Source organism: Streptomyces sp. MNU76, assembly GCF_020982545.1.
Taxonomy (GTDB): Bacteria; Actinomycetota; Actinomycetes; order Streptomycetales; family Streptomycetaceae; genus Streptomyces.
On record NZ_JAJKLK010000001.1, the window covers coordinates 689,609 to 747,279 of the forward strand.

Consider the following 57,671-nt stretch of genomic DNA (forward strand, 5'->3'; position numbering starts at 1 on the left):
TCGGGCTATCCAACTCTGTATAGAACATGACGGGGGCCTCCTCAACGACGAAGAGTGGACTAGGTGGGACCTCAATAAGGACTTTAATGCGCTGGCGCTCAAAGCCATGGCCGTCAGCCGACGCGCCTATTTCTATGCGGTTGATAACGGCCTAGGCCCCCCGCCACAGGATGAGAGCGGTCCCATCTTTAGCCAGCCAGGGTCAGCCGCCAACGCTGGAGGTCGATTCGTTGGCCTCATTCGGACGGTATTGGAAGCGAAAGAAGGTAGCAGAAATCACGCGATTTACTGGGCTGCCTGTCGCGCGGCTGAAATGGTGGCAGCAAAGGAAGTAACCAGAGAACAAGTCGAGAGAGCGCTAGTCGACGCGGCGGGGCGCATTGGGATACTCGCCAATGAAGCCATGGCCACCATTCGCAGCGCCTTTAGGGCGGTAGACAGATGACCGAGGCGCATCAGATAGCCGCTAGCGTCGGGGTGATTGCCAACCAGTCAGAGAATCCCACGCAGGCACGGCTAGATCAACTACGGGCGACATTGGTCAGCAGTCATGCACTGGACACTATTAATGACCCTATTCCCATCCTTGACGGAATTCTGTACCGGGATTCCCTTGCGTGGCTGTACGGCAAGCCTGGGAGCGCTAAATCATTCGTCGCGCTCGACTGGGCGGGATGCATAGCGAACGGAATGCCATGGCACGACCACACCTCCACTAAAGGGCGAGTGCTCTATATCGTGGCCGAAGGCGTATCCGGCATTCGCAAGCGAGTAAGAGCCTGGGAGGAAGCCTTTAGGATCTCAATGGGTGACGTTATCTTCCTGCCTGTTGCTGTGCAGCTTCTCAGGCTCGAAGACCTGTCGGCCCTTATCGAGCTAATCAAGGAACTGCGGCCAATCCTGGTAGTTATCGACACACAGGCACGCGTCACCGTTGGAGCCGACGAGAACAGCAACAGCGAAATGGGAAAGGTGGTTCACGCTGCTGACAAGATCAGGCAGGCATGCGGGGCCTGCGTCCTCATGGTCCACCATTCCGGCAAGAATGGGCTAGACCTGCGTGGTGCGTCCGCAATCGAAGGTGCGGCAACCAGCATAATCAAAGTCGTCAAGGATGGGGATCGGGTAGACGTCCATAGCGGGAAACAAAAGGACGTCGAGGACTTCCCCAAGATCTCATTGCGCCTGCGTCCCATCGGAGCGTCAGCCGTTCTGTATTCGTCCCACGCATTCGATCCTACGTGCGTGAACATGACAGGAATGGTGACCAGTGAAAGGGTCATTCTCGACGCCCTGCGAGACAACTTCGGGACAACCAGCGCGACAGGGCCGCAACTCATCGAGATCACGGGCCTACCCAAGTCGACGGCCTACCGAGCGATAAAAGACCTGCACACAAGGGGTGCAGTGCAGAACATAGGTACAGAGAAACGCCCTCTCTGGGCAATGCCAAGGGGGGTGCAGGACACCTTGACCTGACTTTGTCCCACGTAGTCCCACGCTGTCCCATGGGAATTCCCGTCCCGTCCCACCCCCCTATAGGGGTGGGACTCGGGGCATTGGTGGGACAGAGACAGAGCAGGCACGTAGCCATGCAGGTCAGAGCACCCCGGTTTTTAGGGCCGCGCGTCTTTCCCTGCCCCTGTGCCAACTCGGAATTTTCTCCCCGATAGCCGATGCATCGGTGATCTTGAAGGAGTCGACGTGGACAGTAAGACCGTTGAGCCCGCAGCCATCCCGGCTTTCCTCCGGGCCTGTCTCGCCGGAGACGAGACAGGCGCTGCGGTGATCGTGGACAACTCAGACCCGATAGAGCTGATATTCGCGTTGGCGGCATGGGCGAATGCATACGGGATCTCTACAAAGAATGATTCACCTGTGATTTGGGATACGGCACTAGCAGAGGTTCAGAGACAAATGTCTGGGCGGTGATATACACTCCAGAGACTTCCGGGTATGGATAGCGCTCCCCGGCAGATGTCCCGTGTGGAGCGCAGTCCGGCCGGATTCTATGTGCCACGGCAGCCCCCTCCGAGCGGGCTAGGTGTCCTGGCTTGTCGGGCAGATGCCCCCGATGGTCAACCCTTTTGCAGCGGGCACGCGTCCTTTTCTCGCGTGTTGACCCTGGGGGTTCATCATGACCTCGTACATACTTACCGACCGTATTCGCCAGGTCGAAACGGTGCGCGATAATGCGCGCCACAGCAAGGAAATCGCACAACAGCAAATCAATGCCATTCTTGACGCCGCGCAGCGAGCCGGCCGTTCCAACCTCACACAAGAGGAGGACCGGGAAGTAACGCGCTTGATCGAAGCGAAAGACGCTTCGGTCATTGAGGCGAGGAATGCTGGGCGCGACCTTGAGCAGTTGCGCGCCGTGCAGCTCGAAGAAATCGAGTACGGCAAGAGGGTGAATCAGATCACGCCCACGAACGTGCGCAAGCCTGCTTATGACCGTGTCGCGCGGATCGGTATGGAGGAGCGCACTTACCGGCCCGACCAGGACCCGAACGGCCGGAACTTCCTGACTGATGTTTCCCGTCAGTTCCTTTTCGGGGACCCTGGGGCGCAAGAGCGCCTTGCCCGGCACATGCGGGAAGAACAGACGGAGCGGGGCGAGTATCTGTCGCGTGCGGTCGGTACGGGCGCGTTCACCGGCCTTACGGTGCCGCAGTACATGACCGAACTGTTCGCCCCCGCTACGGCCGCTCTGCGCCCGTTCGCGGATGCTGCCTGCAACCGGCACCCGTTGCCCGCGCAGGGTATGTCCATCAACATCTCTCGGATTACGACGGCATCGAGTGCGGCTCTCCAGTCGGCGGAAAATGCCGCAGTCTCTGAGACGAACATGGATGACACCCTGTTGACCGTTCCTGTGCAAACGGCGGCAGGGCAGCAGACTGTTTCTCGTCAGGCTATCGAGCGCGGGACTGGAATTGACGACGTCACCATGCAGGACCTTTTCGACCGTGTCGCAACAACGCTGGACAGTACGCTACTGAACCAGGCCACTACTGGACTGACGAATGTTGCTTCGGCCACGGCCTACACCGACGCTTCGCCGACTGCGGCTGAACTCTGGCCGAAGATTCAGGGTGCCGCTTCCACTGTTGAGGCCACGCTCTTGAACATGGGCTACGCCACGCATGCGGTAATGCATTCCCGTCGCTGGAACTGGCTTGCCTCTCAGGTGGGTTCTTCCTGGCCGTTCGTGTCGACCAGCGGAATGCCGGTCAATGCGGGTGGTCTGACGCTCACCAATGAGTACGGCCCTGCCGTTCGGGCAAAGCTGTCGTCTGGCCTCTTGGTCGTCGTGGACAACAACATTGCGACCAATCTCGGCGGCGGCACGGAAGACGAGATCTACGTAGTTCCGCGAAATGAGTGTCACCTTTGGGAGGACCCTGCGGCCCCGATGTTTATTCGGGCGGAACAGCCTGCCGCCGCTTCCCTGGGCGTGCTCCTGGTGGCCTACTCGTACTTCGGGTACACCTTCCAGCGCTACGCGTCCGGCGCTATGGCAAAGGTGGGCGGCACGGGCCTGATCGCACCGACCTTCTGACGAAAAGGTCCCGGTATCCCCTCGCGTCTGCGGGGCGAATACCGGGACCTTTTCTATGTTCGGACTATTGAGCGGGCAGCAGGGACGGCGGAGTGACTAGCCGTGCGCGTTCGTAGAGTTCCCGTGCTGTCGGGTTACCCAGGTGAGGGCGAATCATTTTGAACATGTTCTGCATTCGATGATCTGCCCGCCCGGATTGGACGAGAGGGTAATCATCCAACGCGTGATTCCACGTGGCGCATGCAGCTTCCAGGTGTCCAACGGCTAGTTGGCGCTCAGCAAGGATGGTGCGATGATGGACGCGCGTGCGCCGGTAGACGCTGTACCGCAACTTATCGGCTTGCTGCATTGCCTCAACGGCGCCCGCCATGTCTCCCAATTCGTACCGCACTTGACTTGTGTGGTAATTGAGAGCGGCGGGATCGTACGAACCAAAGATTTTGGCTCGGGATTCTGCCTTATCCATTGCAACTTCGGCTTCCCGAAGGTGCGTAAGAGCTTTATTGCGTTCGCCGGTTTGAGCGGCAGCGTGCGCCTGTTGCCCAGCAAGGAAAGCACGCATACGAGGACCAGCATTCGGAGAGGCCGCAGCGGCAGCATCGGCTAGGCGCATTGCCTCTTGTCCGTGCCCTAGTTCTACGGCTTGAACGCTCATGCCTCGCAGCGTTGTGCAATACGTCAGGTGATCCTCTGACGCTCCGGCAAGTTCCAACGCCTTCAGGTAATACTGTTGAGCCAGCCCGTGGACTCCCTCGTCTGTGGCCATATAGCCAGTGAGATAGCAGAGATCAGAAGCCGCCGCCATCATCGCTTTACGGACATGGTCCGGGGCATCTGCCCGAAGGTACGGGGAAACCGTATTCACGAGAAATGCGGCTGCCATCGGGCGCGCATGGCGCCCGCCGAATTGGTCGTCAAGGTCAGACACCCGTTCGGTCATGGCAATGACCATGTCTACCTCGGGCATTCCTACCCGCTGCGTCTGGCCTTTCTCGACGGCTTCCATTCGACCAACAACATCCGGCCAGTTGGGCACGGTAAGGGCAACAGAGAACAAACCTGCGCCTAGCACGCTGCGGCGGGACGGGTCCATATCGTTTCGCCCAAGATCAATGAGCCCTTCCACCGTGCTAGGAAGCGCGTTCGGCTGATCCTGGGGCGTAGGAAATCCAGCTTGGGCATGGGTGACAGGACGATTCAGTTGCCGGGACAGTGCTTCCAAGACCAACGGCCGCGCTGCCACTTTCGGCATGTGCCCCTTTAGCCACTGGTGAACAGACGGCTCCCGGTAGTTGAGCGGAGTTCCGTGTTCCGTGCCTACGCGATTCACGCCCTGGGCGAACTGGCGCAGCGTCCACCCTGTCTCGCGGTACAGCCGCTCAAGATCAGCGTTCGGTTCCGGCATGCTCACTGGGCCTTCAACTCCTCGTGCTGGCGTGGCACTTAAAGCTCTTAAGTCCTGGTGCCGCTTCAACGGTACCGCTGTGCGTAGCGGTGCAGTTGCCTAGAGCAGCAAAGACCCCCGCACCGCTGGAACGGCCGGGGGCATGGTCGACGCTACGAAGGAGCGCCAACAATGTCCGTCCTATCACGAACGCTCGAACGAGTGAGAGCCGCATTCCGGCGCCGCACGCCCGCCCGGCACCGCCGCTCCGCTACGCCCCCCGTAGCGCCTCCAGCGCCCCCGGTGCGACTCGCCCCCGGCGTGCTGGGCGCTCGCCTGGTAGCAGCGCGCAGGCACCGCACAGAGAGCCCCTGGGAGGACACAGGGGCTCTCGTCCGCCCCTATGTGGCAGCGCTGAGCGAGACGCCCAGGAATGCGCGCACAGGCGCCCAGGGCGACCCTTGGGGGCGACGCGTCCAGTGATGACCATCGCTGTGTACCGGATCGATCCGCAGACAGGCGCCCGGACCCTCGTACGCGCTGAGCACACCGTGAAACCTGCGAAGGTGCCGGATTACTCCAGCTCATATCCACCGTGCGCCTGCCCGAACTGCAAGGGCAAGGGCAGCAGAGGCAGGCTGCATTCCCTTGTGGCCGAAGCAAACCGCCGTAGCAGGGGGGAAGCGTGACGCGCTCAATCATCAGGGCCGCCGAGTGGACGCTAGGGCCGGAAACCGCCCAGGGCGCAACGCAGGGCATCTACTCCGCCGAGTGCATCACGTGTGGGGCGCAGGCGCAGCCAACTGACAATGAGCGCTTGCCAGTTGAGGTCTGGACGTTGAAGCACACGGGTCTGAATCCGACGCATCGTCAGTTCAAGGCGACTACGGAAACCTTCTGGCGTGTGACTCCGGCAGAGGGCAACCCGTACGGCGAGAGTGACGCCCAGGGCGCCATACAGGGCGCGTAGCACCACCCCCGATGGCTGCCGCTTCCGGGGCGCTGCGAGGCGCAAGGGCAGCAACGCATGACCCCCGTCCTGCCTCCCCCGACGGGACGGGTACAGCGCCCCCGACTACGTGAGCAAGGGCCGTAGTCGGGGGCGCTCTGCCGTGGCAGCGGTTACGTCTTCGCTACGACTACCCTCGGGGACGTCCTGGAAGAGCAGGCGGCGGCCCTTGCCGATGCCGGTGAAGGGGTCGTACGGGTCGTCGGGGTGGCGCACGGCGGCGTAGCCGCGGAAGACGCGGTGGCCGTGGTGCTCGGCCACCGCCGCCTCGGGGAGGTCGCCCGTCGAGAGGAGATGGGTGATCAGGGTGCTCGGGTCCTCCACCTCGTACCCGAGCGCCGCGGCCCAGAAGTCGGCCAGGGGCTGGGCGTCCCGGGTGTCGATGACCAGTTTCCAGTTCAGTGCGGTGGTCGAAGCCATGTAACCGGTTATATTGGTTACATGGGTACGACGTCCAGGGCATCGGTCGCGCAGGGGGTGTCGGGAGTGTCGGGAGATTCGGCACCGGGTGGCATCCGGCTCCGCTCCTACTCCGGGCACGTCTACCGGTTCGATCCGGGCGCCCTGTGCCTGGAGCTGCTCGTCACCGGCGGCCCCGGCGCCCTGACCCGCCACGAGGTGCTGCACGCCCCCGGTGACCTGCTCGAATGGGTCGAACAGTCCCGGCTCACCCCCACGCCCCCCACCCTCCACGTGACGGCGGACGACGTGACGTACGCCCGGCGGCTGCGCGACGCGCTGACCCGAACGGTCGTCTCCCATGTCGTGGGCGGCGCCGGACTTCCCGAGCTGGGCATCGCCCCGGCGGACACCGCCGACCTGGACCTCGTCAACGAGGCCGCGGCCCGCCCCCCGCTGGCCCCGGCGATCCGTGCGGACGGCACCCGGGGCTGGGCCGCCGGCACGGCGACCGGCGCGCACCTCCTGTCCACCGTCGCGCGCGACGCGGTCGACCTCCTCACCAGTCCGTACGCGGAACGGATCCGAATGTGCGCCGGGGACCGCTGCTATCTCCTCTACGTCGACACCTCACGCCCCGGCCGCCGCCGCTGGTGCTCGATGGAGCACTGCGGCAACCGCCACAAGGTCCGCGCCCACCGCGTACGGCAGAAGTCCTAGCGAACGGCAGAAGCCCTGGAGAACGGCAGAAGTCCCAGAGAGGGTGATCCCCATGTCCGCTCGATCCACCGGACTCACCAAGGACGCCGGATGGCAGGTCGGTGTCTCCCGCACCCTGCCCCAATCGCCCGCCACCGTATGGGAGTTCGTCAGCGGGCCGCGTGGGCTGGAGCTGTGGCTCGGGGCCGGGGCGCGGCTCACTCCCGAGCGCGGCGCCGGGTACGAGACCGACGCGGGCGCCACGGGCGAGGTGCGCGGCTACCGCCCCGGTGACCGTATTCGCGTCACCTACGGCGACACGACCGTCCAGGTCGCCGTCTCGGCGGCCGGTGGCGGCAGATCGGTGCTCGTCTTCCACCAGGAGCGCATGGCGGGCCCGGAGGAACGGGAACGTCAACGGGCCCACTGGCAGCACGTGATGGACCGAGTCGCCGAGGAGCTCGACCAACTGGCGTGACGGCAGGGGCCCGTGGACCTACGGCGGTCACGAGTCCGAGTCCGTCGGGTCCACCGTCGCCTGGTGGGCCTCGGCGAGGTGTTCCTCGGCCTTCAGCCACGGCAGGAACTGCGCGCCCCGGCGCCAGCCGCAGGTGTCGCATCTGATCGTGCGCTGCACCCCCGAGCGCTGTACCCGCACGGTGTGTTCCCGGCCGTGCTGGTCCCAGCGGGTCACCTTGCTCGTGTTGATCTGCTGCATGACGTCTCCAGCCGTACGGTCCGCGAGGCTCGTGAGGCCCGTGAGGAGTGTGCGGCAAGACCAACATCAACAGGGGGGATCGACCGAGGAGTTGTCCCAGGCGTTACCTCGGGCCACTGGAGAAGGGTGCGACCCGGTGGGGCTTCTCGCGCAGTTCCCCGCGCCCATGAAAAGCACGGGGCGCGCCCAGAGTCTTTGGGGGCGTGGGGAACTGCGAGAGCAACCACGACGCACTGGTACCCGCCGACGCGCCCCAAGACCCCGCCGCCCCTACGACCTCACTCCCGCTGCATCCCTCACCTCGGGTGACTCCAGCCGCTTCGCCGTCCGCGCCGCGGTCTCCCGTGCCCACGGGCCCGTGGTGACCGCGCCCAGGACGAGGACGGCGAAGCCGCACACCGCGACGATCCACCAGGCGGGGCGGGCCGCCGCGACGAAGGAGTCGGCGTACGAGGAGGAGCCGATGCCCGCCGCCAGCACCGCTCCTATCACCGCGACGCCCAGCGTCTGGCCGATCTGGCGGCTGGTGGAGGCGATCGCGGCGGCGACACCGGCCTGGGCGCGCGGCATGCCCGAGACGGCCGTGTTGGTGATGGGCGCGTTGACGAAGCCGAAGCCGAGGCCGAAGAGGACGTAGCCGATGACGAGGGTGACGTCGCCGGTCTCGGCCTCGAACGCGGCGAAGAGCACCCCGCTCGCGGTCATCGCGACCCCGGCGATCAGGAGCGGCAGACGCGGGCCCCGGCTGCCGATCAGCCGCCCGGAGATCGGCGCGCAGACGAAGCACAGCAGCGCCATCGGGAGCATCCACAGGCCGGCGTGCAGCGCGTCGAGGCCCCGGACGTTCTGCAGGTACAGCGTCGACAGGAACAAGAAGCCGCCGAGCGCGGCGAACGCGCTGATCGCGGTCACCGTCGCTCCGCTGAACGGTGCCGAACGGAAGAAGCGCAGGTCGATGAGGGGTTCCGCGCGGCGGGGCTCGTAGCGCAGGAGGCCGAGGAACGCGGCGAGCGCGACACCGCCGAGGGCGAGGGTCTCGGCGACCGGCGCGGTCGGCGCCTCGATGATCGCGTAGGTGAGGGAGCCGAGCAGCGCGATGACGAGCAGCTGGCCGACGGGGTCGGGGCGGCGGGCCTTGGGGGCGCGGGACTCGGGGACGTACCGCCGGGTCAGCAGGAGTGCGGCCAGACCGACCGGCAGGTTGATCCAGAAGATCGAGCGCCAGCCGACCGACTCCACGAGCAGTCCGCCGATGATCGGCCCGGCGGCCATCGAGATGCCCACCACCGCACCCCAGATACCGATCGCCCGGGCCCGCTCGCGCGGGTCCGTGAACGTGTTGGTGATGATCGACATCGCGACCGGGTTGAGCATCGAGCCGCCGACCGCCTGCACCATCCGGAAGGCGACCAGCGATTCGAGGTTCGGGGCGAGCGAGCACAGCAGGGAGCCGACGGCGAAGACGACCAGCCCGGCCATGAAGACCCGTTTGCGGCCGATCCGGTCCGCGGTGGAGCCGGCCAGCATCAGCAGTGCGGCCAGTACCAGGGTGTAGGCGTCGACGGTCCACTGGAGCCCCGCGAGGCTCGCGTTCAGGTCGCGCTGCATGGAGGGCAGGGCGACGTTCAGGACGGTGTTGTCCAGGCTCACGATCAGGAGGCTGATGCAGCAGATCGCGAGCACCAGCAGACGGTGACGGCGACTGAGCTCGGGCATGCGCCCCATCGTACGCCCGACTCGATAGTGCGCCTAACTAATGAATGGCGAGCATGCGTCCGTGTGCGTGACAATGGGGGAATGTCCACGCCCGTGTCCCTCGCCCCGGCCCTCCTGCGGATCGGCCCGCACACCGTCACCCCGCCCGTCGTCCTGGCTCCGATGGCCGGGATCACCAACGCGCCCTTCCGCACCCTGTGCCGGGAGTTCAGCGGCGGCAAGGGGCTGTTCGTCAGCGAGATGATCACCACGCGGGCGCTGGTCGAGCGCAACGAGAAGACCATGCAGCTGATCCACTTCGACGCGACCGAGAAGCCGCGCTCGATCCAGCTGTACGGCGTGGACCCGGCGACCGTCGGCAAGGCCGTCCGCATGATCGCGGAGGAGGGCCTCGCCGACCACATCGACCTCAACTTCGGCTGCCCGGTCCCCAAGGTGACCCGCAAGGGAGGCGGCTCGGCCCTCCCGTACAAGCGGAACCTGCTGCGTGCCATCCTCCGCGAGGCCGTGAGCGGCGCGGGCGACCTCCCGGTCACCATGAAGATGCGCAAGGGCATCGACGACGACCACATCACCTACCTCGACGCCGGCCGGATCGCCGTCGAGGAGGGCGTCACCGCGATCGCCCTGCACGGCCGCACCGCCGCCCAGCACTACGGCGGCACCGCCGACTGGGACGCCATCGCCCGCCTCAAGGAGCACGTCCCCGAGATCCCCGTCCTCGGCAACGGCGACATCTGGTCCGCCCAGGACGCGCTGCGCATGGTCCGCGAGACCGGCTGCGACGGAGTGGTCGTGGGGCGCGGCTGCCTGGGCCGGCCGTGGCTGTTCGCCGACCTGGTCGCGGCCTTCGAGGGGCGTACCGAGGACATCGCGCGTCCGTCGCTGCGCGAGGTGGCCGACGTCATGGTCCGGCACGCCACCCTGCTCGGCGAGTGGATCGAAAATGGTGAGGCGGCCCGAAGGGTCACCGTTGAGGGTGGTGGGGGGAGACGGGTGGGCGAGTCGAAGGGGGTCGTCGACTTCCGCAAGCACGTCGCCTGGTATCTCAAGGGATTCGCCGTCGGCTCCGAGATGCGCAAGCGGCTCGCCATCACCTCCTCCCTCGCCGAACTCCGCGCCGGACTCGACGAGTTGGACCTCGACCAGCCCTGGCCCACCGGCGCCGACGGGCCGCGCGGCCGCACCTCCGGCAACAACCGCGTCGTCCTGCCCGACGGCTGGCTCAAGGACCCCTACGACTGTGCGGGCGTGGGCGAGGAAGCCGAACTGGACACGTCCGGGGGGTAGTTGCCCGCTTCTGCGGGTGTTCCGGTCGTTGTGCGGCCGGTTTCCGTCATCTCGGAATGAGTGCGGAAATGTCCGGGTAGCGCCTTTTGGTGTGCGGAGCGAACGAGACACCGAAGAAGCCGACGAAGACGCCCCGGAAGCGGCCGATGCGGAAACCCTCGGCGCCCCCGTCCTACGTCCCCCACTGCGCCCACTACGTCTCGTACGTCCTGACCGTGCTGGACCGGCTGGTCCCGGCCGGCACCCGGTGCGCGCTCATCGGCGCGCCGCTCAACTCCAACGTCGGCGACAGCGCGATCTGGCTCGGCCAGCGCGCCCTGCTGGACGCGCTCGGCGCCGACGTGCGCTACGCCTGCGACCTGATGTCGTACGACGCCGGGCAGTTGGCCGCCTGCCTCCCGGACGGTCCGATCATGCTGACGGGCGGCGGCACCCTCGGCGACCTGTGGGAGGACAGCCAGCTCCTGCGCGAACAGGTCCTGCGTGACTTCCCGGACCGCCGGATCGTCCAGCTGCCCCAGTCCGTGCACTTCACGGACCACGCCAACCTCACCCGCGCCCGCCGTGTCTTCGACGCCCACCCCGACCTGACGCTGCTGCTGCGCGACCGGCACAGCCTGCACCGCTGCCGCGCCGTCTTCGAGGCCCCCTCGCTGCTCGCCCCCGACCTGGCGTTCGCCGTGCCGCCGGACGCGCTCACCGGCGGCACGATCGCCCATGACGTGATCTGGCTGGCCAGGGAGGACAAGGAGTCGGCGAAGGGCCCACCGGCCGGGCGCGGCACGGCACGCAAGGAGCGCGGCGGCCCGTACGTCTTCGACTGGACCCGGGAGGGCGAGGACACCGACTGGCGACGGGCCAAGGAGGCGCTGTGGCGGAGCCGGGCCCGCGCCCTGTGCCGCGCCGCCTCGGGCGACCCGCCCGGCGCCGTCCCCGCGCTCCTCGCCGCCTACGACGGCCTCGCCCGCCTCCAACTCGCGTGCGGCTGCCGCCTGTTGGCTGCCGGCCGGGTCACGGTCACCGACCGCCTCCACGGCCACGTCCTCGCCCTCCTCCTGGGCCTTCCCCACGTCCTGCTCGCCGACCGCTACGGCAAGGCCCGCAGCTACTGGGACACCTGGCCGACCCACCGCCCCCCGACCACGGAGTGGGCGTGGACGGAGGCGGAGGCAAGGCAGCGGGCGGGAGCCCTGCTGGCGGGCCTCCGGCCTGAAAGGCGGGGGGAACTGCGCGAGAAGCCCCACCGGACCCGCACCCGCCATCGCACAGGAACCGTTCCTGGGGACTGAGCATGAGTGAGTCCGCCCAGCCGCACGCCCCGAACGGTCTGGGGCGTTCCCCCACTGCCTCAAGGGCGTGGGAGGTACCCCCAGGTCCCCGGCGTACTCAACCCCGGGGCGGCGACACGCATCCTGTACGTGGTCCGGTCCCGGGAGGCCGGTTCCCTCACGACCTGGCCAGGTGGGTACGGACAGAGGGCGACGGAGAGGCCCCGGACCTTCTCTCCGGAGGAAAGGGGGGCTCCGCACGCCGGCTCCGTTCCCGGTGTCCCGGATCGCCCGCTCACCGTAGCCCGAACAGCCCACACCGTCGCAAACCCGGAAGCCGATCATCGCACGATCGAGCTCATCCACCCTCGTACGCACTCCCCGGCAAGCAGCTGGCAACCCACGCCCTAGGCACCCCCCACCGCAGTCAACAACGCCAACGGAGCCGCCGCCGACCGCGCCTCCCGCACGCAGGCGTGCGGATACGGCACCGGCACCGGATGCGTCTCCCTCCCGTACCCGGCCAGTACCTCCGGCAGCCGATGCCCCCCGGCCGACGCCGCGTCCACCATGCCGGAGGCCACCGCCCGCGCCTCGTCATGCAGCCCGTACCGCGCCAGACCCAAGGTGATCAGCGCGTTGTCGTGCGGCCAGACCGACCCCCGGTGGTACGACAGCGGGTGGTACGCCGGCTGCCCGGCGGCCAGCGTCCGCACGCCCCACCCGGAGAAGAAGTCCGGCTCCAGCAACCGCCGCCCGACCACCTTCCCGTACTCCTTGTCCAGCAGCCCCGACCAGAGCAGATGCCCCGCGTCCGAGGCGAGGGCGTCGACCTGCGCGCCCTCGCCGTCCAGCGCCAGCGCGGGGAACTCGTGCCCGGGCATCCAGAAGTCCCGCTGGAACCGGTCGCGCAGGTCACCCGCGGCCTGTTCCAGCAGCGCCGCGTACACCTCGTCCTCCCAGACCGTGCGGGCCAGCACGGCGGTGCGGCGCAGCGCGTCGTACGCGTAGCCCTGCGCGCCCGCGGCCATCACCGGCCCGCCGGCGGGCCGGCCGCCGTCGGCGGAGCAGATCGCGCCGGGGGAGTCCTTCCAGTTCTGGTTGGCGAGGCCGCCCTGGTCGGCGCGGTAGACGAGGTAGCCGCGCGAGGTGAGGCCGCCGTGGTCGAGCATCCAGCCGATCGCGGCCCGCGCGTGGCGTTCGAGACGGCGGGCCAGGGTGACGTCCCCGGTCTGCTCGACATACGTGCCGAGCAGCACGAGGAAGAGCGGGGTCGCGTCCACCGAGCCGTAGTAACGGCCGTACGGGACCTGCCCGAAGTGTGCCAGCTCCCCGTGCCGCACCTCGTGCACGATCTTGCCGGGCTGGGCCACCGAGTCGACGCCGACCTCGGTCGCCTGGGCGGCGGCGAGCGCGAGCAGGGTGGCGGCCGCCGGCTCCGGTCGGTAGGGGAGCGTGAAGAGGGAGGTCAGCAGGGCGTCCCGGCCGAGGAGGGTGAGGAACCAGGGCGCCCCGGCGGCGGGCACCCGCAGGGTCTCCCCGTCCGGGCCGGTCGCCGGGATCTGCAGCGCGGCGAGATCGGCGAGACCGCGCTCGCACGCGGCGGCCAGCTCCGGCCAACCCGTGGGGAAGGCCACGCCCTCCACGAACTCGTCCTCCAGACCGCGGAGTTGTTCGTGCACGGCGGAAGGGGAGCTCGGCACCCGCAGGGCCCGGCGGTCACCGTGGGTCCGCGCCATCACCCGGCAGGTCAGCTCCGCCGAGCCGTGCGGCGCGACATCGAGGGCCCAGACCAGGCGCCGCGCCCCCGTCCCGGTCTCCTCCACAGCGTCCGGTGCGGGCTCGGTCGTCACCGTCGTGCAGGACCGCCACTCGCCACGCCGGTAGCTGAACTCCACCCCGTCGTCCAGGACTTCGCGCCTGCGGACGACACCGATCTTGGCGTACGTACGGAAGTCGGAGCGCAGCTCGAACTGGTCGGTGAAGTCGGCGTCGACGGTGATCGCGATCCGGACGGTCGTCGCCACCGGCCGGTTGCTGGTGACGCGCAGCGTCTCCACGAACGCGCTGTCGGAGACGGCCTGTTCACGGAAGAGCGTGTACGCCGGCGGCTCCCGGCGCCCGCCCCGGGGCACGAGCACACAGCGGGCGACGTCACCGTCCGCGACGGGTGTGAGCGTCTCGGGAACCGCGCCGTCGACGGTCAGCTGCCACCTGCTGAGATGCCGGGCGTCCCGGACGAACAGCCCGTCCGGTGAACTGCCGCCCCGCACACCGCTGATGTCGCCGCCGTCGCCCACGGCGGCGAACGTCCCGCCGCGCACGAGCAGGTGATGCCGGTCCGTCATCCCCGTTCCCCTCCCTGGTCACTCATACCGAACTTGGTCTCGTCCCTGCCGAACCCGGCCCCGCCCGTGCCGGACTCCACCTCGTCTCTGCCGGACTCCATCCCGTTCCTGCCGAACCCGGCTTCGTCGGTGGCGTGGTGCCGTGCGTGGTGCCGTTCCCGGGCGCGCTGCCGCTCGCGGGCGGGCGGCCGGCCGTGGTCGTCCCGGTGCAGCAGGTCGAGGGTGAGCGCGGCCGTCCAGCCGAAGCCGGCCGCTCCGCACGCCTCGCCGGTGTACGGGTCGACGTACTCGGCGAACCCGGACGCCACCGCCGTCTCCAGCAGCGCCGTCCGCAGCGCGTCGGCCCGCCCTCTCTCCCCGTGCAGCCTGAGTCCCCGTTCCAGCATCCAGTTGGTGTTGAACCAGGCGGGCCCGCGCCAGTAGCGGTGCGGATCGAAGGCCTCGCCGGTCAGGTCGTACGACGGCACCAGCAGGGTGGTGTCGCCGAGCCCGAAGTGCGGGCCGTGCATCGTGCGGACGAGGGCGGCGGCGATGTCCCGGGGGAGACCCGGGAGCAGCAGCGGGACGAGGCCGGAGACGCCGCGCTCGGGGATGAGCGCGCCGGTGGTGACGTCGCGGCAGAGGAACATGCCCTCCGCCGGGGCCCACAGCCGCTCCACCAGGGCCGCCGTCAGCCGTTCGGCGCGCGTGTGCCGGGCCGTCCCCGACGCGCCCAACTCCTTCGCGATCCGGGCGAGGGCGTGCTCGGAGGCGATGAGCAGCGCGTTGAACGCCGGGTCCTCGACGGCGAACTCCGCCTCCCCGGCCCCGCTCCTCCCCGTGAGCCGCTCACCCGCCCGCTCACCCACCCGGTCCCGGTACCCCGCGTCGCGGTAGTCCGCCGCCAGTCGCACGTACCGCCCGTAGTCCAGATCCGTCGGCCGGTCCTCGGCCGCGCCGTGGTCGAGGTCGGCGCGGCGGAAGGAGCGGGCGGGGGCCGGGGTGATCCGGGCGAGCGGCGCGTCCCAGGCGGGGCTGTTGTCCATGCCCTGCTCCCAGGGGTGGACGACCGAGGCCAGCCCGCCGCCGCCCAGGTCACGGCGGTCCAGCAGATAGCGGTGCCAGGCGGCAAGCCCCGGATAGACCCGCTCCAGGAAGCCGCGCGCCCTGGACAGCTCCGGGTCGGCCCGGTGCACCAGCCATGCCGCCAGCGCGTGCACCGGCGGCTGCACGATGCCCGAGGTCTCGGTGGTGCGTGGGGCGTCGGCGGCGCGTCCCGCGGTCGAGGAGCGCCAGAAGTCGGGGCTCGGGAAGTACGCGTCCAGCGGCACCGAGGGGTTGAAGACGATGTGCGGGATCCGCCCGTCCCCCCACCGCGCGGCGAGCAGCGTCTCCAACTCGGTCTGCGCCCGCAGGGGCGAGACATGCCGCAGGCCGATCGCGATGAACGCCGAGTCCCAGGACCACTGGTGCGGATACAGCGTGCGCGACGGCACGGTGGACCGCCCGGTCCAGTTGGCCGCCAGCACCTCGGCCGCCGCGCGGTGCGGCGAACCGGGCGGATCGTATACGTAGTCCCGGACACGGGTTGTCGTGCCTGGTCGACGGGCGGTGAGCTGGGTAGTGCGGTCCACGCAGGGCTCCCTGAGGACAAGGTGCCGACCGGTTCGGCAGTAGCTACCGTAGGGTTACGTCTACTTAACACGCAAAACTCAATATGTAATGCAGAGTTGGTGAGCGCAAGAGGGTGCGGGGGAACGAATTCCCATGGGGCCGCGACAATGGCGGCATCGAGGACGACATGAGCGAAGGGCCGTGAAGGTGGGCAGTCACGCGGGGGCAGGAGATCTGCTGGAGCTGGTCCGCAGCGGCCGGGCCACCACCCGGGGCGCGCTCCAGCAGGCCACGGGCCTCTCCCGGGCGACCGTCGGCCAGCGCCTGGACCGGCTCTTCCGTGCGGGCTGGCTGCGCGAGGGCGCCGGCGGCCCCGTCGGCTCGCCGCTCGGCGGCCGCCCCTCCATCACCCTGGAGTTCGACGACGAGCACGCGGTCGTCCTCGCCGCCGACCTCGACACCCGCCATGCCCGCGCCGCCGTGCTCTCCCTGACCGGCGAGATCCAGGCCGAGCACGCCGGCGTCCTGCTCATCGAGGAGGGCCCCGACGCCGTCCTGGACGAACTCGGGCGCTGGTTCGCCGAGTTGCTGGAGAAGGCAGGCCACCCCGCCGACGCCGTCTGCGGGATCGGCCTCGCGGTCCCCGGCCCGGTCGACATCGACACCGGTCGTGTGGTGCAGCCGCCGATCATGCCCGGCTGGGACGGCTACGACATACGAGGCCGCCTGGCCCGCGCCTTCACCGACCACGCGAGCGGCCCCGCCGGGACACCGGTCCTCGTCGACAACGACGCCAACCTCATGGCGTACGGGGAACAGCGCGCGGGCTACGCCGACTGCGCGGCGTTCGCGCTGGTCAAGGTCTCCACGGGTATCGGCGCCGGGGTCGTGGTGGGCGGCTCGATATTCCGGGGCGTGGACGGCGGTGCCGGGGACATCGGCCACATCCGGGTCCCGCAGGGCGCGGAGGCGCTGTGCAAGTGCGGCTCGTACGGCTGTCTGGCGGCGGTCGCGAGCGGCGGCGCCGTGGCCCGACGGCTTGCGGAGGCGGGGGTTCCGGCGGCCTCCGGCTCAGATGTGCGGGATCTGCTGGTCGCCGGCCACCCGGGGGCGACGGCCCTCGCGCGGGAGGCGGGCCGGGCCGTCGGGGACGTCCTGGCGACGGTCGTGACCCTGCTGAACCCCGGCGTCCTGATGATCGCCGGCGATTTGGCCGGAACCCCCTTCCTCACGGGCGTCCGCGAACTGCTCTACCAGCGCGCACTGCCCCGCTCCACGGCCCACCTGGACGTGGTGACCTCGAAGCTCGGGGAGCGGGCGGGGCTGGTGGGGGCGGGTGCACTGGTCGTCGAGCACCTCTACGCGCCGGAGCGGGCCGAGCAGCGGTTGGTGGCGCTCGGGGTGTGACGGGGGCGTTTCCGTCCCGTGGAGCGGTCCGCATGGTGAAATCGGGCTCCCTCGAACTGCGTGATTCTCGCCACCCCTGATAGGGGTTCCGCTCAGATGAGCGAATCGTGGGCGGCTCTGCGACTTCAAAGGGTGGCACTGGGTGCCACCCTTTGATCGTTCATCGAGCGAACTCAGGCGTGTCGATAGCCGCTCATGTGGGCGACATGAGGGGCGAGTGGGGCTTGCCCCCTTCAAGAGGTGAACACATTCCGGCCGTCTTCCTTGCCAAGCTTTGACTTTCGATCTCTTGGCGGACGGGTGGTTACAGGCGCATGACGCGCAAGTGGACGTACCCAGGTGCCTTCGATCTGGGTATGTTCCTGGCCGTCAGGGCAGCCACCGCGTCCTCAAGGAGTTGGGACCTGTGTCGGAAAACAAAGATCCCCACGTAGGCCACGTAGCTCAGAGCGTTGAGGGCGTGAAGTTTGTTTATGACTTCACCGAAGGCAACAAGGACCTCAAGGACCTCCTCGGCGGCAAGGGCGCGAACCTCGCCGAGATGACCAACCTCGGGCTCCCCGTGCCTCCCGGCTTCACCATCACCACCGAGGCCTGCAAGGTCTACCTCGACAGCGGCGACGAACCCGCGGCACTCCGTGACGAGGTCACCGCCCATCTCGTCGCCCTCGAAGAGAAGATGGGCAAAAAGCTCGGCCAGGCCGACGACCCGCTCCTCGTCTCCGTCCGCTCCGGCGCGAAGTTCTCGATGCCGGGCATGATGGACACCGTTCTGAACATTGGATTGTCGGACAAGTCGGTCCAGGGCCTGGCCAAGCAGGCCGGCGACGACCGCTTCGCCTGGGACTCCTACCGCCGCCTCATCCAGATGTTCGGCAAGACGGTCCTCGGCGTCGACGGCGACCTCTTCGAGGAGGCGCTGGAGGCGGCCAAGGCGGCCAAGAAGGTCGTCGTCGACACCGAGCTGGAGGCGGCCGACCTCAAGAAGCTCGTCACCAAGTTCAAGAAGATCGTCAAGACCGAGGCCGGCCGGGACTTCCCCCAGGACCCGCGCGAGCAGATGGACCTCGCCATCAAGGCCGTCTTCGACTCCTGGAACGGCGACCGCGCCAAGCTCTACCGCCGCCAGGAGCGCATCCCCGGCGACCTCGGCACGGCGGTCAACGTCTGTTCCATGGTCTTCGGCAACCTGGGCCCCGACTCCGGAACCGGCGTCGCCTTCACCCGCGACCCCGCCTCCGGCCACCAGGGCGTCTACGGCGACTACCTGCAGAACGCCCAGGGCGAGGACGTCGTCGCGGGCATCCGCAACACCGTCCCCCTGGCCGAGCTGGAGTCGATCGACAAGAAGTCGTACGACCAGCTGATGCAGATCATGGAGACCCTGGAGAACCACTACAAGGATCTCTGCGACATCGAGTTCACCATCGAGCGCGGCCAGCTGTGGATGCTGCAGACCCGCGTCGGCAAGCGCACCGCGGGCGCGGCCTTCCGCATCGCGACCCAGCTGGTGGACCAGGGCCTCATCGACGAGGCGGAGGCCCTCCAGCGGGTCACCGGCGCCCAGCTCGCGCAGCTGATGTTCCCCCGCTTCGACGAGGACGCGAAGGTCGCCCAGGTCGGCCGCGGGATCGCCGCCTCCCCGGGCGCGGCGGTCGGCAAGGCGGTCTTCGACTCGTACACGGCCGTGAAGTGGTCGCGCTCGGGCGAGAAGGTCATCCTGGTCCGCCGCGAGACCAACCCCGACGACCTCGACGGCATGATCGCGGCCGAGGGCATCCTGACCTCGCGCGGCGGCAAGACCTCCCACGCGGCCGTGGTCGCGCGCGGCATGGGCAAGACCTGCGTCTGCGGCGCGGAGGAACTGGAGGTCGACACCAAGCGCCGCCGCATGACGATCCCCGGCGGTCATGTGGTGGAGGAGGGTGACCTCATCTCCATCGACGGTTCGAGCGGCAAGGTGTACCTGGGCGAGGTGCCCGTGGTCCCCTCCCCGGTCGTGGAGTACTTCGAGGGCCGGATGCACGCCGGCGCCAACGACGCCGACGAACTGGTCGAGGCCGTCCACCGGATCATGGCCTTCGCCGACCGCAAGCGCCGGCTCCGCGTCCGCGCCAACGCCGACAACGCCGAGGACGCGCTGCGCGCCCGCCGCTTCGGCGCCCAGGGCATCGGCCTGTGCCGTACGGAGCACATGTTCCTCGGCGACCGCCGCGAGCTGGTCGAGCGCCTGATCCTGGCCGACACGGAGGCGGAGCGCGAGGAGTCCCTGAAGGCCCTGCTCCCGCTGCAGAAGCAGGACTTCGTCGAACTCTTCTCCGCGATGGACGGCCTCCCGGTCACGATCCGTCTGCTGGACCCGCCGCTGCACGAGTTCCTCCCCGACATCACGGAACTGTCGGTCCGCGTGGCCCTCGCGGAGTCCCGCCAGGAGCCGCACGAGAACGAGTTGCGGTTGTTGCAGGCCGTCCATCGCCTGCACGAGCAGAACCCGATGCTGGGCCTGCGGGGTGTACGCCTCGGCCTGGTCATCCCCGGCCTGTTCACGATGCAGGTCCGTGCCATCGCGGAGGCGGCCGCCGAGCGCAAGAACGCGAAGGGCGACCCGCGTGCCGAGATCATGATCCCGCTCGTGGGCACGGTCCAGGAGCTGGAGATCGTCCGCGAGGAGGCGGACGCGGTGATCGCGGAGGTCGAGGCGGCGACGGGCGTGACGCTGAAGCTGTCGATCGGCACGATGATCGAACTGCCGCGGGCCGCGCTGACCGCCGGTCAGATCGCGGAGGCGGCGGAGTTCTTCTCCTTCGGCACGAACGACCTGACGCAGACGGTATGGGGCTTCAGTCGCGACGACGTGGAGGCGTCCTTCTTCACGGCGTACCTGGAGAAGGGCATCTTCGGGGTGTCGCCGTTCGAGACGATCGACAAGGACGGCGTGGGCTCCCTGGTGAAGCTGGCGGCGGAGGCGGGCCGTGCGACCCGCCCCGACCTCAAGCTCGGCGTCTGCGGTGAGCACGGCGGTGACCCGGAGTCCGTCCACTTCTTCCACGAGGTCGGACTCGACTACGTCTCCTGCTCCCCGTTCCGCATCCCCGTGGCTCGCCTGGAGGCGGGGCGGGCGGCGTCGCAGTCGACGGGGAGTGACCACCGGTAGCCTCCGGCGGCCACGCCGCGTCCCGACCCCGGAACCGCCGCTTGTCCCCGACCGACCCTCACCGATGGGCGGCGGTTCCGGCCCACGAAACAGAAGGCGGCACCCCGTGCGGGGGGTGCCGCCTTCTGGGTTTTGGGCGGGTTGTGCATCCTTCGGTGCCTCTTGTGCTTCAAGATCACCTGATTCGGTGGTGATGAGGTTGATCGATCGTTTCTGTAAGTATTCAAGTCGTGTGGGGCTGCCCGGCCTCAAGTGGTATCCCCCCGATGGTGCGTTGTCCGTTTCCACCGTCCTCGTTTGTGTCATGGGCTGCCCTGCGCTCGCATGGTTCGTGGGCCGGGTGGCCGCGAGGAGGACGGCGGCCCAGCCGCTGGCCGTACGGCGCAGCGCTGCGGAGAAGTCACCAGGAAAGTGGGGCATGTTCCTGTTCGTACCGGGACTGAGTATCGTCGCCGCGTACTGCGTGGCCGGTGCGACCGGTCATCCGCCCCGGGACACCGGACTCTCGTCGATCCTCATGCCCCTTGCGGTCGTTCTGCTCGGCATCGGACTGGTTGCGATGCTGCCGATTTTCTCCCGAAAACTCGCCCAGAGGGCGGCTCACTCCACCCAGTCGATTTCCCTCGGCCTGGCCATGCGGCGCAACGAGGCGGAACCCGGCGGCGCGCTACGGGTGGCGACCGGGTTGGTGATCCTGGTCTTCGCGGCGTCGCTGGTGCAGGGGGTGCTGATCGAGCTGGATCAAGTCTCCAGGAACACGTCGTCGGTCCAGACGTACAACATCTCTCTCGCGGGGACCACGGCCGACCGGCAGCGGGCCTGGGAGAAGGTGAAGGGTGTCCGGGGGCATGCGGTCGTCATGCGATCGCGGTCGCGTCCCGAGGTCGATCGCTGGGTTCCGAGTCTGGAAGCCGTGGTCGCCACGTGCGAGCAACTGCGCAGCATGGTGCAGAAGATCGACGGCTGTGTGGACGGTCGGCCCATGCGGTTGTGGGACCCGAAACACGTTGCTGTGGATGACAACAAGCCCGGTGCACGCTTCCCCTTCGACCTGTGGCACGACGGGCAACGCCGTGTCGTGCAGGTGACCGTTCCGCGAGCGGTTCTCCGGTACAGCGACGACGCCGGTCTCCCGGTCTTTCAGAGCGGTTCCGTGCTGTTGCCCCCCTCGGCGGTTCCCGCCGGACATCGCCCCGACTCCGCCACCCTCACCCTCCTCAGCAGCTCCGCCCCCGAAACGGTGCGGCAGGTTCTCGATGGCATCGGTGGTGTGGACCCCACGACGGAGGTCGACACGCCAGGGGTGGTGGTGACGTCGTTGCAGCAGATCACCGTGGTGAAGAGCCTGTTGGGCATCGGCATGGTGTTGGGGCTCGTCATCGGAGTCGCCGCATACCTCGTAGCCGCCACCGACCGTGCCGTGGAGCGCAAGCCCCAGGTCACCGCGCTGTCGCTGCTCGGGGCCCGGCCCCGTACGCTCCGGGCCGTGCAGGTCGCCCAGGTGGTCGTGCCGTTGGCCGTCGGGCTCGCCCTCGCCGTGGTGCTGGGCAAACTCGCCGAGTCCAGCTACCTCGTGACCGGCGGCGGTGCCGTCTACTGGGACGGTGCCGGCATCCCCCTGCTGCTGGCCTGCGCCCTCGGCGCGGTCGCCGTGGCAGCGGTCGGTGCGCTGCCCCTCGTCGGCCGTCGGATCGACCCGGAGCTGATCCGGCGGGACTGAGCGAAGCGACAGGGACACAGCGGGCAGGCGGCGCCGCCGACGGGGTGCCGCCTGTCGTCGTCCCGCCGCAGCCCAAGTCACCGGCCCCCGGCGCGCCGCGCCCCCGATCACCACGCGCTCGCGATCGGCGCCCCCGGCTCATACCGCCGCCACGCCTCGTTCAGGCGACCCAGCCGGTGCGCGGCGGCGACCCCGCACATGTACGCGACCTTGCCGCCTGCGACTTCGAACGCCACCGCCCCCACCACCCGTCCCTCGACCACGGCGACGACGGCCGGGGACCCGTTGAGCAGCGTGAGGTGCATCGTGGGGTTGCCGCCCGCCATCCGCCGCTTCGCCGCAGTCGGCCTGAAGCCGGCCCGCACGAGGGACGCGATGCGCTCGGGCGTCCGGTAGCGCAGCAGCCGCCTGGCCAGCCCGGCCCCGTCCGAGACCGCGATCGCGTCGGCGGTGAGCAGCTCCACCAGACGTTCGGTGCGCCCCGACGTGGCCGCGGCGAGGAACTCCTCCACGACCTTGCGCGCGGTCGCCGGATCCACCGGGTCGCCGCGGCGCTCGGCGGCGACCCGGCGCCGGGCCCGGTGCACATGCTGCTGGCTCGCGGACTCGGTGATGTCGAGGATTCCGGCGATCTCGGCGTGGGGATACGCGAAGGCCTCGCGCAGGACGTAGGCGGCCCGCTCGACCGGTGAGAGGCGCTCCATGAGGGTCAGTACGGCCAGCGACACCGATTCGCGCTGCTCCACGGTCTCGGCGGGGCCGAGCATCGGGTCGCCTTCGAGGAGCGGCTCGGGCAGCCGGTCCCCGGCCGCCCGCTCGTGGCGGGCCTGCGCCGAGCGGAGCCGGTCGAGGCAGAGATGGGTGACGACCTTCGTCAGCCATGCCTCCGGGACCTCGATGTGGTCCCGGTCCGCGGCCTGCCAGCGCAGGAACGCGTCCTGCACGGCGTCCTCGGCGTCGGCCGCCGAGCCGAGCAGACGGTACGCGAGCGAGGCCAGCCGTCCCCGGCCGGCCTCGAATCGGTCGATGGCTGCGGTGTCCATGCACGGGAGCCTATGCGGCGGTATCACAACAGGGCCTTCACAACGGGGCCTCCACGACAGGGTGTCCACAACAGGACCTTCAGGACAGGGCCTCCACGACAGGGTTTTGCAGCAGGGCCGTTGTACCAAGACCCTCACGCCGCGGAGTTCGCACCCGCGGCCTCCACCCCCGCCGCCCTCACTCCACCCCGTTCGGCCCCGGCGGCCAGCCGCTGCCGTCGCTTCGGTACTCCGAAGGTCGGGTGGGCGATGCCCAGCGCCGCCCCCTTGAGCACGCCCGCCTTGAGGCGCGCGGCGGTTCGGCCGCCCAGGTACCAGGACTTCGACCTGGCCTCCTCGTCCACCATCTGGAAGATCGCGTCCCGCCGCCCGAGGCTGATGTGGTTGCCGTGGTACTTCAGCCCGACCGTCGGGATCTCGCGGCCCGTCAGACGCGCGATGATCGCGGCAGTCGCCTGCATGTTGGTGTAGCCGGCCGAGGCGCAGGACATCGGCAGCGGGCGGCCGTTGTCCCCGATCGCGTAGGCGCAGTCACCAGCGGCATAGACGTCCGGGTGCGACACCGAGCGCATGGTGCGATCGACGAGTATCTGGCCGGTCTCGGCCACCCGGAGGCCGGCCGCGGCCGCGAGCGGGTGCACGGTGAACCCCGCCGACCAGACCGTCACGTCGGCCGGGATGGCCGTACCGTCGGCGGTGATCGCCCGTGTCGGCTCGACGGCTTCGACCGTGGTGTGCTCGTGGACGGTGACGCCGAGCCGGTCGAAGGCCCGGCGCAGATGCCTGCGGGCCTTCGGGGAGAGCCAGGCGCCCAGCTCCCCGCGGGCGACGAGCGCGACCGAGAGGTCGGGCCGGGACTCGGCGAACTCGGTGGCGGTCTCGATGCCGGTCAGCCCCTCGCCGACGACCAGCACCGTGCCGCCCTCGCCCAGCCCGGCCAGGCGCTCACGCAGCCGCAACGCCGAGGACCTGCCGGTCACGTCGTAGGCGTGCTCGGCCACACCGCTCACGCCATGGTGGGCCACGGAACTGCCGAGCGCGTAGAGGAGGGTGTCGTACGGGAGCTCGCGGTCCCCGGCCTCCCCGGCGTCCCCGGCCTCGTCGGCCGCCTCCGCCTCCCTGCGCGCCCGGTCTGCCGCGATCGCCCCCGCCGCGCCGGTCTCCTCCGTCACGGTGACTGTCCGCCGCTCGGGATCGATGCCGGTGACGCGCGCCACGCGGAGCCTCACCCCGGTGCCGGCGAACACGTCGGCGAGCGGGCGGGGCGTGAGTTCCTGGCCGCTCGCGAGCTGGTGGAGCCGCATCCGCTCGACGAAGTCGGGCGCGGCGTCGACCACGGTGATCTCGGTGTCGGCGGGGGAGAGCCGACGGGCGAGGTTCCCGGCGGCGAAGGCCCCGGCGTATCCGGCGCCGAGGACGACGATGCGGTGCTTCATGGCGATGCTCCTGTCTCGTTCGCGTGCCTCCTGAACGGGATGGCGTCACGATTCCTGACAGGAGTGGGGTGTGACGTGGGTCACGCGAGCGCGGTGCGTCGGTGAGCCTCCGGGGAGCTCGGCGCGGGGCCTATTTCCCGTGCCTCTCCCGCCCGGGGTCGGTAGTGTCGCCGCCCGGTGGACCGAACCGCGGTCGCCGTGTTCGGAGAGTGATGCGTTCCGTGAGCGGGCAGCGAGAGACGACGACCCTGTGGCGGCCGACCGGCCCCGTGGAGCTGGGACTGGTGCGGGAAGCGGGATGGCGGGCCTGGCCACCCCGGCTTCCGGAGCAGCCGATCTTCTACCCGGTGCTCGACGAGGAGTACGCCGTCAAGATCGCTCGGGACTGGAACGTCAAGCACGACGGGGCGGGGTACGTCACCAGGTTCGAGGTCGAGACCGACTTCCTGCGGCGGTACCCGGTGCGGCAGGCGGGCGGGGAGACGATCCTCGAACTCTGGGTGCCGGCTGAGGAGCTGGAGGAGTTCAACGCCCGCCTCGTGGGCGAGATCGAGGTCGTGCACGAGTTCCACTGAGAGCGGCAAGCCGCGAGGTCCGCGCGCGGTGGCCCGGCAGGCATGGTGACCCGCCGTCGAGGGGCGGCGGGCGGGCCCAGCGGCGCCCCGTCGCCCCTCGACGCCGATCAGTCCCTCGACGCCGATCAGTCCCTCGATGTCGGTCAGCTCCGTACGGCCGGCCTTGCCCGTGAGGGGCGGGGGATGGGGACCGGCGTGCTGTCCCGCTCGCCCGCGATCTCCCGCAGGACGCGTACGAGTTCCTCGTGGAGGGCGTCGCCGATCTCGTGTGCCCGGGGTGTGTCCACGTGCAGCATGTTGACGTGGAGGCCGGTGGCGGTGCGGTGGAACCAGTGGCTGATGCCGTTGCCCCGGGCGGCCCACACATGCAACTTCGGCTGCCAGCGCGGGTGTTGGAGGCCGCCAGGAGTCCTGCGGAAGTCGATGTAGGAGAAGAAGTTCACCGGGAACGGCCAGTGGTGCAGCGTGAAGGTCTCCGGGGCCAGCAGCTCCCACGCCCGTACGAAGGGGATGTCCGTGTGCCGCTGCAACTCGCCGTACGCCGTGCGCGCCCGCGCGATCGTGGTGGCGTGGTCCGCGCCGCCCTCGCCCACCCGGAACTCGATCGGCATCGTGTTCACGAACCAGCCGACCGAGTGCTGCCAGGGGTTCGGAGCCCCGCCGACCGCCGCTCCGGCCGCCCCCGCGTCCACTCCGCCGTGCTCGCCCCGGCCCTCGTCCGTTCGTTCGCTGATGGGGAGCAGGCCCCGGTAGACCCCCGGTCCTCCGAAGCGGTGCTGGGCCGTCGCCGCGGCCGCCAGCACGGCGGTGAAGACGCTGCCGCCCGAGGCGCGGGCGCCCGCCGCCAGGGCGTCGGTGCGGTGCGGGTCGAGCAGGGGGAGAGCCCGGTTCACCAGGGGGTACAGGTGGCCCTCCGGTACGCCCAGGTCGAAGGGGAACTTGGGGAAGAACCCGCCGTTGCCGCGGATGAAGTCCTTCCAGTACCGCAGGCGGCCGTCGTCGGGTCGGAGTGCGGCGTAGCGGCGTCGCTGGTCGTCACCGAAGGTCAAATAGCTCGCGGCCGCCGGGAGTTCGGGGGTTCGGTCGGCCGACAGGGCGGCGTACGAGGTCTGGAGTTCGTTCACGACGACGGGCATGGACAGGCCGTCGCACACGATGTGGTCGAAGCAGAGGTAGACCGTCGCGCCGTTCTCCCGGACCACCGCGCCCATGAGGAAGAGCGGCCAGGAGAGCGTGTCGATGCTCTTGAACGTCTTGTCGAGGTGGGTGTGCAGATCGTCCCCGCTGTGGAAGTGGCCGACCTCTTCCGCCTCCAGGGTGATGGAATCGGGCGCCAGCGCCGCGCAGTTCAGGTCGCCGGCGAGCCGCTGGAACTCGCAGCGGAGCACCTCGTGGCGTCGTACGAGCAGCAGGAGTGCCGCTTCGAGGGCCTTGGTGTCCAGCTCGCCCGTGATCTCGAAGGTGACCGTGATCGAGCTGGCGATTCCGTCGCTCGTGCTCCGGGTCGCCTCGGACGACGAGTGGTGCTTGTCCTGGTTGAACGAGGCCGATGTGAAGGGAATCGATGCGGCGCGCTTCGTATGGAGGGACCAGGAGATGACGGTTCCGGGCTCGATGGTGGCGTCGGAGAAGGGAATCTGCAGCACTCGGGGGCTTTCTGTTCATGACTTGTGGGGGGAAGTCGAGGGAGTATTCGAGCGGTGAATCAGGGGAGGGAATCAGGTAGGGGTGAATCAGGCGGGGGTGAATCAGGTGGGGTGAGTCACATGAGGGGGTGAGCGTTGGTCGTCGGAATCCGTCGTCAATGGTGGTCGGGATCAGATGACGTGTGTCAGTAGGGAATTCACCGCCGCGTCCACACCGTCCTCGGCCCGGACGAGGCGGGCGATCTCGGTCGCCCGGTGTGCCAGGTGGCGGTCCGTCATCGCCGTCGTGATCGCCTCCGCGAGCCCGGGCGCGGTGAGAGCGCGGGCGGTGAGGGGGGCGGGGGCGACGCCCAGTGCGCGCATACGGGCGGACCAGTGGGTCTGGTCGCCCATGTGGGGGCAGAGGACCTGGGGGCGGCCCGCGGCGAGGGCGGCTCCGACCGTGCCCTGGCCGCCGTGGTGGACGATCGCGGCCGTGCGCGGGAAGAGCCAGTCGTGCGGGGCCTGTTCGATCATCAGCATGTTCGGTGGCAGGGGGGCGGAGCTCCTGCCCGGCGCGCCGATGCCGCCCCAGCCGGTCGCGACGACGGCCCGTACGCCGGTACGGCGGATCGCCTCGGTGACCAGGGCGTGGTTCCGGCGGGCCCGGGTGCCGGCCATGCTGCCGAAGCCGATGTAGACGGGGGGCGGGCCCTCGTCCAGGAATCGGCTCAACTGCCTCGGCGGCGTCCAGCCGGGGCGCGCGGGCAGGTACCAGAAACCGGTGGTGCGTACGGCGTCGCCCCACGCCGGGTCGACCGGGGTGATGTGCCGACTGAACGGCTGGAGCACCGGGCGCCGACGGCCCTCGGGGTCCCGTAGCCACCGTCGGGCACCGTGCCGACGGGGGGCCAGCCCCAGTTCGCACGTCCGCCAGCGCTCCACCTCACGGGACCGCTGGGCCGCCGTGACCAGGGCGTACGTGCTCCGGTTCAGGAAGCGGGGCACCCGGGGGAGCGGCAGCAGCGGGCAGGGGAACGCGTCGGTGGGGATCCAGCCAGGCTGGAGCGCCACGACGACGGCGGGTACGTCCAGCATGTCGGCGACGTGCTGGAAGGGGAACGCCGCCGAGTGCACCACCGCCGCCACGTCCCCGTGGTCGTGCGCGATGGCCGCCACGTCGCGCAGCGGGGCGACCATCAGCCGTCTCAGCCGGGCCACGGTCCGCGCGGCCGCGATCTTTCCCCGCACACCCATGAGGCCGCCGTCGATGATGCTCCGGGTCGCCGTCTCGTCGAGGATCCGGGCCGGCCCGTCGTCGATCGCGGCGAAATCGACGCCGTACGCGGCTGCTTCGGGCGCATAAGAGGAAGGGGCCGCCAATAACGGCTGTTGGCCGTGGCGACGCAGCGCCACGGCCAATGCGAGAAAAGGCTGTACATCCCCGCGGGTACCGCATGCCGCCAGAAGTACCTTGCGGGGGCGGGCGCCGGCCACGAGGCTCTCCGGCCCCCATTCATTGGGCATGACCACGCGCTGAACCTAGCAGAAGGAAAATCGAACTAGTCCGGCGTGGTAATGAGTTCGATATTTCCGGTGGCGCCGATTTCCGATTACGCGGACCGGAAAGGCCCCGTCACCTCGTAGGTGATCCCGCCCGATGAACTGCCGCTGGTCCCGCGCTGGCTGGAGAAGTACAGACGGCGGCCGTCGGGGGAGAAGGCGGGGCCGGTGATCTCGGAGGCGGACTGGCCGTCGACGCGGAGGAAGGGGGCGATGGTGTCGTTCGGGGTGATGAGGCAGATCTCCATGCTGCCGCCGTCCTCGGCGACGTAGAGGTCCCCCGAGCCGGTGCTCGTGATGTTGTCGACGCCGGTGAGCGGTGCCGTTCCGCCGGTGACCAGCGAGTCGTCGTAGGCGAGTTCGATGGTCTGCGCGGCGGCGTCGTACTGCCAGACGCGGTTGTCGCCCTTGGTCGTGAACCAGCAGGTGCCGTCGGCGTAGTGACATCCCTCGCCGCCGTTGAAGCGCTTGGCGCCGGACACCTGGTGACGGGTGGCGGTGGCGCCGGTGGGGTCCGGGACCCGGGACCAGGTCACCGGCCCGCTGGTGGCGGTACCGGCCACCAGCACCTCCAGCGTGCCCGACGACAGGTCGCCCCAGGTCGTGGGCCGGAAGCGGTAGAAGCAGCCGTCGGAGACGTCCTCGGTCAGGTAGACGACACCTCGGGTGGGGTCGGCGGCCGCCGCCTCGTGCTTGAAACGGCCCATCGCGTCCCGGCGGACCGCCGCTTTCGTGCCCCACGGGTCCGTCTCGTAGACGTATCCCCGGTCCACCTCCTCGCAGGACAGCCAGGTGTTCCAGGGTGTCCGCCCGCCGGCGCAGTTCTGGCGCGTGCCGGACAGGATCCGGTACGCCGACGTCACCGCGCCCGTCGACGAGAAGCGCACCGCGCTCGCGCCGCCGGACGGATTGATCTCCGAGTTGGAGACGTAGATCCACCCGCTGCCGTCCGCGTAACAAGCTCCGCCGTCGGGGGCGTTGTGCCAGGTGTACGACGTCCCGGGGACCGTCCGGCCGGAGCGGGCGATCACCCGGCTCGTGAACCCGCTCGGCAACCGGATGCCGTTGGCGTCCGGCGAGCCGAGCGCCCCGTAGGGGCCGGGACCGGGCTGGGCGGGCGCGGCGTACGCGGCGCCGCGCCACAGGGCGCCGCCGAGGACGGTCGACGTGCCGCCGAGTACGGCCGTGCGCAGGAGAGTACGACGTTCCACAGTCGCTCCAAGGGATGCCTTGACCGGCCCGCCGCACGGTCGGCGGCGGGGTCGCGCGCTGATGGAACCTAGAGGAGCGGAATTGACGGTACATGGACAACGGGTGGACGTCGCGGGTCCGCGAGTACGCGTACGAGACTCCGCCGTCCGCCGTCCGCCGTCCGCCGTCCGCCGTCCGCCGTCCGCCGTCCGCGAGTTCGTGCGGCCGGGTGTCCGTGGACGGGGCCCCGGCCGCTGCGTGGCCTTCGCTCAGGCCGGTAGCGGCGGTGCCTCGCGACGTCGTTGCCCGGGACGTCCTCCGAACCCGTGGCCGTGGCTGTGGACCGGTCCCGGCGGCTCGGTCGACGGCAGGCGGACGACCGCGTCCAGGCCGCCCGTGGCCGCCTCCCGCAGCGTCACCTCACCACCACTGGCGTGGGCGAGCCGCTGGACCAGGGAGAGGCCGAGCCCGGTGCCGCCCTTGGGCGCGCCGGGGGCGCGCCAGAAGCGGTCGAACGCGCGGGCGCGCTGCTCCGCCGTCATACCGGGGCCCTCGTCGGTGACGTGCAGGTCGACCCAGTGGGGCCGGGCGTCGCGCAGTGCCCTGCGGGCCGGGACGAGGAGCCGTAGCTCCATGGTGACCGTACTGCCCGCCGGGGAGGCGCGCAGGGCGTTGGAGAGGAGGTTGTCGAGGATCTGCTCCACGGCTCCGGGAACGGCCGTCACCGGCCCCACCGCACCCGCGAAGAGGACCAGGGAGACCCTCTCGCGTTCGAACAACGGCCCCCACGTACGGTGCCGTTCCGCGCAGATCGCCCCCAGGTCGACCGGGGCCGGAATGGCCGCCGACTCCTCCAGACGGGCCATCGCCAGCAGCCCCTCGACCATCCTGGCCAGCCGGTCGGTCTCGGTGACGGCGGCGTCGAGGCTCGGCCGGGCGCGCCGGGCTATGTCCGGCTCCAGGTTCTCCAGCCGTAGCCGCAGGGCCGCGAGCGGGGTCTTCAGCTGGTGCGAGGCCTCACCGGCGAACGCCCGCTGCGAGGCCAGCAGATGTTCGAGGCGGGCCGCGGTCGTGTTGAAGGCCGCCGCCAGACTCCGTACCTCCGGCGGGCCCGAGGTGACCACCACGCTGGTCGCCGTACCGCCCTCGGCCAGCCGGTGCGTGGCCTCCTCCAACTGCCGGATGGGGCGCCCCGTCCAGCGCGCGAACGCGAACGCCACGGCGGCGACGCCGGTGAGCACGGCGAGTCCGGCGAGCGCCAGCAGCAGCCAGACCGCGAACACGCGGGCGTGCACCATGGTGGTCGGGAGCGTGATGCGCACGGCCCCCTGCGCCGACGCGCCCGTTTCCCGACCGGGCTCCGAGACGGGCCGCGCGTACGACACCGAGGCGATACCCGAGTCGCTCTCCGGGCCGGCGTCGTCTCCCGAGCCGGAGTCGGGGCCGAGGTCGGGGGTCGTGTCGGAGTCCGTGTCCCTGTCGGAGTCGGTGTCCGCGGTCGCGTGGCCCACCGGGGCCGCCACGGACAGGTAGTGGACACCGCCCGTCGTCGTGGTCCGTACGTCCGTGGTGGCGCGGCCCCGCAGCGCGGCGGAGATCTCGGGGAGGGAGGCGAGGGACCGCTTCTCCTCGGCGGACAAGGAGTGGGAGGAGGCCAGCAGTTCACCGTCCGCGTCGACGATGACGACCCTCCCGCCGATGCGCTGGGCGCAGTGCCTGGCCCGTTCGGCGAGTTCGTCCGGGCGGTGGGCGGCGAGCGACAGCGCGGCGAACGCGGCCACCGACTCGGCCTCGTCATTGGCCGAGTTGACGATCCGCGCGCGCTCGGCCCGGGAGTAGACGATGCCCAGCGGGATCTCCAGGCCGAGGAGGACCAGGGCGGCCAGACTGAGGTAACTCAGCAGCAGGCGTCGGGTCATGACGCCCTGGCCTCGGGCGTGCGATGCCTCCCCTTGCCCACCCTCGACTCCGCCGCGGACCTCGTCCCCGGTCCGCGCCCGCCGCCGTGCGCCTGGCCCGGCCCCGGGGCGCGTACGGCGAGCCGGAAGCCCACGCCGCGCAGGGTCTGGATCCAGGCCGGGTCGCCCAACTTGCGCCGCAGGGTGGCGACATGGACGTCCAGTGTCTTGGTCGGACCCTGGTAGTGGTCGTCCCAGACGCGGTTGAGGATCTGCTGCCGGGAGTAGACCGCGCCGGGGTCCTCGGTGAGCAGCGCCAGCAGCTCGAACTCCTTGGGCGTCAGCGCGACCGGGACCTCGCCCACCCACACCTGCCGGGTCCGCCGGTCCACCACGAGCGGACCGGGCGACGGGGTCGAACCGACGTCGGCCGCCGGGCCGCCGGAAGGGGCGCGGGGTGCGGGCGGTGCCTGCTCGTACATGAGGGGCTCGTAGGGCTCGAAGACCGGGGGCTCGTGGACCGGGCTGCCGTAGGCCGGAGTGCGGTACGCCGAACCGGAAGCGCCGGGCGCGGGGCTCCCGACGGTGGGCGCGTTCTGCGCCGGGTCGGCGTACGTGGGCGTCCCGTGCGCCGGCGTCTCGTACGCGGCCGACCAGTCGTACTCGGCGCCACGGCCTTCACCGACGCCCCCCGTTCCTTCGAAGCCACCAGCTCCTCGGATGCCGTACGCTCCACCGGTTCCGATTCCGCTCACCCCTCTGGTCCCGCCGGCTCCTCCGGCTCCACCTGGGTCTCCGGCTCCACCTGGGGCTCGGACCGCGCCTGTTGCTCCTGCTCCTGCCCGATACGGGTCCTCGGCTTCGAAGTTCCCGACCGACGCGAAGTCGTTGTCGGCCCCGAATCGGCTCCCGGCCCGGCGCCTGTCCCCGAAGCCGGCCCCGGCCGCCGACTTCCCGTGCGCCGCGGGCTCCGGTGCGGGCGCCGACCAGCCGCCGTACGCCGAACTCCCGGCCACGGACTCGAACTCGGCCGCTCCATCGGGCTCGGCCAAGTCCTCGGCCCCGGCCGGCCTCCCGACGCCCGCCTCGGCCACCACGACCCCGGCCACCACCTCGCCGCCCATGGTCCCGCCCGCGCCCGCGCCCCGCCCGTCGCTCCGCCGCCCGGGCGCTGGTGGCGGCGCGACACCGCCCGTATCCGGGCGACCAGTTCCCGGATGCTGAATGGTTTCGCCAGGTAGTCGTCGGCGCCGAGTTCCAGGCCCAGCACACGGTCGGCCTCCTCGCCGCGCGCGCTGAGGATGATGATGGGGACGTCGGAGGTCCGGCGGATCCCGCGGCAGACGTCGATGCCGTCCATGTCGGGCAGGCCGAGGTCCAGCAGGACGACATCGCCGTGCGGACCTCTCAACCCGTCCGCTCCGGTGGCCACGTGGTGGACCGTCAGGCCGAAGTGCCGCAGCCCGTCGGCGAGCGGTTCGGCGATCGTCTCGTCGTCCTCGATGAGCAGCACTCGTACGCCCATGGCCGCCTGTCTCTCCAGAAAGTCGGGACAACACGAGAGCCGTGCTGTGGGGCGCCACGCTACAAGAGAGCGAACAGCTCTGTGCAGGGAATCCAGAGCATTGTGAAATGACCCTCAGAAACCGCTTGTATTCGGTCGCCCGACCTGCGGCGGAGGGCTGCCTGGCTGAAATATGTGGAAAATCTGGCGTCGTTTTAGTGTTCGCTTAACCTTCCTCTGGTCATCGCCCCTCTACGGTCGTCAAGGCAGGTAAGGGCAGGTCAAAGCAGGCTGGAACAGCTCGGAACCAGTACAGGGAGGCACGATGAAGGCGTTGCTGGATCGCGCCCGGTCGTTCAAACGGCGGGTCGACTTCGAGAGCGACGAATACCGAAAACTCGCCGTCGGGCAATTTCCCGAGGCGCTGTTCATTACCTGCTCGGATTCGCGGGTGATTCCCGCGCTGATCACCGGGGCGCGGCCCGGCGAGATATTCGAGCTGCGAAATGCGGGCAACATCGTGCCGCCGCACGACGCGTACGGGGCCGCCTCCGGCGAGGCCGCCACCATCGAGTACGCGCTGGAGGTGCTCGGCGTTCAGGACATCGTGGTGTGTGGTCATTCCCACTGCGGTGCGATGGGCGCACTGAAGTACGGCGCGGACCTGACCGGGCTGCCCCGGGTGGACGCCTGGCTCGACTACGCCAGGCCCGCGCTCGAACCGGTCCTGGGGGATGCCACCGGCAGTGACAACACCAGCCGTGACAGCACCGGCAGGGACAGTGCCTCGTCCGAGGATCCCGCCCTGCGTGAGGTCGTCCAGCTCAACATCCGCAACCAGTTGGCCGTCCTGCGGGACTACCCGGTCGCCCGGCAGCAACTCGACGCCGGACGCTTGCGGTTGCACGGCTGGTACTACGAGATCGACACCGGCAAGGTGCACGAACTCGACGCGGACGGCGACTTCCAGGTGCACGGGTCATGAGCGGGGCGCACGGACGCCGGCACGCGGCGGGCGGCGGCGCTCACCGGTCCCACCGGTCCCACCGGAACGGCCGAAACGGTGGACCCGGGTTACCCGGATACGTACCCGACCCGCCCCCGTACGCCCCGGACTTCCCGGAGTGGACCGTCACCGAGACCCTGGGCCGGGAGCATCCGGGCCGGGAGCATCCGGGCCGGGAGGATGCGGGTCGTCGGGTCGATGCGGGCCGGGACGATCCGGATCCGGACGGTCCGCCCTCCGGGTCCAAGCGCTCCCGCGCCGAAGCCTCCGCCGGGCGCATCGACTTCGGTACGGAGATCACCGCGTCCCTCGTCGTCTTCCTGGTCGCGCTGCCGCTCTGCATCGGCGTGGCCGTGGCCTCCGGCGTACCGGCCGAACTGGGCATCATCTCGGGGGTGATCGGCGGTCTGGTGGTCGGCGCGGTGAGGGGCAGCACCCTCCAGGTCAGCGGCCCGGCGGCCGGGCTCGCGGCGCTCGTCGCGGAGACGGTCATGGAGTTCGGCGTCGCGATGCTCGGCGTGATCGTCCTCTTCTCCGGCATCCTCCAGATCGTGCTGGGCCTGGTGAAACTGGACCGGATGTTCCAGGCGATCTCCATCGCCGTCGTGCAGGGCATGCTCGCCGGCATCGGACTGCCGCTGATGTTCAGCCAGCTGTACCCGATGTCCGACTCCAAGGCGCCGGGCACCCCCTTGGACAACATGGCGGGCGTCCCCGGACTGATCGCCGACACCGTGACGAACCCGCAGGCGCTGATCGCGGCCGGACTCGGGATCGTCACGATCGTGCTGAGCTTCGTGTGGAAGCAGGTGCCGGGGCCGGTCAGGAAGATCCCGGCCGCGCTCGTGGCCGTCGGGATCGGTATCGCGGTCGCCTCGTTGCCGGGCGTCGAGGTGAAGACGCTCCAGGTCGGCAATCTGCTGGCGTCCGTGGACGTGCCGGGGCCGGAACAGTTGTCCGGGCTGACCAGTGCCGGGGTCATCACGGCGATCCTCACCTTCACCGTGATCGCGTCGGCGGAGAGTCTGTTCACCGCCGCCGCCGTGGACCGGATGCACGACGGTCCGCGCACCCGGTACAACACCGAGCTCATCGCCCAGGGCGCGGGCAACACCGTCGCCGGCATCCTCGGCGCGCTGCCCATCACGGCGGTCGTCGCGCGCAGCTCGGCGAACGTGCAGGCCGGCGCCAAGACCCGTCTCTCCCGTACGCTGCACGGCCTCTGGCTGCTCGCCTTCGCGCTGCTGCTGCCGCAGGTGCTGGCGCTGATCCCGATCTCGGTGCTGGCGGGTGTCCTCGTGCACAGCGGGTGGAAGCTGTTCGCGCCGGAGCAGTTCCCGAAGATGTGGCGGCAGGACCGGGGCGAGTTCGCGGTGATGACGCTGACCACGCTGGTCATCACGGCGACCGCGCTGCTCGAAGGGGTGCTCTTCGGGCTTGCCGCGGGGGTGGTGCTGGCCGCGCTGCGGATGTCGCAGACCGTCATCCGGCAGCACATCGAGGACGACACGGCGAAGGTCGTCATGGCGGGCAACGCGACGTTCCTGCGGCTGCCGAAGCTGATCGACGCGCTGGAGGGCGCGGCCGCCTCTGGCAAGCCGCGCATCCGGCTGGACCTGCTCGGGGTGACCCACCTCGACCATGCCTGCCGCAGCCAGATCGAGGAGTTCGTGGCGCAGCAGCGGGGGGCGGGGCTGCGGGTGGAACTGCTGATGCCGGACCTCACGAAGTCGCCCGCGGCGGCCGAGCCGAAGGGGGCGGTGGCGGAGGAGCCGGCGTTCACGGGGACGGCGGAGCCGGAGCGGGAGCCGGAGCCGGTGCCGACGGAGGTGTGGGACTACGCGACGGTCGGTACGGCGGCGGTGGGTGGTACCGGGCGGCCGATGCCGACCGGGGCCGGTGCGCGCCCGGGCCGGGGTGGGCCGGGGCCCGACGCCGAGTGGTTCTATCTCGACACCCGGCCGATGCCGGGGTGTCGGAGGAGCGGCCTCGTTGTTGCGCCGGGGGCGCGGTGGGGAGAGTGAGGGGAGAGGGCGCCTGGGTGCGGGTGCGGGTGCGGGTCCGGTGGGGGCGGGCCGCGCAGTTCCCCGCGCCTGGCGAAGCCGGGGCTGCGCCCGGCTTCGCTTTTCGTCCCGGCCCTGGCCCTCAGGGCGGTGGGCTCCCTGGCCCGCAGGGCCCGGGCTTTCAGGGGCGCGGGGAACTGCGTGCCCCGCCTCACCGGACCGCGGTCGCCACACCTCCCGCAACACCCCCACCCGGTCTACGCTGGAAACCGCCCAGGAGCCTTCGGGAAGGTGGCGTCATGACCGGCTGGAGTGTGCGTGACATTCCCGATCAGCGTGGCCGTTCCGCCGTCGTCACCGGTGCCAACAGCGGTATCGGATACGCCGCCGCCAGGGAGCTCGCCCGCCGTGGCGCGCATGTCGTCCTCGCCTGTCGGAGCGCGGAGCGCGGCGCCGCGGCTCTGGAGCGGATGAGTTCCGAAGTGCCGGACGGAAGCGTCGAGTTGATGCGGCTCGACCTCGGCGACCTCGGCTCCGTGCGGGAGTTCGCGGAAGCCTACGCGCAGGTGAGCGACCGGCTGGGTCTGCTCGTCAACAACGCGGGTGTGATGGCCGTGGCGCGTGGCCGTACGGCCGACGGCTTCGAGACGCAGTTCGGAACCAACCACCTCGGCCACTTCGCCCTCACCGGCCTGCTCCTACCTGCCCTGCTCGCCACGCCGGGTGCCCGTGTCGTGACCGTCTCCAGCATGATGCACCTCCGGGCGAACATCGACATCGACGACCTCAACAGCGAGCGGAAGTACGGGCGTTGGCTCGCCTACGGCCGCTCCAAGACCGCCAACCTGCTGTTCACCCACGAGCTGGCCCGGCGCCTGGCGGCCGGCGGCTCGGAGGTCGTCGCCGCGGCCGCGCACCCCGGTTACGCGTCGACCAACCTCCAGACGGCCGGACCCAGCGCCGAGGGCCGCAAGGGTGTCGAACGCTTCATGCGGGTCGGCAACCGCTTCTTCGCCCAGTCGGCCGAGGACGGTGCCCTGCCCACCCTCTACGCGGCGACCGCCCCCGCCGTGCGCCCCGACTCCTTCATCGGCCCGTCGTTCGCGATGTGGCGCGGCGCCCCGTCCCCGTCCCCGCGAGCCCCCTGGACCGTGGACGACCGGGTGAGCGAACGCCTCTGGACCGCCTCCGAACACCTCACCGACGTCGCGTACGACGAGCTGAAGGCCTGACTGCAGCCGCGGCCGCCACCCGCCGTACCCAGCCCCGGTCCAGCGGGGCGGCGCACAGGGCCGCGCCGAGGGTGCCCGCCAGGTGGGGCCGGCGTTCCGTGCGACGACGCGCGTGGCGCGCGTACGTCCGCGCGCCACGCGCGGATGCCAGGTCGGACGGGGGACCCGCCCGTGGGGCGCTACGCGGCCCGCACCTCGTACACCGTGATCCGTACGGCCTCGTCGTCCAGGCACTGCCCGGTCTCCAGGTCGAAGCGCTGCTTCAGGAGCGGGGAGGCCACGAAGGGGCGGCCCCGGTGGCTGCCGGTGAGGCCCCGGGAGAGGACGGCGGCGCCGCCGAAGGGGTCGCGGTTGTCGATGGCGTACAGCTTGCCCGCGCGGTCGAGGAACAGCGCGGCCTGGTTGCCGTCGGGGAGCAGGGCGGCCACACCGCGGCCCGGGATCAGCAGGGCCAGGTCGCAGACCGTGAACCAGCCGTCCGCCAGCCGCAGTTGGACCTTGACGTCGATCTTCTCGGGGGCGAGGGTCATCGGGCGCTTCCTTCCAGGACATCGGCGGGCCGCAGGCCGATGGACAGCAGGGGCAGGTCGGGCTTGATCTGGTCGCGCTCGGGGACGAAGCCGACGACCGGGTCCGGGGTGTCGGGGGCGTTCACGAAGGACACGAACCGGGCGAGCTTCTCGGGGTCGTTGATGGTGGAGGCCCACTCGTCGGCGTAGTGCGAGACATGGTCCGCCATCAGGGACTCCAGCTCCTCGCAGATGCCGAGGGAGTCCTCCACGACCACGTCCCGGACGTGGTCCAGGCCGCCGGGGATCCGCTCCAGCCATGTCGAGGTGCGCTCCAGGCGGTCGGCGGTGCGGATGTAGAACATCAGGAACCGGTCGATCAGCCTGATCAGTTCGGCGTCGGAGAGATCCTGGGCCAGCAGGTCCGCGTGGCGCGGGGTGGCGCCGCCGTTGCCGCCGACGTAGAGGTTCCAGCCGTTCGACGTCGCGATGACGCCGAAGTCCTTCGACTGGGCCTCCGCGCACTCGCGGGCACAGCCCGAGACCGCCGACTTCAGCTTGTGGGGGGACCTGAGTCCCCGGTAGCGCAGCTCCAGGTCGATCGCCATGCGGACCGAGTCCTGGACGCCGTAGCGGCACCAGGTCTGGCCGACGCAGGACTTCACCGTGCGCAGCGACTTGCCGTAGGCGTGGCCCGACTCGAAGCCGGCGTCCACCAACCGGGTCCAGATGACGGGCAGTTGCTCGACGCGGGCGCCGAACATGTCGATCCGCTGACCTCCCGTGATCTTCGTGTAGAGACCGAAGTCGCGGGCGATCTCACCGATCACGATCAGGCCCTCGGGGGTGATCTCACCGCCGGGGATGCGCGGGACGACCGAGTACGAGCCGTTCTTCTGCAGGTTGGCCAGGAAGTGGTCGTTGCTGTCCTGGAGCGCGGCCTGCTCACCGTCCAGGACGTAGCCGCTGGCGCCGATGGTCGGGGCGAGTGAGGCGATGATCGAGCCGACGGCCGGCTTGCAGATCTCGCAGCCGTCGCCGCCCCTGGCCTCGTCGCGGCCGTACCGGTCCAGCAGATCCTGGTAGGTGTTGATGCGCAGGGCGAGGACGATCTCGTACAGCTCCTCGCGGGTCTGCGAGAAGCAGCCGCACAGGCCCTTGTCGACGACGACGCCACTGGCCTCCAGCTCGGCGGTGACGAGCTGGCCGAGGACCTTGACGCAACTGCCGCAGCCCGTACCGGCCTTGGTGCACTTCTTGACCTCGGGGACGGTCGTGCACCGGTGGTCGGTGACCGCGCCCCGGATCGTGCCCTTGGACACGTTGTGGCAGGAGCAGATGATCGCGTCGTCCGGCAGCGCGGACGGGCCGAGTTGGGCGCCGCCGCCGGAGCCCGCCGGGAGGACCAGCGACTCGGGCGAGACCGGCGGGACCGATCCGGTGAAGGCCTTCAGCGTGCCGTACGCGTCCGCGTCACCGACCAGGATGCCGCCGAGCAGCTCGCCGTCCCGGCCGATGACCAGCTTCTTGTAGATGCCGGAGCGGGAGTCGGAGTACACGACGTCCAGGCAGTCGGCGGTCGCGCCGTGCGCGTCACCGAAGGAGGCCACGTCCACGCCCAGGAGCTTCAGCTTGGTGGACAGGTCGGCGCCGGTGAAGGCGGCCTCGTCGGCGGCGATGGTCGCGGCGGCCGTCTCGGCCTGCTCGTAACCGGGGGCCACCAGGCCGTACACCCGCCCGTCGGAGGCCAGCGCGCACTCGCCGATCGCGAACACATGCGGGTCGTCGACCGTCCGGCACTGCTCGTCGACGGTGATGCCGCCGCGCTCGCCGACCGTCAGACCGCAGTCCCGGGCCAGCTGGTCGCGGGGGCGGACACCGGCGGAGAACACCACCAGGTCGGTGGCGAGTTCGGAGCCGTCGGACAGCTTCATGCCCGTGACCGCGCCGGACTCGTCGACGACGATCTCCTGCGTGCCCACACCGGTGTGGACCGACAGACCCATGTCCTGGATGGTGCGCAGCAGCGCGGCGCCACCGCCGTCGTCCACCTGCACCGGCATCAGCCGGGGCGCGAACTCCACGATGTGCGAGGTGAGTCCGAGACCCTTCAGCGCACCGGCCGCCTCCAGCCCGAGCAGACCACCGCCGACCACGGCACCGGTCTCGGCCGTCTTCGCGTACTCCTCGATCGCGAGCAGGTCCTCGATCGTGCGGTAGACGAAGCAGCCCGTGGCGTCCTTGCCCGGGACCGGCGGCACGAACGGGAACGAACCGGTGGCGAGGACCAGGATGTCGTACTCGAAGACCTGCCCGGAGCGTGCGGTGACCTTCTTCGCCTCACGGTCGATCGTCTCGGCCGGGTCGCCGACGAGCAGCTCGATGCCGTGCGTCTCGATGAACTCCATGTCGGTCATCGACAGGTCCTCGGGCGTCTTGCCCGCGAAGTACGAGGTGAGCGCCACCCGGTCGTACGCCGGGCGCGGCTCCTCGCAGAGCACGACCACGCGGTGCGTGGCGGCCAGGCCGCGCTCGGCGAGCGCTTCGAGGAAGCGCTGGCCGACCATGCCGTGGCCGACGAGCACGATCGTGGGGGTGGCCCCCAGGGTGGCGGACATTCAGGAGCCTCCATCGTTGGTGAGCAGGTGGAGCAGGGGAGCGCCGTCTCCGGGGAGCGGCTCCGCTCCCTCCCAGGCGCGGGCGAGCGCGCCCACGGTGCCGAGTTCGCCGACGAGCACTCCGCCGACCAGGCGGTCGTCGCGGACGACGACCTTGCGGTACGTGCCGCGTGTGGCGTCGGCCAGCTGGATCACGTCGTCACCGGGCAGGGGCTCGGGCTCGCCGAACGCGGCGAGGTCGAGGAAGTCCGCTCCGGCGAGCGTCAGCCGGGTCAGGGCGCGGGTGCCGGTGTACCGGGCGGCCGGGGAACCGGCGTTCCCCGCGAGCAACTCGGCCAGGACATCGGCCTGTTCGAGCGCCGGGGTGGCGAGCCCGTACACCGTGCCCTCGAACTGGGCGCAGTCGCCGATGGCATGGATGCGAGGGTCGGAGCTGCGCAGCTCCTCGTCGACGATGACGCCCTTGTGCACCGCGAGCCCCGCCTCCTGGGCGAGACCCACCCGGGGGTGGACCCCGCAGGCGATGACCACGAGGTCCGCGTCGAGGGTGTATCCGTCGGCCATCGAGACCGACCGTACGGTCCCGCCGACGCTGCGCACGGCGCGTACGCGCGTCTCGGTGTGCACCTCGACACCGAGGTCGGTGAGGTGTCGGCGGACCAACTTCGAGGCGGACGGGTCGAGCTGACGTTCCATCAGGCGCTCGCCCTGCTGGGCGAGAACGACCTGGGCGCCGCGCAGGGCGAGCGCGCGGGAGGCGGAGACCCCGAGGAGCCCGCCCCCGATGACGACGGCGCGCACACCCGGCCGGACCGCCTTCGACAGCCCCAGACAGTCGTCCATGGTCCGGAAGGCGTGCACCCCGTCGGGGAACTCGTGCCGCTCCGGGTCCCAGAGGCCGCGCAGCGGCGGCAGCACCGGGTTGGAACCGGTCGCGAGGACCAGCCTGTCGTACGCGATCTCCGCACCGTCCGCGAGATGCACGGCTCGCATCTCGCGGTCGATACGGACCACCCGCCCGCGCGTCAGCTCGGCGGGGGCGGGCAACGCGATGACCTCGGGCGCGTACCGTCCGGCCAGCACCTCGGCGAGCAGCACCCGGTTGTAGGGTGTGTGCTCCTCCTCGCCCACCAGCGTGGCGGGCATGCCGAGCTCTCCCAGCCGCCGGGCTAGACGTACACCCGCGAGGCCGGAGCCGATCACCACCACACGCTCGTTCGAGGTCATGTCCTTGAGCGTGCGGTGCCGGTGTTACCCGACCGCATCGCATCTGTTTCCCACGAGGAACGCTGCCCTCCCCATGGCCTCGAGCGGTGTGTGAGGGGTTTCCGAAAGGCCCGGGTGGGGTGTGAGGACACCCGGGATCACCGCGCTGACCTGGTGATACGAGGGTCGTGCGGGCGTATACGGGAGGACGGGCCGGGGCGCGGGCCGGCGCGGACGCCCCGGGCCGCGGTGCCGTAGGTCACGTCGGGCGGTGTCGTAGGTCACGTGGCGCGGGGTCGAGGGGGCGCGGGGTCGGGGGCGCGGCGAAACAATCCAGGGAACCCGACCTCAGAAGATCCTCAGGTCGATGGACGACACACCCATCCCGGCGCATAGGGTCCCGACCATGCCTGACATATCGCTGACCATGGTCGTCGTTCTGTGCGTCGCCGCCCTCGCGGCCGGCTGGATCGACGCCGTGGTGGGCGGCGGCGGGCTCCTGCTTCTCCCCGCCCTCCTCCTCGGCCTGCCGAACGGCACATCGGCCGCCCAGTACGCGCTGGGCACCAACAAGGCCGTCGCCATCGTCGGCACGACGGGTGCCGCGGTGACGTACGCCCGGCGCACCCCCGTCGACGTGAAGACCGCCGTACGCATCGGCCTCGCGGCGCTCGCGGGCTCGACGGCCGGCGCCTTCGTGGCCGTCGGCATGAGCACCGAGGTCCTGAAGCCCGTCGTCATGGTGGTCCTGCTCGCCGTGGGCGCCTTCGTGATCCTGCGCCCCTCCTTCGGCACGGCCCCCGGCACCGGCCCGGTCTCCGCGCGCCGCGTCCTCGCCGCGATCGGCCTCGCGGGCGTCGGCATCGGCTTCTACGACGGCCTCGTCGGCCCCGGCACCGGCACGTTCCTGGTCCTCGCCCTGACCGCCATCCTCCACCTCGACCTGGTCAGCGCCTCCGCCACCGCCAAGATCGTCAACTGCTGCACCAACGCGGGTGCCCTCGCCACCTTCGCCTGGAAGGGCACTGTGTACTGGCAACTGGCGGCCCTGATGGCGGTCTTCAACCTCGTCGGCGGGACCGTGGGCGCCCACACCGCCCTCAAGAAGGGCAGCGGCTTCGTCCGTGTCGTCCTGCTGACGGTCGTGTTCACCCTGGTGGCGAAGATGGGGTACGAGCAGTGGGTGGCGTGACCGGCCGGGGTGTGGGGTGGGGGCGGGCGCCGGTCATCAGTCGGCCCGGCTGCTGTCGCGGCTGCCGGTGAGGGAGGCGACGCGGCTGCCGGTGAGGTGGGCGAAGACGACCACGTTCCCCCGGTAGCCGGTCGCCCGTGAGTATCCGCCGCCGCAGGTGATGACCCGCAGCTCGGGCCTCGGCGCGGCCCCGTACACCTTCTCGTCGGGGAAGCCGCGCGCGTCGTACACCTCCACGGCGTCCACCGTGAACAAGGCGGTCCCGCCGTCCCGCCGGTCCACCTCGATGGTGGCGCCCCGCCGCAGCGCGCCGAGGCGGTAGAACACGGCGGCCCCGTCGGCGTTGTCCACGTGCCCGGCGACGATCGCCGTGCCTCGCTCACCCGGTGTCGTACCGGCCTCGTACCAGCCCGCCAGGTTCTTCTTCTCGGCGGGCGGGACGTCGAGGCTGCCGGTGGGTGTCAGGCCGAGTCCCATGAGCGGCGCGTCGACGCGGAGGGAAGGGACGCGGATCCGGACAGGCGGGGAGGCCGGCAGCGCGGCGGCCGCGGACCCGTCGTCCCCGCGCCCGCTCGACGTGCCCGGCGCACCGCTCGACCGGCTGTGGGCCTGCGCGGCCGACGGCTGCGGCGGCGCGTGCGACGCGGTCCCGCTGCGCAGCAACCACGCGCCCGAACAGAGGGCCACCACGGTGACCCCGGCTATGACGGCATTGGCGAGCCGACGCACAGAAACCTCCTCAACCTCCTCATGGGCGGACGGGCACCCCCTCGGGCGCGTCACAAGCTGGTGCCCCTTGTTCCTCCCCTCCGGGTCGAGGGGCGTCGGACCCGGAGGGGAGGAGGGGACGGCGGTACCGGCGGACGGACGGCGGAGGGCGTCCGTCAGATCCCGTCGCTTCTCGCCCGGCGATGCAGGAGCCAGGTACCGCCCGCGGCGGCGACGGCCAGGGCCGCCACACCCGCCGCGGTCTGCACGGGGTCGGGACCGAGTGCGCCACCGACCCCCGTCTTCACACTTCCCCTCGGATACGCCGGCTGTCCGGTCCGCGTGCCGGTGAGCGAGACGACCAGGTCGCCGGTGACCCGGGAGACCCCTTCCGCGCAGGTCGCGACGATCTCGTACGTCCCCGGCTGCGCGCTCGGCGGCACCTCGAACCGGCCGTCGAGCCGCCCCTGCCCCGCGCCCGGGGTGAGCGAGAAGGAGCCGGCGCCGACCGCGCTGGCGTCCCCCGTGGCGGTACCGTCCGCACCGCAGACCGCCGTGCGGACGGTGACCTCGTCGCCGGGGACGACACCGGTGGGGGACAGTTCGAGCCGCCCGGTGCCCGGATCGCCGTACGCGGGTGTGCCGGTGAGGGCCGCGAAGGCGAGGGCGAGCGCGGTCGTGGCCAGCGGCCGGGCGGTACGTCGCATCGTGCTGCCTCCTCCGAGAGTCCTCCGTTCCCTTCCGAGGTAAGTGGCTCTCCGCTCCGCGCGCTTGCTGATGGACCGTCAGAAATGAGGTGAATGGGTGTCAGGGGCGGGCGGGGAAAGACGGACCGGCGGATGTTTGGGCAGGTCATGGGGTGCGCGGCGGGCGCGGAGAAGAGGAACGCGCCGGGCGGCCGGTGGGGTGTGAACGGGTGATTGGGGCGGGGACGCGGAGCCGTCCGCCGGGACGGGAAACCCGCGCGATCCCGCGCGATCCGGCACCGCTTGACCTCAAGTAAAGTTGAGGTATCACGCTGAGCCCCATGAAGACCGCGACGCACGCCACCCACCCAGATTCCGCCCCGGCTCCCACCTCCGCACGCGCGCCCGCTCCTACTCCCACTCCCGCTGCGGCACCTGTTCCCTTCTCCGCCACGCCGGTGAGGGTGACGCTGGTCATCGGCAGCAACCGCACCGGCCGCTTCGGGTCGGTGATCGCCGACTGGCTGCTGAGCCGGGTCCGGGAGCACGGTGGCTTCGAGGTCGACGTGGTGGACGTAGCCGAGGCCGATCTGCCGACGACGTTCGCGCCGACCGCCGAGGCGACGGCACGACTGGCCGAGATCACCCCGAAGCTGGCGGAGGCGGAGGCGTTCATCGTCGTGACGCCCGAGTACAACCACTCGTACCCGGCGGCCCTGAAGAACCTCATCGACTGGCACTACGAGGAATGGCGGGCCAAGCCGGTGGCCCTGGTCTCCTACGGCGGTGTCTCAGGAGGTCTGCGCGCGGCGGAGCACCTGCGTCAGGTCTTCGCGGAACTCCACGCGACCACGATCCGGGACACGGTCTCCTTCCACAACGCCCACGCCGCCTTCGACGACACAGGCGACCTCCACGAGCCGACCACCCCGAACGCGGCGGCCCGGACGATGCTGGACCACCTCTCCTGGTGGGGCCACGCACTACGCGAGGCGAAGGAGAGGCGACCGTACGGGGGTTGAGGAGCGCGGGGAACTGCGCGAGGACTCCAGTCGACCCGCGGACGAACGATAGGCGCCCGGGGGTGGAAGGGGCGCAGCCCCCTGGGGATGGGACGGGTAGGGGCGGCGGGGGCGAGAAATCCACGTGCCCCACCGCCACCCCTCACCATCAACAACCGCCTCCAGGCCCCCCACCCCCACCTTCCGGCTCCTCCGGCGACGGCTCGACGGGCTCCTGGACGGGTGGGGCTTCTTCGGCGGGGGTCGACGACGGGTGGGGTCTCTTCGGCGGGGGTTCGACGACGGGTGGGGTCTCTTCGGCGGGGGTTCGACGACGGGTGGGGCTTCTTCGGCGGGGGTTCGACGACGGGTGGGGCTTCTTCGGCGGGGGTTCGACGACGGGTGGGGTCTCTTCGGCGGGGGTTCGACGACGGGTGGGGTCTCCTCGGCAGGCGGTTCCACTACGGGCGGGCTTCCTCCGCAGGCGGTTCCACCACAGGCGGGCCTCCTCTACGGGCGGCTCCACCCCAGACCCAGCCGGCTCCTCGCCCTCAGGTCCGTCAACTCCCGGCTCCTCGCCCTCAGGTCCGTCAACTCCCGGCTCCTCGCCCTCAGGTCCGTCAACTCCCGGCTCCTCGCCCTCAGGTCCGTCAACTCCCCGGCCTCGCCCTCAGGTCCGTCAACTCCCGGCCTCGCCCTCAGGTCCGCCAACCCCCGGCTCCTGGCCCTCAGATCCCTCGCCCCCGGCGATTCAGGCGCCCGTACCTCCAGCCCGCCCCCTCCTCGCCGGAGCCCACGCCCCCACGGCCGCCACCCGCACCCTCCCCACGAGGCGAGACCACCACATCCGTCACCGCTCCCCGGTGCTCGACGACATCGGGAGACGCCACCTCGGGCCGATGCGGCGCGGGCGCCTGCGCGACCGGCACCCGCCGCTCGGGCCCTGCCCCCGAGTCGAGGGGCCCGAGCACGATGCCGGCCACAACCGCGGCGGCGGCCGCGGCCGCACCGACCGCCGCGACGGTGGGCACCTTCACCCCACCCGCGCCACTCGCCGCCTGCCGCACGGCGTGCAGCACCTGGCCACCCCCGTGCCCACCCGCGGAGCCGAGCACCGCGGCCGTACCGGCGGAGCCACCCGTGAGGGCCATCAGCAGCTTGCCCCCACCTCCTCCCACGACGAACACCAGCAGGGCGGGACCGACGAACGCGGGCAGCCGGTCGTTCGTGCGCATCAGCACGGCGAGCCGCGCCCGGCAGTCGTCGCACGCGTCCACATGGCTGAGCAGTTGCTCGGACTGCCGCGCGGTCGCCGTACCGCGCACATACGCCGGCATGCGCCCCCAACGCACCTGGCACGCCGGATCGATCGGCGCACCGGGCTGCTCGCGCAGGAACGCCTGGCGCATCCCCTCGCGCGCCCGGTGCAGCAGCACCGCCGTCGCGCCCTGCTTCGCGCCGATGCGCTGCCCGACCGTCTCCAGCGGCTGGCCCTCCGCCTCGGCCAGCCACAACGCCTGCACCCACCGCTCCGGCAGCTGGCCCAGGACCCGCACCAACAGATCGACGGAGGAGACCTGTTCGGCGGGGTCGGTGGCGTCGGCCACCCGGACGTCGGCCTCGGCCCGCTCGGGAGCCGTCGGATCCAGCGGTGTCTCCCGCGTCGCGGTGGAGCCCACGGCCGCCGCGAGATGCCGCACCGTCGTCATCAGATACGCGGGCACGTTGTCGATCTCGTGCCCTCCGGAGAGCCGCCGCCACACGCGGAAGTGCGCCTCGGCGACGAGGTCCTCGGCGGTCCAGGAGTTCCGGGTGAGGGAGCGCGCGTACGCGACCAGGCGCGGATGCTGTTCCTCGTAGATGCGGGTGTACGCGGCGGTCGCGGACCCGGACAGGCCGTCGGTCATGGCGGGAAACGCTCTCCAGTCGCCTGTAGATGGAATGACGACGATTTTGTATGTGGAGATGACAAAAAACTCAAGTAATCACCCAAAGTGACATGTATCACAGTGGGTAACTTCGAAAGCGGCGTAATACATGGGGGCTCGGCGCGGTCGACCGGGCGTGTGGCCCGAAGAAGCATCTGACGAACGCATGAACCCGCAACATCCGAGCATCCGAAGTATCCGCAGCCGCTGAAGCATCCGCGGCTTCCGCAGTGCCGCCATACCTGTCGCCATACCTGACGACCTACCTGAAGCGCCCGAACTGGAGACCGCCCATGCCCCCCGCCCGGCCCGCCCGCCCGACGCCCCCGCCCTCGAACAGTGCGCCCGCGCCCGCCTGATCACCCCGGACTACGACGAGATCCCGGTACGCACCACCCTGCGCTACACCCCCGACGACCCCTTCGCCGTGCACATCGACTTCCCGTCCGGCTCCTCCGCCGACGGCGCCGACGTGACGTGGGCGTTCGCCCGCACGCTCCTCGCGGAGGGGCTGACCGGCCCGGCCGGTATCGGCGACGTGCACCTCTGGCCCTGCGGCCCGGCGCACACCGTCGTGGAACTCCACTCCCCGCACGGCATGGCCATGATCCGTTTCGACACCTCCTCGCTCCGCCGCTTCCTGCACCGCTCGTACGCCGTCGTCGCGCTCGGCGGAGAGGACCTGGAACCGGCGCTCGACGACGGTCTGACGTCTCTGCTGGGTGGGGTCTGACGCGTCGGTCCGGAGCGCCCGCTATGTTCGATCCGATCGTCCGGATATTCGGAGTGGGCACATGCAGACGACAGCAGAACCGGCCGGCCGGACAGGGCGGGGGGAAAGACCGTGACCGAGGCCGCGAGCAGGACCTCGAACAGCACCACCGCGGAGGCGGCCATCGCTGGGGCGGAGGCCGATGACACCGACACCGGCGCACACCTGAGCGCCGCCACCTCCCAAAACCCCGAGGGCCCCGAACACCCCGAGCGTCCCGAGAACCCCGAGAACCCCGAGAACCCCGAGAACCCCTGGCCTCGTTACTGGCCCCTGCTGCTCCTCGGCGCGGCCCTCGTCCCCGGTGTCGTGCTGTTCGTGGTGGGGCGGTGGATGGAGGAGCCGGCGGTTCAGGCGTGGCGGACCGTGTGCCTCTCCATCACCGTGCAGGCGCTGCCGTTCCTGCTGCTCGGGACGGCCCTGTCCGGAGCCATCAACGCCTTCGTCCCGGCGCGCGTGTTCACCCGGGTGCTGCCGAAAAGGCCGACGCTCGCGGTCCCGGTCGCCGGCGCCGCCGGGGTCGTGCTGCCGGGCTGCGAGTGCGCCTCGGTGCCGGTCGCGCAGAGCCTGATCCGCCGGGGCGTCGACCCGGCCGCGGCCTTCGCGTTCCTCCTCTCCGCCCCGGCCATCAACCCGATCGTCCTGACCGCCACGGCCATCGCCTTCCCCGGCAGCCCCGCGATGGTGCTGGCCCGGCTGCTCGCCTCCCTCGTCACCGCCGCCGCGATGGGCTGGCTGTGGCTCTGGCTGGGGCGCGCGGAGTGGCTCAAGCCGGTCGCGCGGCACACCGGGCACCGGCCCGGGCAGAGCCGCTGGAACGAGTTCCGCACCGGCTTCCAGCACGACTTCCTGCACGCGGGCGGCTTCCTCGTCGTCGGCGCGATGGCGGCGGCCACGTTCAATGTGCTCGTCCCGCGCACCGTGCTCGACACCTTCGCCGACTCGCCGTGGCTGTCGGTGCTGTTCCTCGCAGCGCTCGCCATCCTCCTCTCGGTGTGCTCCGAGGCGGACGCCTTCGTCGCCGCGTCGCTCACCGGCTTCTCGCCCACCGCGCGGCTGACCTTCATGGTGGTCGGCCCCATGGTCGACCTGAAGCTGATCGCCCTGCAGACGGGCACCTTCGGCCGGGCCTTCGCGGTCCGCTTCTCCGCCGCGACGGTCGTCGTCGCGATCCTGTGCAGCGCGCTGATCGGAGCCGTACTCCTGTGAAACGACCCCTCCAGGCGCTCCTGCTCCTCCTCAGTGGCCTCGGCCTCCTGCACGCGACCCTCGTCACCGACGACTACCTGAGATACGTCAAGCAGGGCATGCACCCCCTCCTCGTGGCCTCGGGCGCACTGCTCCTCGTCCTGGGCACGGCGGAGGCATGGTCGCTGTGGAGACCGCGAGCACAAGACGCACGGCAAGCCGACGCCGACACCGCCGACACCGACGCCGACACCGGCGCAGGCACCGCCCCCGATGGTCACGGTCACGGTCCCGGCCACGACCACTCCACCCCGCCCCGCGTCGCCTGGCTCCTGCTCCTCCCCGCGCTGAGCCTGCTCTTCTACGCCCCGCCGGCCATCGGCGCGTACACCGCGTCCCGGGAGACACCCAAGGCGGTGACGGTCACGGACCAGGACGACTTCGACCCGCTGCCGAAGACCTCACCGCTCCCGATCACCCTCACCGACTTCACCCGCCGGGTGCAGCAGGACCAAGACCGGGCCATCGACGGCCGGACCGTCGAGATGACGGGCTTCGTCACCCCTGACAAGGGCACGTCGGCCGGGGGCGGCGGGGACAGCGGGGACGACGGGACGACGACCACCTGGTACCTGACCCGCGCCATCTTCAGCTGCTGCGCAGCCGACGCCCAGTTCGTGAAGGTGCGCGTCCACGGCACCCCGCCCCCGCCCGCCGACACCTGGGTCACCCTCACCGGCACCTGGCACTCCTCCGGCACCCTCGGCACGAGCTCCGCCGAGGCGGCTGTCGACGCCGACACAGTCAAGGAGGTCCCCCGCCCACCCAACGCATACGCCGACGCCCTCACCCCCACGCGCTGACCTGGCCCATCGACCCACCCCGGAGACTCGGAGACGCGGAGACGCGTGGAAACGATCACGTACAGATCGGGCCTGCTCCAGTCCGTACTGCCCGTCGCGCTGGGGCTCCTGGGCGGGACGGCACTGCTGTATGCCGCCCTCGCTCTGACGTCCCACCCCATGGACGGCGACACGCTGCGGCAGTGCGTCTCGGCGGTGTTCACCGCCACCGTGGTCGTCGCGGTCCTGCGCCGGGGCGACGAGGTGGCCCTCGCCGAGGACGCCCTCGTGGTGCGCGGCCTGCGAACGCGCCGGATCCCCTGGACCGGCATCCGGAGCCTGGAGGTCCGTCGCGTCCTCGGCGTACGGCAGATCACCGTCCACACCACCGACGGCCGCCGCGCCACGCTGCGCACCCCGACGTGCTTCCTGGACCGGGAGTTCGACCTGAAGGCCGAGATCCTCACCCGGTGGTGGCGCGAGCGACGCTGAAGCCTGCACCGGCCGACGACACATCCGCCCGCGCCCCGCGGCCCCAGGCACCTCACACAAAGTCCCGATCCCCTTGGATTGGAGAGGAGAGACGACAACGGTGCTCCCCGTATTCGTCTACGGCACCCTCCGCCCCGGCGAGCCCAACCACGACCTCTTCCTGCGCGGCCGCACCGCCGCGGAGGAACCGGCCCGGATGCGCGGCATGGCGCTCTACGACGGCCCCGGCTACCCGTACGCGGTCGAGCGCCTCGGCGACGGGGCCGCGCACGGAACCGGAACCGGAGCCGGAGCCGGGAGCGCGACCGAAACCAAGAACGCGACCGGGACCGAAACCGAGAACGCGACCGGGATCGGGGAACGTCACGGGGGAGTGGGCGAGGTGAGCGGTGAGGTCGTCACGGCGCTCCCCGAGGACTACGCCGAACTGCTCCGCGTCCTAGACCAGTTGGAGGAGTACGCTCCGGGCGACCCCACGAACCTCTACGAGCGGGTGGAGCGCCCGGCCGTCCTCGCCGACGGCACGGTCGTACGGGCCTGGGTCTACGTCGCCGCCCCGACCGTCGCGGCCCGACTCAGGGCCAGGGGAAAGCTGATCGAGAGCGGGGACTGGCGTCTGCGGGGTTAGGGCCCTTCTGATGGATCTCCGTGGGAGATCCATCAGAAGGGCCCTAGTAGGGCTCCGTTACGTCTGTCTGTCGGTCCTGTTTGGGGGAACGCTGAAGGTGTGGACGCACATGAAGTGAACCGTGCTCGGGCGACGTTGGCGTTATTCGTCGCTGACGTGTTCGCGTCGGTGCCGCGCAAGGATCAGCGGGCGAAGGGCGACTGCTACCTGCGGGGATTGATGCTGGACGGACGGCGGAAGTCGATCCAGCCGATGGCGGAACGGCTGCCCGACGGCAACGAGCAGAACCTGCAGCAGTTCGTGAACCAGTCGACGTGGGATCCGGTGCCGGTGCGGCGGCGGATCGCCCAGCGGATGGTGCCGAGAATCGGCCCGGAGGCGTGGGCGGTCGATGACGTGTCGTTCCCCAAGGACGGGAAGATGTCGGTGGCGGTCGCGCGCCAGTACTGCGGGGCGCTGGGCAAGCGGGCCAACTGCCAGGTCGCGGTGAGTGTGCACGCGGTCTCCGACACCGCGTCCTGTCCGCTGCAGTGGCGGATGTTCGTGCCCGAGGAGTGGGCGGACGATGCGGTGCGGCGGCAGAAGACCGGGATACCGCAGGAGGTCGGGCACCGGGAGAAGTGGCGTCTGGCCCTGGACATCCTCGACGAGCTGGCCGGGTGGGGTCTGGTGCCGCCGGTGCTGGTCGCCGACGCCGGCTACGGGCAGAACGCCGACTTCCGCGACGGTCTGAGCGAGCGGGGCATCGGCTATGTCGTGGCGGTCCGTTCGGACGTGACGGTCCACCCGCACGACGTGCGGCCCACCGCCCCGGCCTGGTCCGGGAACGGTCGCAGGCCGCAGCCCCGCTACCGGGACAAGCCGTCCTCGGTGGCAGCGCTGGCTCAGGAGCACGGACGGCAGGCGTTCACCGAGGTGACCTGGCGTGAAGGCTCCCGCGGGCCGATGCACTCACGCTTTCTGGCGCTGCGGGTGCGGCCCGGGGTGAGGGCCCGCCGTCTGGCCCAAGCCGCCGCCACTGCCGAGCACGGCCACTGGGACGGTGTCCTGCCCGAGGTGACGCTGCTGGTCGAATGGCCCCAGGACGCCGAAGCACCCACCGACTACTGGCTGTCCAACCTGCCCGCCGACACACCGATCACCGAACTGGTCCGCCTGTCCAAGATCCGCTGGCGCATCGAGCACGATTACCGGGAACTCAAGCACGGCCTCGGCCTGGACCACTTCGAGGGCCGCTCCTGGAACGGCTGGCACCACCACGTCACCCTGGTCACCGCCGCCCACGCCTTCCTCACCGAACAGCGCCTGTCCCCAAAAGCCGATACAGCGGACTCACCCTCTACCAGATCCTCGACGCCATCCAGGACCTGCTGAACTGCTGGACCGGCACCTGCACCACCTGCCACCGCCCGCTGCCCAGAACATCCACCACCAGCCAGAACCCAAGAGCCAGAGCAACCTAACGGAGCCCTACTAGGGGGTGTTTCGAAAGTCCCGCACAGCACCCGCGGCGCCCGGCACGCACTCTCGCCGCACCGGCCGAGACCCCAAGTACGTCCAGTACGAGGGCTTTCGTCCGGCACGCCGAGAGCACGCACCGGACACCGCGGGCACCGCACAGGACTTTCGAAACACCCCCTAGCTCCTCACCGGGGTCAGCCTCAGCAACACGACCGAGGGCGCCTCCGGCAGGCTCACCCGCAGCTCGGCGCCGTGCCACCGAGCCGTGGCCGTCGTCGCCCTCGGATGCAGGACCTCCACCCGTACGTCCCCCGCGCCCCCGCCAGGTGGCGTGAAGCACCGTGCGGTGTCCCCTCCCCGGCGCCAGACCGTCACGTACACCGGACCCGCGTCCGGCACCGGCGGTCTCAGACCCAGCGCGACCCAGTCGTCCGACCAGCCCGGCAGGCCCAGGGGCCAGAACGGCAGGGCGGTGCGCAGATCGCCGCGGATCGCCTTGTACGTGTCCAAGGCGTCACGCACCAGATCGAGTTGACGATCTGTCATGTGGTCCAGGTGGCCGGAGAGATGGACCCGGCCGAGGAGCGCGGAACCGAGCGTGAAGGCGATCTCCTCGTCCGTGCAGGACGGTTGCGGGTACGCCCAGACCGCGCCCTGCTCCGGCGGCACGGCGGTGGGGGCGGAGGCGGCGATCGGCGGACAGCGCAGGGGATCCTGCTGGTCGGAGGTGGACTGGAGCTGGGCCACCGCGAGGGAGGCGCCGTCCATGCGCATACCGCCCGAGGCGCAGTTCTCGATGACCAGGCCGGGGTGACGGTCCAGGACCGAGGACAGCCAGGCGAGCCAGGCCCGGGAGTGGGCGAGGTGGGCCGGTGCGGAGGTGGTGATGTTGTAGTCGAGTTTGAGGTAGCCGACGCCCCACTCGTCGACGAGACGGTCGACCGTCCCGTCCAGATGGGCGCGGGCCGCCGGGTGGGTCAGGTCCAGCTGGTGCCGGCCCTGTTCGGTGACCCGGGTGCCGTCCTCGTGCCGGAGGAAGGCCTCGGCGGGCAGACCGGCGGCGAGTGGACTGCGGACCCCGACGACCTCGGGCTCCAGCCACAGCCCCGGCACCATGCCGCGCTCCCGGATCCGGTCGAGCACACCCCGGATACCACGGTCGCCGGGGAACCGTCGGACCGACGGCAACCAGGCCCCCACACTGTCCCACCAGCCCCGGGCGAACCATCACCCTCTCCGCTCTGTCCGCTCCCCCCGGCCTCTCCCCTCTCTCCGTCGTCGTACCACCCGGCGTCCACGCAGAAGTACGCCGCGCCCACCTCCGCCGCCGCGTCGATCAGCGGGAGCAGTTTCTCGGTGGTCGGCTCGCCCATGAGGGTGTTCATGTAGTCGTTGAAGATCACCGGCAGTCGGGTGTGGTCCGGGTGAGGGCGGCGTACGACGCGGCGGTAGGAGGTCAGCGCGGCCAGGGCGCCGTCGAAGCGGTCGCCGAGGGCGAGGGCGGCCCACTCGGTGGTGAACTCGGCACCGGGCGCCAGGACTTGGCGCCACTGGTGTTCGTCGTGGGTGGGGCCGCCGAGGGCCAGATACGTCTGCCCCGCCGACTCGCCGGCCTCCCAGACCCAGCTGGACGCCGACTCGATCTGCCACAGCCAGCAACGGTCGTCCGTACGGTGCTGGAGCGCGCCCATCGCGAGATGCCCGTCCGTGGGCCAGCTGCCGCGTCCGGCGAGCCGGGCCGCCGCGTGCCCGGTGGCGCCGTGCACCTGGTGGTTGACGTCGGGGACGGAGTTCCGCAGCGGCTCGGTGTACCAACGGCACTCCGCGAGCCAGTCGTTGCGCGCGCGGAGGACGGACAGGTCGTCGGGGGAGGGAAGTCCGCCGAGGAGCAGGCTGCCGAGGGAGCGTACGGTGACCGACCCGGAGCCGTCGTTGCGTAGCCGGACGCGGGAGCGCAGTACGGAGATGCCGTCCGGTGAGGCGTACTCCACGAAAGTGGTCAACCCGGTCGCCGGGTCGTGGAGTTCGAAGGTCAGCCGATGCCACCGCACGCGGTCACCCGAACCACCAGCCGAACCACCAGCCGAATCACCCTGCTCCGCAGCCGCGTTGTCGGGCCCGGGATCGCAAGTGGAGTGATGGGCACGGTACTTCAGACGGGCGCCGATCGCCGTGCCGGTGAAGCGGGGTCTGGCCCAGCCGGTGCCGTCGCCGAGCAGGACCAGGTCGACCAGGGGCGGCGAGGGGGTCGCCTTGGTCTCCTCGGGGCCGGGCGCGGGGTCGTCGGGGCGACGGACGCGCAGCAGCCGGGGAGTGTCTCCGCTGAGGTCGAAGTCGGCGGTCAGCGCGGAGTGGCCCCAACGGTAGGAGAGGCTCCACGGGAACGCGTCGGTCCACTGGTGACGGTCGTGCTGCGACATGTGATCCCCCCGGGTCGGCTGGGCTCCCAAGTGTTCACGGCGAGCTGTGCGTCCGCTGTCCCCATCGTGTGCGAAGCGGCGGGTCAACCACACAGGATCTACGTATCCGAAAGCATGAACGTTCAAGCAGGCGAGGTGTCAATGCAGATCATCACAGCGACATCAGCACCGATAAGGCGAGCAGGAGGAGACCCCACATGAATGCCGTGGCGCTGAGCGAGACCGTCCTGAAGCACGCCTGTCCCGAAGTCGGGCTGTAGCTGGCCGAGTTCGTCGATCGGCACGGTGGCCTCGTCGGCTCCGTCCAGCTGTCCGAGCCCGCCGAGGAGGGGGAGATCGTGCTCGTCGCCGCGCGCAGCCTGCCTGCTGCCGTGGTGAACGGGGGTCGGTCACGCTGCCCGTCTTCGCCCCGGACGACCACACGAAGCTGGTCGCCGTCGTCGGCCTGGGCTTCGCGGAGCCCAAGGAGTTCACGGCCGAGGAGATAGCGAAGTACGCGGAGGACGCGGAGGACGCGAAAACCGTACCGACCACGCCCTGCCCCGAGGACCGGCCGACCGTCAACTCCACGGGCTGACTCGCGGCTGACCCTGCCCCATCTCGCGGCCGGTTCACGGGGCCGGCCCGCGACAGACTCACGGGCCGGTACAGCCGCACAGCCGCGCGGGCCGACTCACGGTCGCCCCAATGGCCTGCCCCCGGCCGCATGCACCCGCAGCCCGACGTATGAGCTGCTCCGCGAGTCGGGGCGGGCTGTCCGCGCGCCGGTCCATCTCGGGAGCGGGCCCCGGCCCCGCCGCCCGCCACCCCTACTTCCTCACCGTCTCCAACCGCACCGCGCACGTCTTGAACTCCGGCATGCGAGAGGTGGGGTCGAGGGCGGGGTTGGTGAGGGTGTTGGCGCGGCCCTCGCCCGGCCAGTGGAACGGCATGAAGACCGTGTCCGGGCGGATGGTGGTCGTGATGCGCGCCGGAGCTACGGCCCGGCCCCGGCGGGAGACCACGGCCACCAGGTCGCCCTCCGCCGCGCCGAGCCGCTCGGCCAGCCGGGGGTGCAGTTCCACGAAGGGCCCGGGCGCGGCGGAGTTGAGCTCGTCGACCCGCCGGGTCTGGGCGCCCGACTGGTACTGGGCGACCACGCGTCCGGTGGTGAGCAGCACCGGGTACTCGGCGTCCGGTTCCTCGGCCGACGCCCGGTGTGAGACGGGCACGAACCGGGCCCGGCCGTCCTCGGTGGCGAACCGGTCGAGAAAGAGCCGCGGCGTCCCGGGATGCACCTCGGCGGACTCCACGGGACTTCCACCCCGCCCGCAACCCGCTCCGCCCCGGCCCCGCGGCCGGGCCTGCCCCGGCGCCCGTCACCTGCTCCGCCCCGGCGCCCGCGGTCGGGCTTGCTCCACTGCCCGTCACCTGCTCCGCCCCGGCGCCCGCCACCGCGCCGGCCCCGGCGCCCGTCGCCGAGTCCGTCCCGGCGCCCGCCGCAGGGCGCGCCTCGGCACTCGACGCCGCCTCCACCACCGTCACCGGCGCCGGGCAGGGCCAGAACACCCCGTTCTCCTCGGCCAGTCGGCGGTAGGTGATGCCCGAGTAGTCGGCGAGCCCGCCCGCGCTCGCCCGGCGCAGCTCCTCGAAGACCTCCTCGGCGTCGGTCGAGAACCCCTTCTCGACACCCAGCCGGTCGGCCAGCTCGTGCATGACCTCCAGGTCGCTGCGGACCCCCTCGGGCGGCGTGATCGCGCGCCGCCGCAGCAGCACCCGGCCCTCCAGATTGGTCGTCGTGCCGGTCTCCTCGGCCCACTGCGTCACCGGCAGCACCACGTCCGCCAGCGCCGCCGTCTCCGACAGCACGACATCGCACACCGCGAGGAAGTCCAGCGACCTGATTCGCTCCTCGATGTGCGCGGCGCGCGGCGCCGACACCACCGGGTTGGAGCCCATCAGCAGCAGCGACTTGATGTCACCGCCGAGCGCGTCCAGCAGCTCGTACGCGCTGCGTCCCGGCCCGGGCAGGCTGTCGGGGTCCACGCCCCAGACCTCGGCGACGTGCCGCCGCGCCTCGGGGTCGACCAGCTTGCGGTAGCCCGGGAGCTGGTCGGCCTTCTGACCGTGCTCGCGCCCGCCCTGCCCGTTGCCCTGCCCGGTGAGGCAGCCGTAGCCGGACAGCGGCCGCCCGGCCCGCCCCGTGGCCAGCGTGAGGTTGATCCACGCGCCGACCGTGTCCGTGCCCTTGGACTGCTGCTCGGGCCCGCGCGCGGTGAGCACCATCGCATGCTCGGGCTCGCAGAACAGCCGTACCGCTTCGCGGAGTTGGGGAACGGACACCCCCGTGATCCGCTCCACGTACTCTGGCCAGTGCGCCATGGCGGCGGCCCGCGCCTCCTCCCAGCCGCTGGTCCGCTCGCGGATGTACTCCTCGTCCACCCGCCCCTCGGCCACGATCAGATGCAGCAGCCCGAGCGCGAGGGCGAGATCGGTGCCGGGGCGCGGTGACAGGTGCAGATCGGCCTGCTCGGCCGTACGCGTGCGGCGCGGATCGATGACGATCAGCTTGCCGCCGTTCTCCCTCAGCTCGGTGAGATAGCGCAGCGCCGGCGGCATGGTCTCCGCGAGGTTGGACCCGACGAGGACGACACACCCCGTCCTCGGGATGTCCTCCAGCGGGAACGGCAGCCCCCGG

41 protein-coding genes and 3 pseudogenes (1 of these 44 cut by a window edge) are annotated in these 57,671 nt (G+C 70.6%); 22 read left to right on the forward strand and 22 right to left on the reverse strand.

What is annotated here, in order from left to right; genetic code table 11:
* The first annotated feature begins 441 nt into the window (after nucleotides 1-441).
* The 3 genes from E4N62_RS02995 (at nucleotide 442) to E4N62_RS03005 (ending at nucleotide 3,562) form a co-directional block, all read left to right on the forward strand.
* Nucleotides 442-1,479: an AAA family ATPase gene (locus E4N62_RS02995; protein ID WP_230211795.1), complete on the forward strand. Its 1,038-nt coding sequence runs from the start codon at nucleotides 442-444 to the stop codon at nucleotides 1,477-1,479.
* Between the two features lie 225 nt (nucleotides 1,480-1,704).
* A complete protein-coding gene (locus E4N62_RS03000; RefSeq protein ID WP_230211796.1) occupies nucleotides 1,705-1,932 on the forward strand; it encodes a hypothetical protein in 228 nt (75 codons plus the stop codon).
* Nucleotides 1,933-2,137: 205 nt separating this feature from the next.
* The gene (locus E4N62_RS03005; RefSeq protein ID WP_230211797.1) at nucleotides 2,138-3,562 is read left to right on the forward strand and encodes a phage major capsid protein; all 1,425 of its coding nucleotides are present in this window, start codon (nucleotides 2,138-2,140) and stop codon (nucleotides 3,560-3,562) included.
* A 64-nt stretch (nucleotides 3,563-3,626) separates the two neighbouring features.
* On the opposite strand, the gene E4N62_RS03010 is transcribed toward E4N62_RS03005, so the two are convergent.
* Nucleotides 3,627-4,973, reverse strand: coding sequence for a tetratricopeptide repeat protein (locus tag E4N62_RS03010; RefSeq protein WP_230211798.1), 1,347 nt, complete (start codon nucleotides 4,971-4,973; stop codon nucleotides 3,627-3,629).
* Between the two features lie 1,117 nt (nucleotides 4,974-6,090).
* Nucleotides 6,091-6,375, reverse strand: a pseudogene (locus tag E4N62_RS03015) (VOC family protein); the annotation flags it as partial.
* A gap of 21 nt (nucleotides 6,376-6,396) precedes the next feature.
* Here E4N62_RS03015 and E4N62_RS03020 point away from each other — a divergent pair.
* Nucleotides 6,397-7,074 (forward strand): ABATE domain-containing protein, encoded by a 678-nt coding sequence (locus tag E4N62_RS03020; RefSeq protein WP_230211799.1) that lies wholly within the window; start codon nucleotides 6,397-6,399, stop codon nucleotides 7,072-7,074.
* A gap of 52 nt (nucleotides 7,075-7,126) precedes the next feature.
* Nucleotides 7,127-7,531: an SRPBCC domain-containing protein gene (locus tag E4N62_RS03025; RefSeq protein WP_230211800.1), complete on the forward strand. Its 405-nt coding sequence runs from the start codon at nucleotides 7,127-7,129 to the stop codon at nucleotides 7,529-7,531.
* Nucleotides 7,532-7,558: 27 nt separating this feature from the next.
* Here the strand turns inward: E4N62_RS03025 and E4N62_RS03030 are convergent, their stop codons facing one another.
* Together E4N62_RS03030 and E4N62_RS03035 are read right to left on the reverse strand one after the other, a co-directional pair.
* Nucleotides 7,559-7,771, reverse strand: coding sequence for a hypothetical protein (locus tag E4N62_RS03030; protein WP_230211801.1), 213 nt, complete (start codon nucleotides 7,769-7,771; stop codon nucleotides 7,559-7,561).
* Nucleotides 7,772-8,041: 270 nt separating this feature from the next.
* A complete protein-coding gene (locus E4N62_RS03035) occupies nucleotides 8,042-9,487 on the reverse strand; it encodes an MFS transporter (RefSeq protein WP_230211802.1) in 1,446 nt (481 codons plus the stop codon).
* A gap of 81 nt (nucleotides 9,488-9,568) precedes the next feature.
* Between E4N62_RS03035 and dusB the strand changes: the two genes are divergently transcribed.
* Nucleotides 9,569-10,777, forward strand: coding sequence for a tRNA dihydrouridine synthase DusB (gene dusB, locus E4N62_RS03040; RefSeq protein WP_230211803.1), 1,209 nt, complete (start codon nucleotides 9,569-9,571; stop codon nucleotides 10,775-10,777).
* 146 nt (nucleotides 10,778-10,923) lie between these two features.
* On the forward strand, nucleotides 10,924-12,066 hold the full coding sequence (locus tag E4N62_RS03045; RefSeq protein ID WP_230211804.1) for a polysaccharide pyruvyl transferase family protein: 1,143 nt from the start codon (nucleotides 10,924-10,926) through the stop codon (nucleotides 12,064-12,066).
* Between the two features lie 386 nt (nucleotides 12,067-12,452).
* On the opposite strand, the gene E4N62_RS03050 is transcribed toward E4N62_RS03045, so the two are convergent.
* Together E4N62_RS03050 and E4N62_RS03055 are read right to left on the reverse strand one after the other, a co-directional pair.
* On the reverse strand, nucleotides 12,453-14,393 hold the full coding sequence (locus E4N62_RS03050) for a glycogen debranching N-terminal domain-containing protein (RefSeq protein WP_230211805.1): 1,941 nt from the start codon (nucleotides 14,391-14,393) through the stop codon (nucleotides 12,453-12,455).
* Nucleotides 14,390-16,006 carry a trehalase family glycosidase gene (locus E4N62_RS03055; protein WP_230211806.1) on the reverse strand — a complete coding sequence of 539 codons (1,617 nt, stop codon included), beginning with the start codon at nucleotides 16,004-16,006 and terminating at the stop codon, nucleotides 14,390-14,392. The genes E4N62_RS03050 and E4N62_RS03055 overlap by 4 nt, the downstream gene beginning before the upstream one ends.
* Nucleotides 16,007-16,139: 133 nt before the next feature.
* On the opposite strand from E4N62_RS03055, the gene E4N62_RS03060 reads away from it, so the two are divergent.
* From E4N62_RS03060 to E4N62_RS03070, 3 genes are all read left to right on the forward strand, one after another.
* Nucleotides 16,140-17,393 (forward strand): ROK family protein, encoded by a 1,254-nt coding sequence (locus E4N62_RS03060; protein ID WP_268268908.1) that lies wholly within the window; start codon nucleotides 16,140-16,142, stop codon nucleotides 17,391-17,393.
* 406 nt (nucleotides 17,394-17,799) lie between these two features.
* A complete protein-coding gene (gene ppdK / locus E4N62_RS03065) occupies nucleotides 17,800-20,547 on the forward strand; it encodes a pyruvate, phosphate dikinase (protein ID WP_374116913.1) in 2,748 nt (915 codons plus the stop codon).
* 418 nt (nucleotides 20,548-20,965) lie between these two features.
* A complete protein-coding gene (locus E4N62_RS03070; RefSeq protein WP_230211807.1) occupies nucleotides 20,966-22,267 on the forward strand; it encodes an ABC transporter permease in 1,302 nt (433 codons plus the stop codon).
* A 107-nt stretch (nucleotides 22,268-22,374) separates the two neighbouring features.
* Here the strand turns inward: E4N62_RS03070 and E4N62_RS03075 are convergent, their stop codons facing one another.
* Together E4N62_RS03075 and E4N62_RS03080 are read right to left on the reverse strand one after the other, a co-directional pair.
* Nucleotides 22,375-23,310, reverse strand: coding sequence for a sigma-70 family RNA polymerase sigma factor (locus E4N62_RS03075; RefSeq protein WP_230211808.1), 936 nt, complete (start codon nucleotides 23,308-23,310; stop codon nucleotides 22,375-22,377).
* A 134-nt stretch (nucleotides 23,311-23,444) separates the two neighbouring features.
* Nucleotides 23,445-24,746 carry an NAD(P)/FAD-dependent oxidoreductase gene (locus tag E4N62_RS03080; RefSeq protein ID WP_230211809.1) on the reverse strand — a complete coding sequence of 434 codons (1,302 nt, stop codon included), beginning with the start codon at nucleotides 24,744-24,746 and terminating at the stop codon, nucleotides 23,445-23,447.
* Between the two features lie 212 nt (nucleotides 24,747-24,958).
* Here E4N62_RS03080 and E4N62_RS03085 point away from each other — a divergent pair, with 212 nt between their 5' ends.
* Nucleotides 24,959-25,321 (forward strand): hypothetical protein, encoded by a 363-nt coding sequence (locus E4N62_RS03085; protein WP_268268909.1) that lies wholly within the window; start codon nucleotides 24,959-24,961, stop codon nucleotides 25,319-25,321.
* Nucleotides 25,322-25,464: 143 nt separating this feature from the next.
* Here the strand turns inward: E4N62_RS03085 and E4N62_RS03090 are convergent, their stop codons facing one another.
* The 6 genes from E4N62_RS03090 to E4N62_RS03115 form a co-directional block, all read right to left on the reverse strand.
* Complete coding sequence (locus tag E4N62_RS03090) at nucleotides 25,465-26,967, reverse strand: condensation domain-containing protein (RefSeq protein WP_230211811.1); 1,503 nt, start codon at nucleotides 26,965-26,967, stop codon at nucleotides 25,465-25,467.
* Between the two features lie 171 nt (nucleotides 26,968-27,138).
* On the reverse strand, nucleotides 27,139-28,473 hold the full coding sequence (locus E4N62_RS03095) for a glycosyltransferase (protein WP_268269032.1): 1,335 nt from the start codon (nucleotides 28,471-28,473) through the stop codon (nucleotides 27,139-27,141).
* 86 nt (nucleotides 28,474-28,559) lie between these two features.
* Nucleotides 28,560-29,720 (reverse strand): alkaline phosphatase PhoX, encoded by a 1,161-nt coding sequence (locus E4N62_RS03100; RefSeq protein ID WP_230211813.1) that lies wholly within the window; start codon nucleotides 29,718-29,720, stop codon nucleotides 28,560-28,562.
* A gap of 249 nt (nucleotides 29,721-29,969) precedes the next feature.
* Nucleotides 29,970-31,619, reverse strand: a complete 1,650-nt coding sequence (locus E4N62_RS03105; RefSeq protein ID WP_230211814.1) for a HAMP domain-containing sensor histidine kinase — start codon at nucleotides 31,617-31,619, stop codon at nucleotides 29,970-29,972.
* Nucleotides 31,616-32,353 (reverse strand): winged helix-turn-helix domain-containing protein, encoded by a 738-nt coding sequence (locus E4N62_RS48515; protein WP_230211815.1) that lies wholly within the window; start codon nucleotides 32,351-32,353, stop codon nucleotides 31,616-31,618. The genes E4N62_RS03105 and E4N62_RS48515 overlap by 4 nt, the downstream gene beginning before the upstream one ends.
* Nucleotides 32,350-33,123 carry a response regulator transcription factor gene (locus tag E4N62_RS03115; RefSeq protein ID WP_230211816.1) on the reverse strand — a complete coding sequence of 258 codons (774 nt, stop codon included), beginning with the start codon at nucleotides 33,121-33,123 and terminating at the stop codon, nucleotides 32,350-32,352. Before E4N62_RS03115 ends, E4N62_RS48515 begins: the two co-directional genes overlap by 4 nt.
* A 304-nt stretch (nucleotides 33,124-33,427) precedes the next feature.
* Here E4N62_RS03115 and E4N62_RS03120 point away from each other — a divergent pair, with 304 nt between their 5' ends.
* From E4N62_RS03120 to E4N62_RS03130, 3 genes are all read left to right on the forward strand, one after another.
* Nucleotides 33,428-34,087, forward strand: a complete 660-nt coding sequence (locus E4N62_RS03120; protein ID WP_230211817.1) for a carbonic anhydrase — start codon at nucleotides 33,428-33,430, stop codon at nucleotides 34,085-34,087.
* Nucleotides 34,084-36,132 (forward strand): SulP family inorganic anion transporter, encoded by a 2,049-nt coding sequence (locus E4N62_RS03125; protein ID WP_230211818.1) that lies wholly within the window; start codon nucleotides 34,084-34,086, stop codon nucleotides 36,130-36,132. The genes E4N62_RS03120 and E4N62_RS03125 overlap by 4 nt, the downstream gene beginning before the upstream one ends.
* A 278-nt stretch (nucleotides 36,133-36,410) precedes the next feature.
* Nucleotides 36,411-37,343, forward strand: a complete 933-nt coding sequence (locus E4N62_RS03130) for an oxidoreductase (RefSeq protein ID WP_230211819.1) — start codon at nucleotides 36,411-36,413, stop codon at nucleotides 37,341-37,343.
* A gap of 179 nt (nucleotides 37,344-37,522) precedes the next feature.
* Here the strand turns inward: E4N62_RS03130 and nirD are convergent, their stop codons facing one another.
* From nirD to E4N62_RS03150, 3 genes are read right to left on the reverse strand one after another with little or no spacing between them, the layout of a single operon-like run.
* The gene (gene nirD / locus E4N62_RS03140; protein WP_230211820.1) at nucleotides 37,523-37,873 is read right to left on the reverse strand and encodes a nitrite reductase small subunit NirD; all 351 of its coding nucleotides are present in this window, start codon (nucleotides 37,871-37,873) and stop codon (nucleotides 37,523-37,525) included.
* Nucleotides 37,870-40,470: a nitrite reductase large subunit NirB gene (gene nirB / locus E4N62_RS03145; protein ID WP_230211821.1), complete on the reverse strand. Its 2,601-nt coding sequence runs from the start codon at nucleotides 40,468-40,470 to the stop codon at nucleotides 37,870-37,872. Before nirB ends, nirD begins: the two co-directional genes overlap by 4 nt.
* Nucleotides 40,471-41,697, reverse strand: coding sequence for an NAD(P)/FAD-dependent oxidoreductase (locus E4N62_RS03150; protein WP_230211822.1), 1,227 nt, complete (start codon nucleotides 41,695-41,697; stop codon nucleotides 40,471-40,473). It lies immediately after the preceding gene.
* Nucleotides 41,698-42,082: 385 nt separating this feature from the next.
* Here E4N62_RS03150 and E4N62_RS03155 point away from each other — a divergent pair, with 385 nt between their 5' ends.
* Entirely contained in the window at nucleotides 42,083-42,868 is a 786-nt protein-coding gene (locus tag E4N62_RS03155) for a TSUP family transporter (protein WP_230211823.1), read from the forward strand.
* A 36-nt stretch (nucleotides 42,869-42,904) separates the two neighbouring features.
* Here E4N62_RS03155 and E4N62_RS03160 read toward each other — a convergent pair whose 3' ends face one another.
* Together E4N62_RS03160 and E4N62_RS03165 are read right to left on the reverse strand one after the other, a co-directional pair.
* Nucleotides 42,905-43,597, reverse strand: coding sequence for a class F sortase (locus E4N62_RS03160; protein WP_230211824.1), 693 nt, complete (start codon nucleotides 43,595-43,597; stop codon nucleotides 42,905-42,907).
* Between the two features lie 155 nt (nucleotides 43,598-43,752).
* Nucleotides 43,753-44,283 (reverse strand): hypothetical protein, encoded by a 531-nt coding sequence (locus E4N62_RS03165; RefSeq protein WP_230211825.1) that lies wholly within the window; start codon nucleotides 44,281-44,283, stop codon nucleotides 43,753-43,755.
* Nucleotides 44,284-44,726: 443 nt separating this feature from the next.
* Here E4N62_RS03165 and E4N62_RS03170 point away from each other — a divergent pair, with 443 nt between their 5' ends.
* Nucleotides 44,727-45,284, forward strand: coding sequence for an NADPH-dependent FMN reductase (locus E4N62_RS03170; protein WP_374116914.1), 558 nt, complete (start codon nucleotides 44,727-44,729; stop codon nucleotides 45,282-45,284).
* Between the two features lie 707 nt (nucleotides 45,285-45,991).
* Here the strand turns inward: E4N62_RS03170 and E4N62_RS03175 are convergent.
* Nucleotides 45,992-47,170, reverse strand: a complete 1,179-nt coding sequence (locus E4N62_RS03175; RefSeq protein WP_230211827.1) for a sigma-70 family RNA polymerase sigma factor — start codon at nucleotides 47,168-47,170, stop codon at nucleotides 45,992-45,994.
* A 448-nt stretch (nucleotides 47,171-47,618) separates the two neighbouring features.
* On the opposite strand from E4N62_RS03175, the gene E4N62_RS03180 reads away from it, so the two are divergent.
* From E4N62_RS03180 to E4N62_RS03205, 6 genes are all read left to right on the forward strand, one after another.
* A complete protein-coding gene (locus E4N62_RS03180; protein ID WP_308184827.1) occupies nucleotides 47,619-47,924 on the forward strand; it encodes an SsgA family sporulation/cell division regulator in 306 nt (101 codons plus the stop codon).
* Between the two features lie 111 nt (nucleotides 47,925-48,035).
* Entirely contained in the window at nucleotides 48,036-49,172 is a 1,137-nt protein-coding gene (locus tag E4N62_RS03185) for a permease (protein ID WP_230211828.1), read from the forward strand.
* Nucleotides 49,169-50,014 (forward strand): TIGR03943 family protein, encoded by an 846-nt coding sequence (locus tag E4N62_RS03190; RefSeq protein ID WP_230211829.1) that lies wholly within the window; start codon nucleotides 49,169-49,171, stop codon nucleotides 50,012-50,014. Before E4N62_RS03185 ends, E4N62_RS03190 begins: the two co-directional genes overlap by 4 nt.
* A gap of 45 nt (nucleotides 50,015-50,059) precedes the next feature.
* The gene (locus tag E4N62_RS03195; RefSeq protein WP_230211830.1) at nucleotides 50,060-50,485 is read left to right on the forward strand and encodes a hypothetical protein; all 426 of its coding nucleotides are present in this window, start codon (nucleotides 50,060-50,062) and stop codon (nucleotides 50,483-50,485) included.
* A 100-nt stretch (nucleotides 50,486-50,585) separates the two neighbouring features.
* Nucleotides 50,586-51,113 (forward strand): gamma-glutamylcyclotransferase family protein, encoded by a 528-nt coding sequence (locus E4N62_RS03200; RefSeq protein ID WP_230211831.1) that lies wholly within the window; start codon nucleotides 50,586-50,588, stop codon nucleotides 51,111-51,113.
* A 99-nt stretch (nucleotides 51,114-51,212) separates the two neighbouring features.
* Nucleotides 51,213-52,487: an IS701 family transposase gene (locus E4N62_RS03205; RefSeq protein WP_230211832.1), complete on the forward strand. Its 1,275-nt coding sequence runs from the start codon at nucleotides 51,213-51,215 to the stop codon at nucleotides 52,485-52,487.
* A 264-nt stretch (nucleotides 52,488-52,751) separates the two neighbouring features.
* Here the strand turns inward: E4N62_RS03205 and E4N62_RS03210 are convergent.
* Nucleotides 52,752-55,059, reverse strand: a pseudogene (locus E4N62_RS03210) (glycoside hydrolase family 36 protein).
* Nucleotides 55,060-55,803: 744 nt separating this feature from the next.
* Nucleotides 55,804-57,671 (reverse strand): annotated as a pseudogene (locus tag E4N62_RS03215) (molybdopterin oxidoreductase family protein); it runs 461 nt beyond the window's last position.

What these genes read in the sequence shown, in the direction of transcription:
- E4N62_RS02995 (WP_230211795.1), top strand. Translation starts at nt 442, where the DNA reads ATGACCGAGGCGCATCAGATAGCCGCTAGCGTCGGGGTGATTGCCAAC.
- E4N62_RS03005 (WP_230211797.1), top strand. Translation starts at nt 2,138, where the DNA reads ATGACCTCGTACATACTTACCGACCGTATTCGCCAGGTCGAAACGGTG.
- E4N62_RS03020 (WP_230211799.1), top strand. Translation starts at nt 6,397, where the DNA reads ATGGGTACGACGTCCAGGGCATCGGTCGCGCAGGGGGTGTCGGGAGTG.
- E4N62_RS03025 (WP_230211800.1), top strand. Translation starts at nt 7,127, where the DNA reads ATGTCCGCTCGATCCACCGGACTCACCAAGGACGCCGGATGGCAGGTC.
- E4N62_RS03030 (WP_230211801.1), bottom strand. Translation starts at nt 7,771, where the DNA reads ATGCAGCAGATCAACACGAGCAAGGTGACCCGCTGGGACCAGCACGGC.
- E4N62_RS03035 (WP_230211802.1), bottom strand. Translation starts at nt 9,487, where the DNA reads ATGCCCGAGCTCAGTCGCCGTCACCGTCTGCTGGTGCTCGCGATCTGC.
- dusB (WP_230211803.1), top strand. Translation starts at nt 9,569, where the DNA reads ATGTCCACGCCCGTGTCCCTCGCCCCGGCCCTCCTGCGGATCGGCCCG.
- E4N62_RS03045 (WP_230211804.1), top strand. Translation starts at nt 10,924, where the DNA reads ATGCGGAAACCCTCGGCGCCCCCGTCCTACGTCCCCCACTGCGCCCAC.
- E4N62_RS03050 (WP_230211805.1), bottom strand. Translation starts at nt 14,393, where the DNA reads ATGACGGACCGGCATCACCTGCTCGTGCGCGGCGGGACGTTCGCCGCC.
- E4N62_RS03060 (WP_268268908.1), top strand. Translation starts at nt 16,140, where the DNA reads ATGGGGCCGCGACAATGGCGGCATCGAGGACGACATGAGCGAAGGGCC.
- E4N62_RS03070 (WP_230211807.1), top strand. Translation starts at nt 20,966, where the DNA reads ATGTTCCTGTTCGTACCGGGACTGAGTATCGTCGCCGCGTACTGCGTG.
- E4N62_RS03075 (WP_230211808.1), bottom strand. Translation starts at nt 23,310, where the DNA reads ATGGACACCGCAGCCATCGACCGATTCGAGGCCGGCCGGGGACGGCTG.
- E4N62_RS03080 (WP_230211809.1), bottom strand. Translation starts at nt 24,746, where the DNA reads ATGAAGCACCGCATCGTCGTCCTCGGCGCCGGATACGCCGGGGCCTTC.
- E4N62_RS03085 (WP_268268909.1), top strand. Translation starts at nt 24,959, where the DNA reads ATGCGTTCCGTGAGCGGGCAGCGAGAGACGACGACCCTGTGGCGGCCG.
- E4N62_RS03095 (WP_268269032.1), bottom strand. Translation starts at nt 28,473, where the DNA reads ATGCCCAATGAATGGGGGCCGGAGAGCCTCGTGGCCGGCGCCCGCCCC.
- E4N62_RS03105 (WP_230211814.1), bottom strand. Translation starts at nt 31,619, where the DNA reads ATGACCCGACGCCTGCTGCTGAGTTACCTCAGTCTGGCCGCCCTGGTC.
- E4N62_RS03115 (WP_230211816.1), bottom strand. Translation starts at nt 33,123, where the DNA reads ATGGGCGTACGAGTGCTGCTCATCGAGGACGACGAGACGATCGCCGAA.
- E4N62_RS03120 (WP_230211817.1), top strand. Translation starts at nt 33,428, where the DNA reads ATGAAGGCGTTGCTGGATCGCGCCCGGTCGTTCAAACGGCGGGTCGAC.
- E4N62_RS03125 (WP_230211818.1), top strand. Translation starts at nt 34,084, where the DNA reads ATGAGCGGGGCGCACGGACGCCGGCACGCGGCGGGCGGCGGCGCTCAC.
- E4N62_RS03130 (WP_230211819.1), top strand. Translation starts at nt 36,411, where the DNA reads ATGACCGGCTGGAGTGTGCGTGACATTCCCGATCAGCGTGGCCGTTCC.
- nirD (WP_230211820.1), bottom strand. Translation starts at nt 37,873, where the DNA reads ATGACCCTCGCCCCCGAGAAGATCGACGTCAAGGTCCAACTGCGGCTG.
- nirB (WP_230211821.1), bottom strand. Translation starts at nt 40,470, where the DNA reads ATGTCCGCCACCCTGGGGGCCACCCCCACGATCGTGCTCGTCGGCCAC.
- E4N62_RS03150 (WP_230211822.1), bottom strand. Translation starts at nt 41,697, where the DNA reads ATGACCTCGAACGAGCGTGTGGTGGTGATCGGCTCCGGCCTCGCGGGT.
- E4N62_RS03155 (WP_230211823.1), top strand. Translation starts at nt 42,083, where the DNA reads ATGCCTGACATATCGCTGACCATGGTCGTCGTTCTGTGCGTCGCCGCC.
- E4N62_RS03165 (WP_230211825.1), bottom strand. Translation starts at nt 44,283, where the DNA reads ATGCGACGTACCGCCCGGCCGCTGGCCACGACCGCGCTCGCCCTCGCC.
- E4N62_RS03175 (WP_230211827.1), bottom strand. Translation starts at nt 47,170, where the DNA reads ATGACCGACGGCCTGTCCGGGTCCGCGACCGCCGCGTACACCCGCATC.